The 57,671-nt window shown below is 56.5% G+C and carries 50 protein-coding genes and 3 pseudogenes (1 of these 53 running past the window's edge); 21 read left to right on the forward strand and 32 right to left on the reverse strand.

From position 1 onward, the window contains the following. Nucleotides 1–439 precede the first annotated feature (439 nt). Genes FDP13_RS21675 through FDP13_RS13600 form a run of 4 tightly spaced genes read left to right on the forward strand, consistent with a single transcriptional unit; the run spans nt 440 to nt 4,808 of the window. Nucleotides 440–616, forward strand: coding sequence for a hypothetical protein (locus FDP13_RS21675; protein WP_199886335.1), 177 nt, complete (start codon nt 440–442; stop codon nt 614–616). A gap of 55 nt (nt 617–671) precedes the next feature. Continuing rightward, complete coding sequence (locus FDP13_RS13590; RefSeq protein ID WP_143839647.1) at nt 672–2,195, forward strand: type 2 lanthipeptide synthetase LanM; 1,524 nt, start codon at nt 672–674, stop codon at nt 2,193–2,195. Further along, nucleotides 2,173–3,027 carry a hypothetical protein gene (locus FDP13_RS13595; protein ID WP_143839648.1) on the forward strand — a complete coding sequence of 285 codons (855 nt, stop codon included), beginning with the start codon at nt 2,173–2,175 and terminating at the stop codon, nt 3,025–3,027. Before FDP13_RS13590 ends, FDP13_RS13595 begins: the two co-directional genes overlap by 23 nt. Then, nucleotides 3,027–4,808: an ABC transporter ATP-binding protein gene (locus tag FDP13_RS13600; protein ID WP_143839649.1), complete on the forward strand. Its 1,782-nt coding sequence runs from the start codon at nt 3,027–3,029 to the stop codon at nt 4,806–4,808. The genes FDP13_RS13595 and FDP13_RS13600 overlap by 1 nt, the downstream gene beginning before the upstream one ends. Nucleotides 4,809–4,827: 19 nt before the next feature. Here FDP13_RS13600 and FDP13_RS13605 read toward each other — a convergent pair. Beyond that, nucleotides 4,828–4,947 (reverse strand): annotated as a pseudogene (locus FDP13_RS13605) (amino acid ABC transporter permease); the annotation flags it as partial. Between the two features lies 1 nt (nt 4,948). Between FDP13_RS13605 and FDP13_RS21800 the strand changes: the two are divergent. Then, nucleotides 4,949–5,195, forward strand: a pseudogene (locus FDP13_RS21800) (EamA/RhaT family transporter); the annotation flags it as partial. Nucleotides 5,196–5,251: 56 nt separating this feature from the next. On the opposite strand, the gene FDP13_RS13615 reads toward FDP13_RS21800, so the two are convergent. Both FDP13_RS13615 and FDP13_RS13620 read right to left on the reverse strand, forming a co-directional pair. Continuing rightward, nucleotides 5,252–5,680 (reverse strand): hypothetical protein, encoded by a 429-nt coding sequence (locus tag FDP13_RS13615; protein WP_234424409.1) that lies wholly within the window; start codon nt 5,678–5,680, stop codon nt 5,252–5,254. Nucleotides 5,681–5,767: 87 nt separating this feature from the next. Then, nucleotides 5,768–6,664, reverse strand: a complete 897-nt coding sequence (locus tag FDP13_RS13620) for an AraC family transcriptional regulator (RefSeq protein WP_370512558.1) — start codon at nt 6,662–6,664, stop codon at nt 5,768–5,770. A 361-nt stretch (nt 6,665–7,025) separates the two neighbouring features. Between FDP13_RS13620 and FDP13_RS13625 the strand changes: the two genes are divergently transcribed. The 6 genes from FDP13_RS13625 to FDP13_RS13650 all read left to right on the forward strand — a co-directional run bounded on the left by FDP13_RS13625 (nt 7,026) and on the right by FDP13_RS13650 (nt 13,221). After that, nucleotides 7,026–8,174 carry an iron-containing alcohol dehydrogenase gene (locus tag FDP13_RS13625; RefSeq protein ID WP_143839650.1) on the forward strand — a complete coding sequence of 383 codons (1,149 nt, stop codon included), beginning with the start codon at nt 7,026–7,028 and terminating at the stop codon, nt 8,172–8,174. Between the two features lie 488 nt (nt 8,175–8,662). After that, the gene (locus tag FDP13_RS13630) at nt 8,663–9,580 is read left to right on the forward strand and encodes a metal ABC transporter substrate-binding protein (protein WP_050570389.1); all 918 of its coding nucleotides are present in this window, start codon (nt 8,663–8,665) and stop codon (nt 9,578–9,580) included. After that, a complete protein-coding gene (locus FDP13_RS13635) occupies nt 9,577–10,473 on the forward strand; it encodes a manganese/iron ABC transporter ATP-binding protein (RefSeq protein WP_012770292.1) in 897 nt (298 codons plus the stop codon). Before FDP13_RS13630 ends, FDP13_RS13635 begins: the two co-directional genes overlap by 4 nt. Then, nucleotides 10,466–11,323 (forward strand): metal ABC transporter permease, encoded by an 858-nt coding sequence (locus tag FDP13_RS13640; protein WP_027712442.1) that lies wholly within the window; start codon nt 10,466–10,468, stop codon nt 11,321–11,323. Before FDP13_RS13635 ends, FDP13_RS13640 begins: the two co-directional genes overlap by 8 nt. Before the next feature lies 1 nt (nt 11,324). Next, on the forward strand, nt 11,325–12,152 hold the full coding sequence (locus tag FDP13_RS13645) for a metal ABC transporter permease (RefSeq protein ID WP_143839651.1): 828 nt from the start codon (nt 11,325–11,327) through the stop codon (nt 12,150–12,152). A 136-nt stretch (nt 12,153–12,288) separates the two neighbouring features. Next, nucleotides 12,289–13,221 (forward strand): LysR substrate-binding domain-containing protein, encoded by a 933-nt coding sequence (locus FDP13_RS13650; protein ID WP_012770295.1) that lies wholly within the window; start codon nt 12,289–12,291, stop codon nt 13,219–13,221. Here the strand turns inward: FDP13_RS13650 and mdcH are convergent. The 15 genes from mdcH to FDP13_RS13730 all read right to left on the reverse strand — a co-directional run bounded on the left by mdcH (nt 13,205) and on the right by FDP13_RS13730 (nt 29,917). Beyond that, entirely contained in the window at nt 13,205–14,113 is a 909-nt protein-coding gene (gene mdcH / locus FDP13_RS13655; RefSeq protein ID WP_143839652.1) for a malonate decarboxylase subunit epsilon, read from the reverse strand. The genes FDP13_RS13650 and mdcH overlap by 17 nt on opposite strands. A 4-nt stretch (nt 14,114–14,117) precedes the next feature. Further along, on the reverse strand, nt 14,118–14,735 hold the full coding sequence (locus tag FDP13_RS13660; protein WP_370512559.1) for a malonate decarboxylase holo-ACP synthase: 618 nt from the start codon (nt 14,733–14,735) through the stop codon (nt 14,118–14,120). Nucleotides 14,736–14,753: 18 nt separating this feature from the next. After that, a complete protein-coding gene (locus FDP13_RS13665) occupies nt 14,754–15,713 on the reverse strand; it encodes an AEC family transporter (protein ID WP_012770298.1) in 960 nt (319 codons plus the stop codon). Nucleotides 15,714–15,945: 232 nt separating this feature from the next. Continuing rightward, a complete protein-coding gene (gene mdcE / locus FDP13_RS13670) occupies nt 15,946–16,746 on the reverse strand; it encodes a biotin-independent malonate decarboxylase subunit gamma (protein WP_012770299.1) in 801 nt (266 codons plus the stop codon). After that, nucleotides 16,743–17,576, reverse strand: coding sequence for a biotin-independent malonate decarboxylase subunit beta (locus FDP13_RS13675; RefSeq protein WP_143839654.1), 834 nt, complete (start codon nt 17,574–17,576; stop codon nt 16,743–16,745). Before FDP13_RS13675 ends, mdcE begins: the two co-directional genes overlap by 4 nt. Further along, nucleotides 17,569–17,868 (reverse strand): malonate decarboxylase acyl carrier protein, encoded by a 300-nt coding sequence (gene mdcC, locus FDP13_RS13680; RefSeq protein WP_012770301.1) that lies wholly within the window; start codon nt 17,866–17,868, stop codon nt 17,569–17,571. The genes FDP13_RS13675 and mdcC overlap by 8 nt, the downstream gene beginning before the upstream one ends. Nucleotides 17,869–17,877: 9 nt before the next feature. After that, nucleotides 17,878–18,735, reverse strand: a complete 858-nt coding sequence (locus tag FDP13_RS13685) for a triphosphoribosyl-dephospho-CoA synthase (protein ID WP_143839655.1) — start codon at nt 18,733–18,735, stop codon at nt 17,878–17,880. 10 nt (nt 18,736–18,745) lie between these two features. Next, nucleotides 18,746–20,401 carry a malonate decarboxylase subunit alpha gene (gene mdcA / locus FDP13_RS13690; protein WP_012770303.1) on the reverse strand — a complete coding sequence of 552 codons (1,656 nt, stop codon included), beginning with the start codon at nt 20,399–20,401 and terminating at the stop codon, nt 18,746–18,748. 410 nt (nt 20,402–20,811) lie between these two features. Beyond that, the gene (locus FDP13_RS13700; RefSeq protein ID WP_012770304.1) at nt 20,812–21,789 is read right to left on the reverse strand and encodes a chemotaxis protein; all 978 of its coding nucleotides are present in this window, start codon (nt 21,787–21,789) and stop codon (nt 20,812–20,814) included. A gap of 649 nt (nt 21,790–22,438) precedes the next feature. Further along, a complete protein-coding gene (locus FDP13_RS13705; protein ID WP_143839657.1) occupies nt 22,439–24,226 on the reverse strand; it encodes an ABC transporter ATP-binding protein in 1,788 nt (595 codons plus the stop codon). A 3-nt stretch (nt 24,227–24,229) separates the two neighbouring features. Beyond that, a complete protein-coding gene (locus tag FDP13_RS13710; protein WP_143839658.1) occupies nt 24,230–25,150 on the reverse strand; it encodes an ABC transporter permease in 921 nt (306 codons plus the stop codon). Next, nucleotides 25,147–26,121, reverse strand: coding sequence for an ABC transporter permease (locus tag FDP13_RS13715; protein WP_012770307.1), 975 nt, complete (start codon nt 26,119–26,121; stop codon nt 25,147–25,149). The genes FDP13_RS13710 and FDP13_RS13715 overlap by 4 nt, the downstream gene beginning before the upstream one ends. A 50-nt stretch (nt 26,122–26,171) precedes the next feature. After that, nucleotides 26,172–27,140 (reverse strand): nucleoside hydrolase, encoded by a 969-nt coding sequence (locus tag FDP13_RS13720; RefSeq protein ID WP_143839659.1) that lies wholly within the window; start codon nt 27,138–27,140, stop codon nt 26,172–26,174. Further along, on the reverse strand, nt 27,140–28,090 hold the full coding sequence (locus FDP13_RS13725; protein WP_012770309.1) for a nucleoside hydrolase: 951 nt from the start codon (nt 28,088–28,090) through the stop codon (nt 27,140–27,142). The genes FDP13_RS13720 and FDP13_RS13725 overlap by 1 nt, the downstream gene beginning before the upstream one ends. Nucleotides 28,091–28,378: 288 nt before the next feature. Continuing rightward, the gene (locus FDP13_RS13730) at nt 28,379–29,917 is read right to left on the reverse strand and encodes an ABC transporter substrate-binding protein (RefSeq protein WP_143839660.1); all 1,539 of its coding nucleotides are present in this window, start codon (nt 29,915–29,917) and stop codon (nt 28,379–28,381) included. A gap of 166 nt (nt 29,918–30,083) precedes the next feature. On the opposite strand from FDP13_RS13730, the gene FDP13_RS13735 reads away from it, so the two are divergent. The 4 genes and pseudogenes from FDP13_RS13735 (at nt 30,084) to FDP13_RS13750 (ending at nt 33,521) form a co-directional block, all read left to right on the forward strand. Next, nucleotides 30,084–30,983, forward strand: coding sequence for a LysR substrate-binding domain-containing protein (locus FDP13_RS13735; protein ID WP_033577211.1), 900 nt, complete (start codon nt 30,084–30,086; stop codon nt 30,981–30,983). Between the two features lie 174 nt (nt 30,984–31,157). Continuing rightward, nucleotides 31,158–31,922 (forward strand): CDP-diacylglycerol diphosphatase, encoded by a 765-nt coding sequence (locus tag FDP13_RS13740; RefSeq protein WP_012770312.1) that lies wholly within the window; start codon nt 31,158–31,160, stop codon nt 31,920–31,922. A 56-nt stretch (nt 31,923–31,978) separates the two neighbouring features. Further along, nucleotides 31,979–32,251: pseudogene (locus FDP13_RS13745) on the forward strand (thioredoxin family protein); the annotation flags it as partial. Between the two features lie 214 nt (nt 32,252–32,465). Next, nucleotides 32,466–33,521, forward strand: coding sequence for a hypothetical protein (locus FDP13_RS13750; protein ID WP_143839661.1), 1,056 nt, complete (start codon nt 32,466–32,468; stop codon nt 33,519–33,521). A 544-nt stretch (nt 33,522–34,065) separates the two neighbouring features. On the opposite strand, the gene FDP13_RS13755 is transcribed toward FDP13_RS13750, so the two are convergent. From FDP13_RS13755 to FDP13_RS13775, 5 genes are all read right to left on the reverse strand, one after another. Beyond that, complete coding sequence (locus tag FDP13_RS13755; RefSeq protein ID WP_143839662.1) at nt 34,066–34,485, reverse strand: hypothetical protein; 420 nt, start codon at nt 34,483–34,485, stop codon at nt 34,066–34,068. A gap of 319 nt (nt 34,486–34,804) precedes the next feature. Further along, nucleotides 34,805–35,476 carry a methionine ABC transporter permease gene (locus tag FDP13_RS13760; RefSeq protein WP_033577224.1) on the reverse strand — a complete coding sequence of 224 codons (672 nt, stop codon included), beginning with the start codon at nt 35,474–35,476 and terminating at the stop codon, nt 34,805–34,807. Continuing rightward, nucleotides 35,461–36,252 carry a methionine ABC transporter ATP-binding protein gene (locus FDP13_RS13765; RefSeq protein ID WP_143839663.1) on the reverse strand — a complete coding sequence of 264 codons (792 nt, stop codon included), beginning with the start codon at nt 36,250–36,252 and terminating at the stop codon, nt 35,461–35,463. Before FDP13_RS13765 ends, FDP13_RS13760 begins: the two co-directional genes overlap by 16 nt. 3 nt (nt 36,253–36,255) lie before the next feature. Continuing rightward, nucleotides 36,256–37,062: a MetQ/NlpA family ABC transporter substrate-binding protein gene (locus FDP13_RS13770; RefSeq protein WP_143839664.1), complete on the reverse strand. Its 807-nt coding sequence runs from the start codon at nt 37,060–37,062 to the stop codon at nt 36,256–36,258. Between the two features lie 43 nt (nt 37,063–37,105). Next, nucleotides 37,106–38,140 carry an isopenicillin N synthase family oxygenase gene (locus FDP13_RS13775; RefSeq protein ID WP_143839665.1) on the reverse strand — a complete coding sequence of 345 codons (1,035 nt, stop codon included), beginning with the start codon at nt 38,138–38,140 and terminating at the stop codon, nt 37,106–37,108. Nucleotides 38,141–38,563: 423 nt separating this feature from the next. On the opposite strand from FDP13_RS13775, the gene FDP13_RS13780 reads away from it, so the two are divergent. Next, nucleotides 38,564–39,337 (forward strand): DUF2076 domain-containing protein, encoded by a 774-nt coding sequence (locus tag FDP13_RS13780; RefSeq protein ID WP_012770324.1) that lies wholly within the window; start codon nt 38,564–38,566, stop codon nt 39,335–39,337. Between the two features lie 697 nt (nt 39,338–40,034). Beyond that, nucleotides 40,035–41,447: a GGDEF domain-containing protein gene (locus tag FDP13_RS13785; RefSeq protein ID WP_012770334.1), complete on the forward strand. Its 1,413-nt coding sequence runs from the start codon at nt 40,035–40,037 to the stop codon at nt 41,445–41,447. A gap of 61 nt (nt 41,448–41,508) precedes the next feature. On the opposite strand, the gene FDP13_RS13790 is transcribed toward FDP13_RS13785, so the two are convergent. Then, nucleotides 41,509–42,357: a GNAT family N-acetyltransferase gene (locus tag FDP13_RS13790; RefSeq protein WP_143839666.1), complete on the reverse strand. Its 849-nt coding sequence runs from the start codon at nt 42,355–42,357 to the stop codon at nt 41,509–41,511. Between the two features lie 9 nt (nt 42,358–42,366). Next, entirely contained in the window at nt 42,367–43,698 is a 1,332-nt protein-coding gene (locus tag FDP13_RS13795) for an FAD-binding oxidoreductase (protein WP_143839667.1), read from the reverse strand. Nucleotides 43,699–44,177: 479 nt separating this feature from the next. Here FDP13_RS13795 and FDP13_RS13800 point away from each other — a divergent pair, with 479 nt between their 5' ends. Continuing rightward, a complete protein-coding gene (locus tag FDP13_RS13800; RefSeq protein ID WP_012770337.1) occupies nt 44,178–44,984 on the forward strand; it encodes a C1 family peptidase in 807 nt (268 codons plus the stop codon). A gap of 132 nt (nt 44,985–45,116) precedes the next feature. Here the strand turns inward: FDP13_RS13800 and FDP13_RS13805 are convergent, their stop codons facing one another. The 6 genes from FDP13_RS13805 to fdnG all read right to left on the reverse strand — a co-directional run bounded on the left by FDP13_RS13805 (nt 45,117) and on the right by fdnG (nt 54,503). Then, nucleotides 45,117–46,397, reverse strand: coding sequence for an MFS transporter (locus FDP13_RS13805; protein ID WP_143839668.1), 1,281 nt, complete (start codon nt 46,395–46,397; stop codon nt 45,117–45,119). Nucleotides 46,398–46,450: 53 nt separating this feature from the next. Next, complete coding sequence (locus FDP13_RS13810; RefSeq protein WP_143839669.1) at nt 46,451–48,580, reverse strand: alpha-galactosidase; 2,130 nt, start codon at nt 48,578–48,580, stop codon at nt 46,451–46,453. Between the two features lie 136 nt (nt 48,581–48,716). Continuing rightward, on the reverse strand, nt 48,717–49,739 hold the full coding sequence (locus tag FDP13_RS13815; RefSeq protein WP_027712473.1) for a LacI family DNA-binding transcriptional regulator: 1,023 nt from the start codon (nt 49,737–49,739) through the stop codon (nt 48,717–48,719). A gap of 161 nt (nt 49,740–49,900) precedes the next feature. Then, the gene (fdnI, locus tag FDP13_RS13820) at nt 49,901–50,542 is read right to left on the reverse strand and encodes a formate dehydrogenase-N subunit gamma (protein WP_012770345.1); all 642 of its coding nucleotides are present in this window, start codon (nt 50,540–50,542) and stop codon (nt 49,901–49,903) included. Next, nucleotides 50,535–51,443, reverse strand: a complete 909-nt coding sequence (gene fdxH, locus FDP13_RS13825) for a formate dehydrogenase subunit beta (protein ID WP_027712474.1) — start codon at nt 51,441–51,443, stop codon at nt 50,535–50,537. The genes fdnI and fdxH overlap by 8 nt, the downstream gene beginning before the upstream one ends. Before the next feature lie 12 nt (nt 51,444–51,455). Next, a complete protein-coding gene (gene fdnG, locus FDP13_RS13830) occupies nt 51,456–54,503 on the reverse strand; it encodes a formate dehydrogenase-N subunit alpha (RefSeq protein ID WP_143839670.1) in 3,048 nt (1,015 codons plus the stop codon). A gap of 544 nt (nt 54,504–55,047) precedes the next feature. On the opposite strand from fdnG, the gene FDP13_RS13835 reads away from it, so the two are divergent. The 3 genes from FDP13_RS13835 to FDP13_RS13845 all read left to right on the forward strand — a co-directional run bounded on the left by FDP13_RS13835 (nt 55,048) and on the right by FDP13_RS13845 (nt 57,005). Beyond that, nucleotides 55,048–56,103 (forward strand): MBL fold metallo-hydrolase, encoded by a 1,056-nt coding sequence (locus tag FDP13_RS13835; RefSeq protein WP_033577235.1) that lies wholly within the window; start codon nt 55,048–55,050, stop codon nt 56,101–56,103. A 54-nt stretch (nt 56,104–56,157) separates the two neighbouring features. Beyond that, nucleotides 56,158–56,517, forward strand: coding sequence for a type II toxin-antitoxin system HicB family antitoxin (locus tag FDP13_RS13840; RefSeq protein ID WP_033577236.1), 360 nt, complete (start codon nt 56,158–56,160; stop codon nt 56,515–56,517). Nucleotides 56,518–56,606: 89 nt separating this feature from the next. Next, on the forward strand, nt 56,607–57,005 hold the full coding sequence (locus FDP13_RS13845; RefSeq protein WP_143839671.1) for a type II toxin-antitoxin system HicB family antitoxin: 399 nt from the start codon (nt 56,607–56,609) through the stop codon (nt 57,003–57,005). Between the two features lie 48 nt (nt 57,006–57,053). Here FDP13_RS13845 and FDP13_RS13850 read toward each other — a convergent pair whose 3' ends face one another. After that, nucleotides 57,054–57,671, reverse strand: partial view of an RraA family protein gene (locus FDP13_RS13850; protein ID WP_143839672.1) — the 3' portion only. The gene runs 6 nt beyond the window's last position; 618 of the gene's 624 nt are visible here — the last part of the coding sequence; the start codon falls outside the window, past its right edge — the gene reads right to left on this strand; it ends in the stop codon at nt 57,054–57,056.

The raw sequence follows: 57,671 nt of genomic DNA on the forward strand, positions 1-57,671 counted from the left end.
AATCACTTACCTGAGTAAGCTCATCGGGATTCTCTCTCTTGCCGCCTTCCTGCAACTCGAATTATTTTGGGTATATAAACACATATAAAAAACACCACACCATTACCTTAAAGATTATTCCTATATATTTATATTACAGTTACAACCACAAGCAAAAAAACCATATGAAACATAAAACAATATACATAAAAAACGTGCAATACTTTAACACCCAACAAAAGATATAAAAATCAATAAATAAGATACTCATACACAAAACCACATAAATTAGAACCTCTTGTTAATTAAAAAATCAAATTCAAACATACGCAATGAGATAATTATCACATTTTGGTGTTTTGTTTCCTTTTAGCTTTTAATCGTTCGCACGCAACTGTTGTACCTCTCGTAGGAATCATTTTCCCATTTACGGTTTTATTAACAAAGGCTGAGGTAACAAATGGAACGCATTATAGAAGTAGCACCGAGCAAGATCTCTGATATTCGTGGTTACATGGCTAACAGTGGTGTTGACTGTGCCAGCGGTACTTGTGACTGCGGTGGTGGTTTAGGCATCTCGTCAGAGGATGTCCTCACCCAAGAGCTTCATGAGGTTTCAGAAGACTTCTTTCTTTAACTGATAAAAAGGGGTGGCCGATGGCTGCCCCTTTCTGGATATAAGGATAAGGTATATGCGCTATAAATTCTCAGAACCGTATCGGGCTTATCTTTATTTCCATTATCTCATTGATTTTAATAAAAAAGTAAAGGAAATTATTACTGCTTATGGTATGCCTAATCTGGATTTTACGGATCTAACGCTTTACCTCTCGCACTCTCTTGATCAAATTCATCTTCCTGATTTTGTTGTCAGGTTTGATACATGGCTTAGAAAACAACCATGCTCACATGCTGATAGATATATTTCATATTTTAAAGACAATGAGGACACATGGAGTAAAAACATAAGAAATAACAATAAATTCATTAGTACTTTGGCATTAAATATCTGCAATAGTACGATTAGCAACATTGAAAAATTTTTAAAAAGGTTGCTCTCGGAGCATGATGTACTTATCAGAAATTTTTCTTGCCCACCATTATCAACCATAGGAAAAATAACTATAGCCGCAGGTGATCGTCATAATGATGGACAACAACCCATCATATTAAATCTGGGAGATTTCAAGCTCATTTATAAGCCACGTGATTCTGGCATTGAAGATACCCTTAATACCATATGTGGTATTATTGGCCTTAAAAACATCTGCCCTATAACACTAAGCATGGGAACGCATCTATGGCAAGAGTTCATTGAAAATAGAGAGTTAAACTCCACGACTGATGCAGAAAAGGTTTACCTAAGATATGGTAACATTCTTGCATTGGTTGATCTTCTGAATATTAATGACTGCCATTTTGATAATTTCATTGTCGATTACGATAATGTTTTCCTCATTGATCCTGAAACCAGTTTTCAATACTTCTTTGATGATAGTCAGGAGTTTGAGCGCTCTGTATACCAAACGGGTTTACTCCAGAGTCCGGATGTAGTCAAAAATGGATTAGGGCATACATCTGCACTCACCGCCGTAACCAATATATTTCAGTCTTTTACCTATCCATATGCCATTCATGATGCCACAGAAAATATACAGGTTCGCTATGAGCGCGGTTTTCCCAGAAAAACACAAAATTTCCCACATCATCAAGGAATCCCTGTAATCGCCCAGAACCACATCTCAGATGTTATTAATGGCTATACTGATACTTTTATTAAGCTTAAAAAATATCACTCTAAAATTATTGGATACCTGAAAAATCAGGTTCACATAAAACCTCGTTATTTGATTCGAACCACAGCATATTATCTTCTTGTAATAAATAAAATCATACACCCTGACATCAGTATGAATATTGAAGGAAAATTATCCACATTGATAGATGACTATCTCCGCTATCCGGGAGCCCACCCTAGATTTTCAGAGCTAATTTCATATGAGAAATCATGCCTCATAAAATATGACATTCCTATTTTTCATATTGCCATTAACTCGCGCAGTCTATTTGATGGTAACTTTAATGAGTTCACTGACTTCTTTCCAACTACGCCTCTTGAACAAATTGACAAATACTTTTCTCGTGATGAGCAGTATCTTCAGAGACAACATTACCTTATATCCAGGAGTATGAATGTTGTATACAATCCAGCATAAACAGCATATTTATTTTATCGGCCAAAATAGTCATGGATCAGATGAGTCATGGCTTTTCCGGAATGATTTTATAAATAAGGAGCTGACTAATACTCTTGGACTTATCCTCGTCGAATGCCCAACAATTGACCTAATCGTCTTTGCTTTAAGAAAATTCAGAAAAACAAAGCAAGGAGAAATGTCCTATTTGAAGTCATCCTCTTACTGGTGGATGCGGTCAATGGAATTTGCAACATTCCTTCACACTCTGCCAGAAAAAGCGTGCATTGCCGGGATTGATCTACCTTTATCAACAACACAGCATAAAGATTACATTAGCAGTATTCGCGCCGTCTCTCTGCCTGAAAAAAATTTGCTACTCGAATTACTGAATTTTGATTTTAGAAACATGTTGTGCATGGCAAGTGCAACACCAGAGCAACGCGAAGTGAGTATGGCAGAGAAAATTGAAATTGCTGTAAGACTTGGCTTTGAATCCATCATTATTATCTGCCATAACTTTCATGCAACTCGTACTTCATGGCTCCATTATCCTTCGTTGTGTCAAATTGTTGCACGTAGATTAAGTAAGATCGTCAAGATCACCACGTACGGCTTATTTTCGGTAAAAATGGCCTTTATTGCTACGCCAGATGGGCGCTCATTAACCGTAAACACGGTAAACCACGCGTGCGAGAGATTAGACAACCAGACATATAAAGTAAAGATGATATCCTCTCACTACAAAACAGAAGCGCACGATGCAATGGAGTTAATTCTGCACACTCCTCAACATTTTGATGAATTCGTTATTTTTCCCGAAGGGAAAAGTCTGACCATGGGGCTTTACTGATGCAGAAGATACGACAAAAGCTGGCTCTGGTGACTTATTCACTTTCATTGTTATTCAGGAAATCACCACGGTTATCAGCACTATTCATTATCCTGATTGCTATCCAGGGCTTGCTGCCTACCCTAAGTGTCATGGCAAGTATCAGGCTAGGAAATATTGTCAGTAGTTCAGATCATTCAGAACTATTAACAGTCGCGATATGCTGGGCTTTAACGTTTGTTTTCCCCGGCGTTCTCGCGCCCATAATAAGCACACTACAAAGCATTCTAAATCAGTCTGCTACCTATCTTACGCAGCAGATGGTAATGGAGGCCGCCTGCCGTATTGAAGACCTTAAAATCATTGAGAAACCTGATATCCACGATAATCTGGAAGTCCTTTCCAGAGAAGCTGCACATCGCCCTCTTAATCTTCTTGTTAATCTTGTTGATATATTCCGCGGTTTACTGACACTTTTGTCACTTTCTCTTGTGCTGGCTTCAGTCGTCTGGTGGTTACCATTAGCATTTCTTCTTCCCCTGATTCCCGTCACATTTACCGTAGCCCTTTCGCAAATCGATATTTTTCGCGCCCTGCTTGGAAAAGGAACAGCGGCACGCCTTATAAGATATTATCTTTCTGTTTTACTCGATGTAAAACTTGCCAAAGAAATCCGGATCTTTCGTTCTGCATCATTCTTTTTCACTAAGCATTCTCAGGCTTTTAATGAGCTGGAAAATGAGCTTAATCAGGTTAGACGTAAACAACTGCTAAGACCTCAGCCATGGAATCTTTTATACCTGGTTTGCGCTTTAGGCGTCATGTACTGGTTTGTTGATTATATTCAAGCAGGAAAAATTTCCGTTGGTGGGCTGTTGGGCACAATACAGTCAATTTCCTACTTTGGTCTTTCTTGCCAGTGGATGGTTTATTCGTTTGCCAATGTTGGTGTCTGTTTTAGCTTTTTTTCACGGCTTCGGGATCTTGAGAGTCTGGCGCAAGAGAAACATTACTCGCTCACTAAGATCCCAACGCTTAACGAAATCAGATTCGAAAATGTTTCCTTTTCCTATCAGGATGGACACCCTGTGCTCAGTAACATCAATCTGGTAATCCATGCGGGTGACCATCTTTCTATTGTCGGAGAAAATGGTGCAGGTAAATCGACGCTTGTAAAATTACTATGCCGTCTGTATCAGCCGACATCAGGTCGTATTACCTGGAATGAAATAGATGTTGCCAGTATTGATATCATCACATGGCATCGTCGAATCAGTGCAATTTTCCAGGATTTTGGTCATTACAATATGACAGTTCAGGATAATGTCACATTTAAAACAAATATGAGTGAATTTGAGCAACAGCGCTTTTTACTTGCTTGTCAACAGGCGCAGTTTCCTCTTGAATTCCCTCATGAGGCCGACAATTTCATTGGCAAAGAATATTCAGGAACTGAGCTTTCAGGTGGACAGTGGCAACGCCTTGCTCTGGCACGCGCTTTATTTTCCGATGGTGAATTAATCATTCTTGATGAACCGACAAGTGCGATGGACCCGAGAGTTGAAACTGAACTATTTTCCCGCTTTTCGGAACTGGTTCAGGGGAGAACCTCTGTAATGATTACTCATCGCCTGAGTGCCATCAAAAACTCGACACGCATCGTTGTGCTTAAGCAAGGTGAAATTATTGAAAGCGGCACTTCAGCAGAGCTGGAAGCAAAACGTGGTGAATACTATACCTTGCTAAACTTACAAAGAAGTCAGTATGACTCATATTCCGATGATGATCGCGTCGCCATATAAAGGAACATCATCGGAGAATGTACGTCCAAAACACCACCATCATTAACGGAATACCACGCGTGTAGACCCACGCGGTGGCGGCCCAGCGTAATCCGCGCCACGGCGACAGACGCGCGAGCCCGACCAACACGCCAAGCGGAGACACCACGGCCATCAGTTACGCCGTACCGTTATTTACCGTTCTCATGGCCGCGATATTATTGACGACGCCGCGCTGGGAAGGCTCTTTGCCTTGCTTGCGGCAGTCTGCTCCGCCACATCAAATGTACAAATCCGCTTCCTGAATGGCGTCGAAACGCCGGGGCGAACGTTTTCTATTTTTCGCTGATGACGACGCTGATTGGCCTCTCGACCACATTTTGGGGCTGGGCGCGTCCTGTTGGCGGGTAATGGGCGTTGCTGATTGGCTGCGGATACAGCGCCTCTACCGAGCGAGCCACGCACTATGCCAGCGTTATCTGCCGGATATTAAGATGGTGTGATAGCTCGCGCATGATGACCAGATAGCTGACGAACCCGACGTCATCCGGAAATTCACCGGCGCGTTTGGGGCTGCCGGAAATCACATCCGCAACCCGGTTGAACACCTCCTCGATCTGCTGTTGGGTCAGACGATCGTGGCTGCCCACGATGTGGGCTATCTGGTTAAGATACTGATCGGCGCACGAGGCCTGTTGCGCCACCTGGCGTAGTGCCGGCGTTGCCTGCAACACATCTTCAATGGCGGCAATCGCCCCCTCCACCTCATAAGGCGACGGGATGGCATGGTGAAAAAACCGATGCGCAATAGTGCGGTATCCCAGCGGTAAAACGACATCAGGGGTAGCGAATCGCACATGCTCTTCGCCGATAGTGAACGACTCATTCATCATCGTGATTCCTGAAACAAACATCGAATGCCGGAAACAATAGCGCCGATGCTGCGGAAAAGGAAACGATCCCTCGTTGAACGACCGGGTTCAGTGAGTAGGCATCCCCTCGCCATCAGGGTCCGCTTTGCGCCGCAAGCTTTCGATGTCGCGCTTTGGCGGCGCACCGAAAAAACGGGCGTATTCCCGGCTGAATTGTGATGGGCTCTCATAGCCGACGTCGAAGGCTGCGCTGGCGGCGTCAAAATTCTCATTGAGCATCAGCCGCCGGGCCTCATTCAACCGTAACCACTTCTGATATTGCAAAGGGCTCATGGCCGTCAATTGCCGAAAGTGATGGTGCAGGCTCGACGTGCTCATCTGCGCATGGGCGGCGAGATCATCGATCCGCAATGTGGCGGTGTAATTCATTTTCAACCAGTCAATGGCTCTGGCCACCCGCTGCCCTTGACTGCCCACCGACGCAATTTGCCACAACCGCGCCGCCTGATCGCTCATCAACAACCGATAGTGGATTTCCCGCTCGATAAGCGGCGCAAGCACCGGGATCGAATCCGGTTCATCCAGCAGACTCAGCATCCGCCTGAAGGGTTCGATCAGCAACGGCGTCACCGTGCCGATACCTATCCCCCGGTCATTGACCCGCGTAGCCGGCAAGGGCAATTGGCCTTGGGCGATCAGCTCCGCCATGATGCGAAGGTCAAATTTCATGGTCAGCCCCAGACAGGGTTTTTCCGGGCTGGCGACGTTCACTTGCGAACTCGCCGGTAGATCCAGCGAGGTGACCAGAAAGCGTTGCGGGTTGTAAGAATACGCTTCCCCCCCTACCACCATCTGTTTTTCACCCTGCACCACCAGCACAATACTGGGCTCGATCAGGCAAGTGACCGGCGGCATCGGCGTCTCACGGCGATAGAACGTGAGGTTCGGAATCGGGGTGGCGCAGTCCGATTGTCGAGTGGTCCACCGTGCGATAATCTCGCCCATCGCTTCACACGCCAGGCTGATTGCATCGGCGTGTTGTCGTTTTATCTGTTGTTGCTGATTCGGCATACCACGTCCCTGACCACGTTTTTTCGCAGCATAACCTTGCAATACGACAACGCCAACCGGCAAACCCAACACCTGGAGAATCAGGCAATAAATGCGGAGTATTTGTCTATCGATAACCCGCCGAGATCACCAAAAATGCATTCCGCAAGAACATTAAACGGTCAGCATCGGCGTTATACCGGTCACCCCTCAACCGTATTGCGCGCCGTTCCGCTGTATATTGCGTCAGCCTGCTCACCCCATTGCCTGTGTCCGGCGGTCAAGCGAGCATCCTGACAACGTCAAAGGATGTTATATGGAAAACTTCACTTTCTTTAATCCGACCAAAATCGAATTCGGCGTCGACAAAGAACAGTCGATTGGCCAGCATCTGGCCGATCATGGTATTAAAAACGTGCTGCTCTGTTACGGCAGTGAACGCATCAAACGCGACGGTCTTTTCGATATCGTCAGTCAGCGTCTCAACGAGCAGGGTATCGCGCTGGTCGAATGCGGCGGCATCGTGAGCAACCCACAGCTCTCGAAAGTCCGCGAAGGTATTGAACTGGCGAAAACACATCAGGTCGACGCGATCCTGAGCGTCGGCGGCGGCTCGGTGCTCGACAGCGTGAAGGCGATTGCCGCCGGCGTGTGCTATCCGGGTGATGTCTGGGATCTGTTTACCGGGAAAGCACCGGTCGAGTCTGCATTGCCGGTGTTCTCGATTCTGACGCTGGCGGCAACCGGCAGTGAAATGAACCCGGGCGCCGTGGTGACGAATGACGAGACGCAGGAAAAATTCTTTATTCATTCAGGCGTCTTATTCCCGAAAGTGTCGATCGTCAACCCGCTGCTGATGCAGGGCGTACCTCGGGACTATCTGGTGTATTCCGCGTCGGATGTCATCGCCCACCTGATCGAAGTGTATTTTACCGCCACCGTCCATCCTAACCTGCAATCACGGCTGGTGGAGTCGCTGATCAACACGGTTGTCGAAACCACGGAAGCCCTGCTTGCCGACCCGGCGGACTACAACGCCCGCGCACAATTCGCCTGGGCCGCCACACTGGCGCTGAATGGCCTGACGTTCTCCGGCACCGCAGGATTCAGCTATCCCAACCACGCCATCGAACACTCGCTTTCCGCCCTGTTCAACGTGCCGCATGGCGCCGGGCTGTCGGTGGTGGTGCCGGCCTGGATGAAATGGTATCTCGAGCGCAACCGGGCGCAGTTCGAACGATTTGCCGCCAATATTTTTGGCGTGGATACCGGCGAGCAAGGTATTGCCGCACTGGAAAACTGGTTTAACACCATCGGTACACCGACTCGTCTGCCGCAGTTAAAAATAACCGCAGCCGATCTGCCGGCCATCGTCGACAACGTTCAGGGCAACGTCCGCCTCTTCGGCATTGCCGACACTTATCCCCCGGAAGTTGTGACCGCCATTCTGAAGAATGCGTTGTAGTGCGCGTCCTGTCGCCTGCCCTGATCGGCCCTCAAACCGACCGGTTAGCGGATTGACGACATCCCCTCGCTGAGAAACACCGTGCCGCCGTATGTAACGGCGGCACGGTGTAGTCATGCAGGACGATAGACTCAAAACGTCCTTACCCTCTTCCCGCCGCCTGGCTTTACCCTGCTCGAATTAATAGCCGTCTTTATCGCACACCAGCGTCCATCGAATGGAATGCACATCAACGCACACCGCGGCTAAAGGCTAAGAGAGATCATCAGCGCCCGTCTGAACCGGCTTGGACGTTTATGCCACCGGCATTGGTTATCAGGAAACACATGATGTTAAAACCATTTTCACCTAAAACAATTTACGTCGTGGTGTTATTGAGGTGTTAAATGTAGTCTGTTAACATAGCCCTAGATTCAAATGAAAATGGTTATCATTATCATTGTTGGGAGAGTGTTATGTTTACGGCCTTTCAGGGTTCTTTGAAAACAATGCGCAAAACGCGATTATCCTTCCCTTTGTCTTTTTCAGGCGCTGCGCTGTTCGCCGCCCTGCTGGCGTCACTGTTCGCTTTTTCGCTACCGGCGACGGCAAAACTCAAGGTGGTGACCACCTTTACCATTATTCAGGACATCGCCCAACATGTTGCCGGCGATGCCGCCACCGTGGAATCAATCACCAAGCCGGGTGCGGAAATCCACGATTACCAACCCACGCCACGGGATATCGCCAAAACGCAGTCGGCAAACCTGATTTTGTGGAATGGCCTCAATCTGGAGCGCTGGTTCGGCCGGTTCTTTGAAAACATTCAGGGCGTACCTTCCGTGGTGGTCAGCGAAGGCGTCACACCCATCGCGATCAACGAAGGCCCTTACAACGGCAACCCGAATCCCCACGCCTGGATGTCACCAAACAACGCTTTAATTTATATAGAGAATATCCGGGCGGCGCTGGTGAAATACGACCCGGACAACGCGGAAACCTATAACCGTAACGCCAAAAATTACGCCGCGCAGATTATGGCGCTGGATCAACCGCTGCGCGCACGGCTGAATAATATCCCGGCCGAACACCGCTGGCTGGTCACCAGCGAAGGCGCCTTCAGCTATCTGGCGCGCGACTATGGCCTGAAAGAACTGTACCTGTGGCCGATCAACGCCGACGAGCAAGGCACGCCGCAGCAGGTGCGTCATGTGATTGACGCCGTGCGCCGGCACCAGATTCCGGTCGTGTTCAGCGAAAGTACCGTATCGGATAAACCGGCGCGCCAGATAGGCAAAGAAACCGGCGCGCGCTATGGCGGCGTGCTGTATGTGGATTCGCTGTCAACCAAAGACGGCCCGGTTCCCGACTATATTTCCCTGTTAAACACCACCGTAGACACCATTGCAAAAGGCTTTAACCAATGACCCGGCACGCAGAAGACGCACAACTGACCGTGCAGGACATCACGGTCACCTACAACAACGGCCACACCGCCATCCATAACGCCAGTTTTCATCTCCACGGCGGCACCATCTGTGCGCTGGTCGGGGTAAACGGCAGCGGGAAATCAACGTTGTTTAAAAGCATTATGGGCATCGTGCGCCCCTCTACCGGCAGCGTGTCGCTCAACGGCCTGCCCGTCCGGCAAGCGCTGAAAAGCAATCTTATCGCCTATGTCCCGCAGACCGAGGAAGTCGATTGGAACTTCCCGGTGCTGGTTGAAGATGTGGTGATGATGGGGCGCTACGGCAAGATGTCGATGTTTCGCATTCCGTCGGCGGAAGACAAAAAACAGGTGGCGCTGGCGCTGGAGCGCGTCGGCATGGCGGAACTGCATCAACGCCAGATAGGCGAGCTGTCCGGCGGGCAAAAGAAGCGGGTGTTTCTGGCACGTGCGCTGGCGCAGCAGGCGCAAATCATCCTGCTGGACGAGCCGTTCACCGGGGTCGATGTGCAGACGGAAAACGCGATTATCAAATTGCTGAAAACACTGCGCGAAGAAGGTCACCTGATTCTGGTCTCCACCCATAACCTCGGCAGCGTGCCTGAATTCTGCGATCAGGTGGTGCTGATCAACCGCACCGTGCTGGCGGTCGGCCCGACGGAAAGCACCTTCACCCACCCTAATCTGGAAAAAACCTTCGGCGGCGTACTGCGTTACCTGCGGCTGTCCGGGCAACAACTGCATCAGGATGCCGATGCGCGCGAGCTGACGGTCCTGACGGACGATGAACGCCCGGCGGTCTTTTACGGCAAGGGCAACCTGACGCCGCCCCACCGCGCATCGGCGGGTGATGAGGATACGCGTCATGATTGATGCCCTGCTGGTGCCTTTCCAGTATGAATACATGGTCAAAGCCATCCTGATAAGTAGCCTGGTCGGCGGCACCTGCGCCTTTTTGTCCGCCTATCTGATGCTGAAAGGGTGGTCGCTGATGGGCGACGCGCTGTCGCATTCAGTGGTGCCGGGCGTGGCCGGGGCTTATGCTCTGGGCCTGCCCTACGCCGCCGGCGCGTTTTTCGCCGGTATGCTGGCGGCGCTCGCCATGACCTTCATCCGGCAGGTGACCCGCATCCGCGAAGATGCGGTGATCGGGTTTATTTTCTCTACGTTTTTTGCCGCCGGGTTGTTGATCATTTCGCTGAACCCGACCGCGGTGAACGTACAATCGATCATTTTCGGTAATATTCTCGGCATCGCAGACGAAGACATTGTGCAGGTGGCGCTGATTATCGGCATTTCACTCATCGTACTGTGCGTTATCTGGAAAGACTTGTTCGTCACCTTTTTTGACGAAATCCACGCCAGAACCATCGGCTTGTCGCCGCTGCGGTTAAAAATCATCTTCTTCACCCTGCTGAGCGCCTGCACTGTGGCCGCGCTGCAAACGGTAGGTGCTATTTTGGTGATTGCCATGGTGATTACGCCGGGCGCCACCGCCTGGTTGCTGACCGACCGCTTCCCACGGTTGGTGCTGATTGCCATCGCGCTTGGCGCTATGACCAGCGCGGTGGGCGCGTGGCTGAGTTTCTTCCTCAACGGCGCTACCGGCGGCGTCATCGTTTCACTACAGACGCTGATGTTTCTGCTGGCGTTTGTCTTCGCGCCCCGGCACGGATTACTGGCAGCCCGTCGCCAACGCCGTCTGGTGATGATGAGGAAATAATATGGAATGGTTAACCCTGCTCGTCGAACCGTTTTCCTTTCCGTTCATGGTTAAAGCCATGCTGGCGGCGGGCGTGGTCGGCATGGTGTGTGCGGTGCTCTCTTGTTTTATGGTGCTCAAAGGCTGGTCGCTGATGGGCGACGCCGTTTCTCACGCCGTGCTGCCCGGCGTGGTGCTGGCCTGGCTGGCGGGCATCCCGCTGGCGATCGGCGCGTTCGCCTCCGGTCTGTTTTGCGCGCTGGCGACCGGCTATGTGAAGGAACGCTGCCGCATCAAAGAAGATACGGTGATGGGGATTCTGTTTTCCGGCATGTTCGCCGTCGGCTTGGTGCTGTTCTCGCGCGTCAATACCGAACAGCATCTGAGCCATATCCTGTTCGGCAACGTACTGGGCATCACCCGCTATGAGCTGCAACAAACATTGGTGATCAGCCTGCTGGTGCTGGCCGTGGTTATCATCAAATGGCGCGATCTGGTGTTGTACTGTTTTGATGCCACGCAAGCGCAAATCTGCGGTCTGCCGGTAAAACTGCTGCACTATGGTTTGCTGACCCTACTGTCGCTGACCATCGTCGCCGCGTTGCAGGCGGTCGGCATGATTCTGGTGATCGCCATGTTGATTACCCCCGGCATTACCGGATTTGTGTTGTGCAAACGCTTCGGCTCCATGATGCTGGTGGCGGTAGCCGCTGCGACATTCTCTTCGGTGTTCGGCACCTGGCTCAGCTATTTCCTCGATGGTGCGACCGGGCCGTGCATCGTGATTATCCAGTCGCTGATTTTTCTCATCGCGCAGTGCGTGGCGAAAATACGAAAACCGCAGCGCTGACCGAATGCGGCCCGCGTTTGGCGGGCCGCGCTCACACGACACACCACCTGATTGCCCTTTTGCTGCGCATTACAGGTACAATTCCCCGACGGTTTAGCCATTCACATCCACAGCGCAATCACACAATGAGTCCGACATGCTAACAGACGGCGATATCACCTTTCGCAAGCTTGAGATCTTCAAGACGTTTATGGAAACCGGCACCATCACCCGCACGGCAGAGCTGCTCGGGTTGAGCGGCGTCAGCGTACATCGGGCGCTGCATACGCTGGAGGAAGGTGTGCGCTGCCCGCTATTTATTCACAAGGGGCGCAATCTGGTGGCATTGCCGGCGGCGCATACGCTGCTGGAATACAGCCAGGAAGCGATGCTGTTGATGGAACGGGGGCTGGAAGAGACGCGCAAGACCGCCGGCGTCGGGCAAGGGCGACTGCGCATCGGCACGCTGTATTCGCTGACGCTGGAAACGGTGCCGCGCCTGATTATGGGCGTCAAGCTGCGCCGTCCGGATTTGGAGCTGGATTTAACCATGGGGTCGAATCAGCGCCTGCTCGCCATGCTGGATGACCAACAGTTGGACGCCATCCTTATCTCGCTGTCCGACCACACTATCGACCGTAACCGACTGGAATTCCTGCCGCTGTTTGAAGATGAGATCTGCCTGGCGGCACCGGCGGCGGCGAAGCTGGATACTCGCCAGCCGGCCGACCTGCGCGACTTCCACCACCAGCGTTTCGTGTCGCTGTCTGAAGGGTTCGCCACCTATGCCGGTTTTCAGGAAGCGTTTCATATCGCCGGGTTTGAACCGGAGATCGTCACGCGGGTGGACGACATTTTCTCTATGCTGAGTCTGGTGCAGGCCGGCGTCGGCTTTACCCTGATCCCCGAGCGGATGAAAAAAGTGTACGAGAACGATGTGCAGTTGCTGAAACTGGCGCCGCCTTATCAGATGCGCCAGCTTATCGCCATCGTGTTCGCCCGCAATCGCGAGCATGACCCAAACCTGCTGGCGCTGGTGGCGGAAGGCCGCATGTATGCCCGCAGCCTGAACGTTACCCCTGCGCCTTGAGTTGGGCCGCACGGTGTACCACCACCTCGACGCCGCTACGCGCCAGTGAAAACGCCTCGCTGCGGCTAAACGCCTGTTTCGCCAGGCAGGTCAGCACGCCGCCCGGCGGCATTTCTATCGCCAACCCGACATCGCGCTCTTCCGCCGCCACCATCGCCTCATGCCAGCGTACGGTGCGCGCCATGTTCAGCGCCAGATCGTCTGCGATGCGTTCCGCCTGCCAGATGGCGCGGGCGGAACTGCCGCTCAGGTAGCCGCACTGAGGCGGCGAAAAAGAAACCGACGCCATCGCCGCCGCCAGTTGTCTGGCGGGCGCATCCAGCAACGCACAATGCGACGGCACACTGACCTGCAAACGCTGTGCCCGGCTGGCGCCGCGTTGCAGCGCGCGCTCCGCCACCTGCGCCATGTTTTCATCGCTGCCGGCAATCACTATCTGCCGTTCAGCGTTCAGGTTGGCAATATAGGCGCCGCTACCGACCAACAGCGTTTCTACCTCCGGCTGGCTTAAGCCCATAATCGCGGTCAGTCCATACCCTTGCGGGTAAGCCTGTTCCATCAGATCGCCACGCAACGCCACCAGCCGCAATGCATCGTCAAAGCGCAGTACCCCGGCGACCACCGCCGCCGGAAACGCGCCAATCGACAAGCCGCTGACCATCTCCGGCATCAAGCCACGCGCCATCAGCGCCCGGGCCCAGGCTACCCCCGTTATCAGCAGGCACAGCTGTACCGCACGGGTATGCCGCAACGCCTGCGGGGTATCCAGTTGGTAAACCTCATCCCCCAACACGGCAACCGCCTCATCCAGCACGCTCGTATCGGCCGGCAATTGCTGCAACATGCCGGCCTGCTGCGCGCCCTGTCCGGGGAAGGTAAACAGAATCTTCATTGCTCTACTCCATTGACCACGGATCGCTGACCCGCCGCGGGCCACGGTCGGTTTTTAACAGCACCTGTCCATCCCGTAACCATTCGGCCAGCGCAAAACCGCCGTTGGGGGTTTCAATTTGCGTATCGGCCCGGCACAGCGGCGATGACGACAGCTGTCGTTGCCAGTCCGCCAGCGCGTCGCGGTCCAGCGGCTGCGGCGCGCGAATCAGCAAGTCCAGATCGCTGTCCACATGCAGCACCGGCACCTGGGTCGCCAGCGCATACCCCGTACCGCCGGTGATGCCCCACTGCCACGGCCAGTGCTGTTGCGCCAGTTGAATGGCGACCTGCACCGGCGGTTGTGAAACAAACGGCGAATGCAACAGCGATGACAGCTCACACAGCCTGTCCGGCGTCACCACCCGAACAACGTGTTCTATCGCCACCCACCCGGCGGCGCGCTGGTCGCGGCGCAGGCCGCGCACGCCAACCGGAATACGCCCGGCCGGGTCAACGTCACGCCGCACCACCACCGGCAGCGCCGGTTGCCATTGGCTGTGCACCCAGGGGGCATCCACGCCCTCCAACGCATCGCGGGAGGCCAGCCATAACAGATCGTGCGGACGTGTCGTTACCATGATTCAGACTCCTGATGTCGTTCAAATACCTGACGTTAACGTAATAAACAGCGGCAGCGACAGGATACAGAGTACCGAGCTTAACAGCAGCACCGCTTCCGCATCCGGCGATTGCACGCCGAACCGGTTACCGAACACCACACCGAAAAACCCGGCGGACAGCGCAATCATCAGAATCGCGGTGATCGCCACCGAACCGTGCAACCCCAATACCAACACGACGCCCCACGCCAGTGCCGGCTGAATCAGCAGCTTGGTTAATACCGCGGTGGTGACCATCGGGTTCAGTTTCAACTGGCGTGCCGACAGGATCACCCCGGTCAGGAACAACGCCGTGGCGGTAGCGGATAACCCCAGCGGTTTGATCGCCGCCAGCAATAATTCCGGCATCCGGATACCGATGGCGGACAACACCACGCCCAACAACGGCCCCAACACGATCGGTTTTTTCAGCGAACGCCACATCAATATCGGCAGCATCGACAGCGTAGAGGTCTGATTGCCGCCCGACGCCAGCGCTTTTTCACGTTCCAGAATCAGCAGGCAAAACGGCGTCATCAACACCGAACCACAGGCGATGGACACCGCCACCGACAGCGACGTGGCCGAGCCGTCGCCCAGCACGCTGCCGAGGATCGGCAGGCCGAGCGCCGCGTAGTTGGGCAGCGCGACGGTGAGCGTCAGCACCGCGGCATCCTGCGGCGTTTTATGAAATACCTTAACGGCCAGAAAATAGATGGCGGCATAGGTTATCCACATCGCCAGCGTCAATACCACGATCAGCGGCGACTGCTGAACAATGCCGGACCAGGGCGTTTGTACGGTGGCGCTGAACAACGCCGCCGGCAAGGCAAAATCCATCACGAAAATATTGAGCAGCGCGACGTTCTTGTTATCCACCAATTTGGCTTTGCCGGCCCAGAACCCCAGCAGCATGATGATGAAAATCGGCGCGAGGGCATGAACAATTACATAAGTCATATCGTATTCACCTGTAATAAAAAGAGTATTGGTTCCAGCGCGATGGTTTGGCTTGTGTCCGCATCGTGCGGGCACAGCGTCTTTTTTTCAGACAAAAGAGCTCCACAGGCGCCCAACGGCACCCGGCCCGATTATCTGGCAGGTCTCTTTATTGGCTTACCGATAGGCGGCCGTCGCGGATTAACACGAGGCCACCGGTGTGTGACTTATCGGGCAGCGCGGTTGACCGCGCTTACCATTGCGCCCGCATCCGCTCGCGTACGAGGGAAGAACTGCGCCGGTTGTCCGCACCCAGTCGCGTTTTCAGCGACGGATCGCGCCGGGCATCGGTCACCGCTTGTTGCAGTGCGGCGGTGACCCGCGCCCGATCGTCGGCAGACGGTTCATCCGGGTTGGCGACATCCAGCAGCGTCGATAACACCCCCAGCGTGGCGTAATTGCGAATGTCATACGCCATCGGCGGGATGGTGGCGGCCAGCTTCTCCAGCTCTTCCACGCTTCTGAGCGTGATACGCGCCGCTGAGGCTTTGCCCATCGCGTGAATCTGGACTTCCGGGTCGTTGAAGGCGATCAGCCGGTTCGCCTGATAGCCGTGGGCCAGAAACGCCCCGGACATCGCTTTGCCGACGATCAAACCGATAACCGGATGACCGGCGAGACGCGCCTCGGCGTAAGCCCCTGCGGATGCCGCCAGCGCCTGATGGATGCCGAACGCTTCTTCCCGACGGCCATACGCCTGACTGGGGACATCGATCACCGCGACAATCGGCCGTTTTTTGTCGCTGTGGCGGTCCGCTGCGATGGTCTCATGCACCACTTTCGCCAGCGTCCAGCCTTCCAGCAGCCCTACCTCGCCTTTTACGGCGCGTGGGTAGTGGTTATTCGCGTCGGGAACCACGGCGATAAAGCGCACCGGCTCACCGCCGATGTCGCCGTCTGCCACCTGTACCGACGGGCACAGCCCGGTCAGGCGTGGTTTTCCGGGTGCCAGCGCGTCTAACCATAGCGCGCCGCGATGTGCTACCTGACTCATGGTTTTACCTCCCCGAAAAGCTGTTGGATCTGTTGCGTATCGGCCTGCACCCGGGTATCGGTATCGCTCAGGCGCGCCAGATACCACGCATAGTTATTCGAACGGTGCTGCGCCGGTACGCCAGCGGCGAGCGCGTCGTTCACCGCTTGCTTGACGGCGTTCACACCATCGGCCACCAGGCTGTCGGCCAGGCCGATGTGGTGCCGAATTTCACCGCCGGTCATGCTCCAGATAAACGGACGATCACGCGAGTCGTACTCTGCGACCCCGGCTTCCTGTTCAATCACTTGCGGACCATTCAGCCCCAGACGCGCCTCGCGGGTGACAATCAAGTGGCTGCACAGCGCCGCAGCAATCGACATGCCGCCAAAGCAACCGACGGTCCCGGCGATGATGCCGACAACCGGCGTGTAGCGGCGCAGGTCGACGATAGCCGCGTGGATATCGGCGATCGCCGCCAGCCCCAGATTGGCCTCCTGCAACCGTACCCCGCCGGTTTCCAGACACAGAATCGCCTGCGTCGGGATGCCGTTACGTTGGTCGTCAGCCGCCAGTTCCAGCGCGGCGGCCATCTTGGCCCCGGAGACTTCCCCCATGCTGCCGCCCTGAAACGCCCCTTCAATGGCGATCACCACCGTCGGTTTGCCCTGCAACGTGCCTTTCGCCACCACCATGCCGTCGTCGGACTGCACCACAATCCCCTGCGGCCCCAGCCACGGCGAAACGATGCCGTCAAACGGGCCGAGCAGTTCGCGGTAGCTGCCTTCATCCAGCAGCGCGTGGGCACGTTCCCGCGCTTTCAGTTCGATAAAACTGCGGTCGTCACGCATAGCTCACCCCTTCAAAAACCTGTTCGATACGGATGCGTGCCACACCGGGCGTGGCGCCAAAATCATGAATCGTCATGGTGCCGGCCGTCAGGCTGCCGAGCGTACTTAACCGGGCGAACAGCGCTTGCCAGCGCGCCCGGCTGTTATCTACCGACGTGGTGATGTCGATGGTGAGCGTCTGTCCGGCATCCGCCGTTAACAGCACTTCCATATCACCGGAGCCGACCACGCCCGCCAGCGCGTTGCCGCTGGCCGTGCGGGTAGCCGGAAATGACAATGTAATGTGTTCCATAACACCCTCTTAATCGTATAAAGATGGCTGTGCGATACCATCGAGCAATAGCGTGGCGGCCAGCAAATCGGCGGCACCGCCGGGGGAGGCGTTCAGCGCCAGCATACGTGTATCCAGTTGCGCCAGCGCCTGTCGGCCGGCAGGGCAAGACACGCCGCCCGCCGCCAGTACCGCCCGCGCGCCATGCTGCATGGCTTGCAATCCGTCCAGCCCGGCGCGCGACAGCACGCAGGTATCACTCAGCGACGTCATGACCGCCATCAGCGCATCCAGCCGCGCTTCGGCCTCGCTGGCACCCTGACGCCGGCTGCGTCGCAGTTGCGGCAACGCCAGCCGGGTAATATGCGGAAAGCCTTGTTGCGCCTCTTCCCGCGCGCCCGGCACCTGATAGCGCTGCGTCGCCAGTCGCCCTTTGCTGAATACCGTCGGCGCGCCGTTATCCGGCAGGCGAGCCAGCCGTGCCGCCGCGTCGGTGATAGCCTCAACATCGCCAAGGCCGCCGAGCATCGCCGCCGCGCTCACCAACAGACCCAACGCCCAGATAGCCCCACGGTGGGTATTGATTCCGCCGGTCGCCAGCATCATCTGCCGTTCGCCTTCACGCCCTACCCGGCCGACGATTTGCCGTAACGCGGCATCCGCCGGGCGCTGCCAGCTCTGGAGCGCCAGCGTATGAAACGTGGCGGTCAGGCTGTGAGCGGAGCGTTCCATCAGTGCGAGCGTCAAATCCTGATGCGCGCCGCTGCCGCGGCTATCGACCAGCCCCGGTTTAGGGCTGAGCCGCGCTTCGTCTATCAGGCAATGCGTCGCGGTAGCGGCCAGCCACTGGGCGTAGCCGGGTGCATCGGACTGTCGCTGCGTTTTCATTTACCCGCTCCTACCAGCTACGGAATTTCGCCGGCGGGTTATACAAACCGCCTGACCATTCCACCAGCTCGGCCACACTGCCGGCCGCCAACAGGGAACGGGTCGCTTCGGTACGGCGGATCCCTAAATCTTCCGGGTAGGCCACCTTGCCGCTGCGGCGGAACTCCGCCACGCGCTGCGCGTCTACACCCAACCCGATGTCGGTGATCCCGGCCACCGCCGCCACCATCGCCCGGCGTTCTTCCAGACTGTTGGCGCGGTAGAGGTAGGCAATCCCCTCTTCGGTCAGCACATGGGTAACGTCGTCGCCATAAATCATCACCGGTGCCAGCGGCATACCGGCAGCTTTCGCCACATCCACCGCATCGAGTTTTTCTACAAACGTCGGTTTAACGCCCGCCTGGAAGGTTTCCACCATTTGCACCACCAGCTTGCGCCCGCGCTGCATCGGGTCAGGCTCGTTAATCATCGCCAGCCAGGCCGGTGTAGCGTGACGGCGGCCGTGCGGGTCGTGCCCCATGTTAGGCGCGCCGCCGAACCCGGAAAGACGGCCTTTGGTGACGGTGGACGAGTTGCCCAGCCCGTCCACCTGCAAAGTCGAGCCGATAAACATATCGACGGCATACTGCCCCGCCAGTTGGCAAAACGCGCGGTTGGAACGCATCGAGCCGTCGGCACCGGTGAAGAACACATCCGGCCGGGCGGCGATGTAGGCTTCCATCCCCAGTTCGCCGCCGAAGCAGTGAACGCTGTCGACCCAGCCGCTTTCAATCGCCGGGATCAGAGTAGGATGCGGGTTAAGCGTCCAGTGTTTACAGATTTTGCCTTTCAGCCCCAGCCGTTCGCCGTAAGTCGGCAGCAGCAGTTCGATCGCGGCGGTGTTGAAACCGATGCCGTGGTTGAGCGACTGCACCTGATGCTCGGCATAGATGCCTTTGATGGCCATCATCGCCATTAAAATATGTTCTTGTTTGATCAACCGCGGATCGCGGGTGAACAGCGGTTCGATAAAGAACGGCTTGTCGGCGACCACCACATAGTCAATCCAGGAGCCGGGAATATCGACGCGCGGCAAATCCGTTTCGTCATCCACCAGTTCATTCACCTGCGCGATGACGATGCCGTCATGGAACGCGGCGGCTTCAACCAGCGCCGGGGTGTCTTCGGTGCTCGGGCCGGTGTACAGGTTGCCTTTGCGGTCGGCTTTATACCCTGCAACCAGCGCCACATTCGGGATCAGGTCAACATACAGACGGGAATAGAGTTCGATATAGGTATGAATAGCGCCCACTTCCAGCGCGCCGTCTTCCAGCAGTTGCGAAATGCGCAGACTTTGCGTGCCCGAGAAGGAGAAATCGAGCTTGTGGGCGATACCTTTCTCAAAGATATCCAGATGCTCGCTGCGCCCGACGCTCGGCATGATCATGTGCAGGTCATGCACTACCTGCGGGTTGACCTCTGCCAGCGTGCGGGAAAGAAAATCGGCCTGCTTCTGGTTATTGCCTTCCAGCACCACCTTATCGCCGGGCGCGATCAATTTCTCCAGCATCCCGGCAAGATGTTCCGTAGGAAGCACTTTGCCCGAAACGGGGATCAGTGCTTTACGTCGTTGTTTTTCACTGCGGCGCGTATTCCAGACCCGCGGTGACGTTTGCCCAGACAACATTATTAACCTCCTGATTCAGCTCATCATTTTGATTTGCCTTGGTCTGGGGAAAGTATGTTCTCCGGCGCATTCCGCTTCAATCAAGCCGCTAACGCGATCGTTAGCTTTAGAGTAAAGATAACTGGCATACCGTAGATGATGACCGCGCCAGCGCAGGTGGGCCGCGGTTTTCCACCGCCGTCCGCGGCAGCGCGAATTGTGATCAATCCGGCGCTTTTCACTCGCTGAGACGGCGAGCCGTGAACAACCCGGTCATGGCGACGGCGGCGCAAGCGCAGAAACGTACTGGCAGGATGGGCAGGAAAATGTGGGTAGCGGCTAACGAAGGAATATCGGCAGGAAACACCGCCGGAAAAATAACGGCCCCGTGCCGAATCAACGCGACACGGGGCCGTGCAGACGTACTGATCTTATCTGGCGGATGTCGGTTTCACGCGATCCACCACTTTGTGGATTGCCGCCGCCAGTTCATTGATTTCGAATTTCGCGACATACGAATCCGCGCCGACATTGCGGACGTGGTCTTCGTTGGCCGTGCCGGACAACGAAGAATGGATGATAACGGGAATGTGCTTAAGCGCCTCATCACGTTTGATATTACGCGTCAGTGTAAACCCATCCATTTCCGGCATTTCCAGGTCGGTCAGCACAAAGGCGATTTTGTCTGAAATCGGCCGGCCTTCCGCCTGCGCTTCCTGCGCCATCAACTTGATTCTGTTCCAGGCTTCCAATCCGGTGATATGCATGATGTAGGGAATATTCATCACTTTCAGCCCCGTTTCGAGCATATTACGCGCGACTTTGGAGTCTTCAGCGACAATCGCCACCGCCCCCGGTTTCAGGTGGAAGGTTTTCTCTTCGACGCTCTCAATCTTGATTTCACGTTCGGTAGGGATGATATCGTGCAGGATCTGCTCCACATCCAGCACCAGCGCCAGACGGTTGCTCGACGGGTCGCTGTCCAGACGTGCAATACTGGTGATATAGGTATTGCTGACTCCCGCTTCGGCCGTATTGACCTGACTCCAGTCAAGACGAACAATGTCATCAACGGATTCGACCGCAAAAGCTTGGGTGCTGCGTGCATATTCCGTCACCAGCAGGATATTGCGACCGGTACTCGCCGCACACCCCACCACCGCCGGAAGATCGATAACGGGAATAATTTGCCCGCGAATATTAATCATACCAAGCATCGGTGGAGCCATACCCGCAGCCTTGGTTAAGGTTGGCATCGGAACGATTTCACGAAGCTTGAACACATTGATACCGAACAGCTCGGATGGCCCTTCACCCGTGGCCGATCCCAAACGGAACAATAACAATTCAAACTTGTTGGATGAGGTAAGATTGGTTCTTTCCTCAATCTCTCTTTGAAATTTATCCATTCTGTCCTCAATGCAAATAATTATTAATGTATGGTTATAAGGCAACTTCAGTAATGCAGGTAAATCAGGCCGATAGCCCTTTCTCCACTCTACGCGATCGCCGACGCGCTTCAAATAACTCTTACTTCTTATACACCATCAAAAAGAAAAATATGTGTCTCACGTCATCTGCTGCATCTTCCTGTTTTAAAAAGCATAGACCACCGCTCATTTCTCCACCATTTTCCCGCAATAATTGTTCCGTATCCTGTGATGAATGGCAGATTTGATTATGTGGGTTGTTATTACCTGCCTATATAAAGCCAACGCGCCTGCAACGTGAAGTGTGACGATATAAAGAAGTATGACGGGTATAAAGAAGTATGGCGGGTATAAATAGGGCAGATTTAAAATGACCGGTGCGTGAGGTTTAACAGAAATAGGCAATAAAATAAGGGGAGCACAAGGGCATTCTCTTTCTCTTGATGGACATGACGAACCACTCTCCTGATTAAACGCCTATCAATAGAAGCGCCCTCACCGGCATGTCGTTACCGCCCACAGCCCCCATCGCACCATCCCCATCGGCATCATTATTTTCATGCTGCATTTTCCTTTCCGAGGCGACGCTTCATTGTTCAGGATAATAGTTAATCAGGATAATAGTTGATCAAGATAATAGCACCAGATGACCGTCGCCGACCTGCCGGTAACGGCGTGCCGGTGGCTGATACCCCAGCGGACGCAATGGGCTGAGCAACTCTTCCGCCAGCAGCGATCGACGCACGCGCTTTTCCGGGTCGGGCACCGGCACAGCGGCCAGCAGGCGGCGGGTATACGGGTGCTGCGGGGTGTTGAATACCGCCTGACGCGGGCCTATCTCGACGATTTCGCCCTGATACATCACCGCGACCCGATGGCTGATGCGCTCGACCACCGCCATGTCGTGAGAAATGAACAGATAAGCCAGCCCCAGTTGCTGTTGCAGGTCAAGCAGCAGGTTGACGATTTGCGCCTTGACGGTCATATCCAGCGCGGACACCGCTTCATCGGCGATGATCACCTGCGGATTGAGCGCCAACGCCCGCGCAATACATACACGCTGCCGCTGGCCGCCGGAAAACTGGTGCGGATAGCGCTCGGCCATGTCGGCCTGCAACCCCACTTTTTCCAGCAGTTCCGCCACTTTTTGCGGCGCCTGTCGCGCTGACGCCAGGCCGTGGCTTACCATAGGTTCGGCAATCGCGTTGCCCACCGTCAGCCGTGGGTTGAGGCTGTCGTACGGGTCCTGAAAAATCATCTGAGCCCGCCTGCGCAAACCGGCCAGTGCCGATTTATCGGCGCTCAGCATGTTCTCGCCGCACAGCGATACCGCACCGCCATTCGGCTCCAGCAACCGCAAAATAGCGCGCCCGGTGGTGGACTTGCCACAGCCGGATTCGCCCACCAGAGACAAGGTTTCCCCCGGTTGCAGGCTGAACGACACGTTTTCCACCGCGTGTACCCGGCCGGTCACCCGTCGCAGCCAGCCGCTTTTCACCTCAAACCGCTTGACCAGATTGCTGACCGCCAGCACCGGCTCACCCGGTCTGACCGTGTCTTCCAGCGCGTCGGTTTCCGGCTGCCCACTCAGCGCAAACCGCCGGGGCAGACAGCTATCCGACATGTCGCCCAGCCGCGGCACGGCGGAAAACAGCGTCTTGCTGTACGGATGTTGCGGCGCACGAAACAGCCGGCGGGTGTCCGCCATTTCCACCCCTGCGCCGCGATACATCACCAGGGTGCGGTCGGCCACTTCCGCCACCACCCCCATATCGTGGGTGATAAACAGGATCGACATGTCCTCCTCGTCCTGCAACGTTTTAATCAGCCCCAGAATTTGCGCCTGAATGGTGACATCCAGCGCGGTGGTCGGTTCATCGACAATCAACAGGCGGGGATTGCAGGCCAGCGCGATGGCGATCACCACCCGCTGGCGCATACCGCCGGAAAAGCTGAGCGGATACTCATCCAGCCGGGTGTGGGCGGCGGGAATGCGCACTCTTTCCAGCAGGCGCACCGCCTCCGCCCGCGCGCCGGCGTGGTCCATCCCGCGGTGGCGTTGCAACACTTCGGTAATTTGGGTGCCGATTTTCAATACCGGATTGAGGCTGGTCATCGGCTCCTGAAACACCATGCCGATACGATTACCACGAATGTGCTGCATCTCGCGGGCAGGCAGCGCCAGCAGGTCACGGCCGTCAAACAGCACGCGCCCATAGGTCTGCACCTGCGGCCCGGCCAGCAGGCGCATGATGGACAACGCGGTGACGCTTTTACCGGAACCGGACTCCCCCACCAGCGCCACGGTTTCCCGCCTGCCAATCTCAAACGACAGATCCTGCACCACCTTCAACCACTCACCGTTGACCCGAAACGCGGTGTTCAGTTGTTCAACACGCAGCACCGGTTGATTCACGCCTCACTCCTCCTGTCTGGTATTCAGTGCATCACGCAGGGCATCGCCGATCAGGTTGATCGCCACAATCAGCAACAGCAGCATCACGCCCGGAAACAGGCTGATCCAATAATCGCCGGACAGCAGATAGTCAAAGCCGTTGGCGATCAGCAGCCCCAGCGACGGTTCGGTAACCGGCAGGCCGATGCCGAGAAACGACAGCGTGGCCTCCAGCATGATGGCGTAAGCGATACGCATGGTGGCGACCACAATCAGCGGCGGCAGGCAGTTGGGCAGCATATGGCGAAACAGGATGCGTGGAGCGGAAAACGCCATGCCGCGCGCCGCATCCACATAATTACGGCGGCTTTCCAGCAGCGTGGAAGCGCGCAGCGTACGGGCGTAATACGCCCATTGGGTGATCACCAGCGCCAGAATAATTTTGTCCACCCCTTGCCCCAGCACCGCCAGCAGGATCAGCGCGATAAGTATCGGCGGAAAGCTGAGCTGAATATCGACGATGCGCATCAGCAGCGCATCGGTTTTCCCCCGCAGCCAGGCGCTCAGCATACCGACGGTGATACCCAGCACTAGCGCCGCCAGCGCGCTGCCGACCCCGACCATCAGGCTGGTGCGGGTGCCGTACAGGATGGCGCTCAGCAAGTCGCGGCCCTGATCGTCGCTGCCAAGCCAGTACGTCTGCCCGCTCATACCGGCTGAACCCGGCGGCAGGCGGTTATCCATAATCATCAGTTGGGTCAGGTCATACGGGTTTTGCGGCGCAATCCAGGGTGCCAGTAGCGCCAGCCCGACAATCAGCGTCAGCACCACTATCCCCAGCCGCGCCAGCCGGTCATGCAACAGCACCGACAGCGTACGCGCCCACGCCGAACGCGCCGCCGACGCGGCGGCCGGGGTAGGCACCGAGCGTCCCGACAGGCTCATTGCCCACCGCCTAACCGAATACGTGGGTCCACCACCGCGTACAGCACATCCACCAGCAGATTGATCAGGCTGAACATCACCACCGTCATCATCAAATAAGCCAGAATCACCGGGCGATCCAACACCGCGATGGCATCGATAATCAGTTTGCCCATCCCCGGCCAGGCGTAAATGGTTTCAGTCACCACCGCAAAGGCAATCAACGAACCCAATTCCAGACCAATGACCGTAATCAGCGGGATCAGCGTATTTTTCAGCACATGCACCAACAGAATACGGCGCTCCGACAACCCCTTGGCGCGGGCAAAACGCACGTAATCCTGTTGCAGGCACTCCCGCACGCCGGCACGGGTCAGGCGGATAATCAGCGAAATCTTGAACAGCGCCAGATTGAGCGCCGGCAGCAGCAGGTGCTGCCAGCCATCCGCCGTCAGCAGACTCAGCGGCACCCCGGCCACCGTCACGGTGTCGCCCCGCCCCGACGACGGCAGCCACCCCAGCTTCACGCTGAACAGCATGATCATCATCATGCCGATCCAGAAGGTCGGCAGGCTAAAGCCCAAAATCGATACCGTCATCACCGATTTCGCCGCCAGGCTGTCTGGCCGTAAGCCGGCGAACACCCCCAACGGAATGCCGATCAGCAACGACAGCAGAAACGCCGTCAGCGCCAGTTCCAGCGTGGCGGGCATACGTTGCAAAATCAGGTGTAGCGCCGGTTGATTGAAAATGAAGGAGTTGCCCAAATCGCCCTGCAAGGCGTGGGTCACAAACAGCAGGTATTGTTGCCACAGGGTTTTATCCAGCCCGAACGCGCGAATCACCGCCTCGCGCTCGGCCGGGGTGGCATTACTGCCCAGCAACAAATCCACCGGGTTGCCGACCAGATAAACGCCGGCAAACACCAGTATCGACATGACCGCCAGCGTTACCAGAGTTTGTAGAAAACGACTGAGCAAAAAGCGGGCCATGACCTGTCCTTGTTGATGAGCAAAAGATTAAGAGCCTATCCCGGTAGGCTCTAAGCGTGGCGTTCCGGAACATCCGGCCGACCATAACGACTCAGCCCCCGGACCAGCAGCGACAGAAAACCGGCTTCATCCACCGACTGCATTACCTGCGCATTGGGCGCCAGCGACAGCTTGCCATAAAAATCCGCCCAGGTATGCCCGGCGGTTTCACCGGCGACGGTCACCCCGACCCGCGCGTCCTGTCCGGCAAACAGCGACGGCTGCAGGAGCCAGGCGATGGTGGTGGCATCATGCACCGGGCCGCCTTCACGCCCGAAACGCGCCATGTCGCTGCGGTCAAACGCCGACAGCAGGCGCGCGATGGCTTGACCGGGCCGCCCCGCATCACGCTGCAACACGTCGATTTCCTGTTGGGTGATCAGCGCCTGAAACGTCATGTCCAGCGGCATGACAACCAGCGGGATACCGCTGCCGAATACCCGACCGGCGGCATGTGGATCGGCATACACATTAAATTCCGCCCACGGCGTCCGGTGGCCGAGTGCGGTAAACGCACAGCTCATGGTCACCACCTGACGAATGCCGCGCGCGACATCCGGGTGCTGAATCAACGCCAGCGCCAGATTGGTCATCGGCCCGATGGCGCAAAAGGTAATCGGATTGCACTCTTGCGCTGCCCGCCGCGTGGTGCGAACGATAAAATCCACCGCATGTTCCTGCGCGACCCGGCACTCGCCCGCCGGCACCAGCTCATCGCTGAATGCGCCGATATGGGCGTACTTACCGTAGCGTTGCGGGCCGATCAGCGGCTTTTCCGCCCCAGCGAACACCGGCACGTCATCACGGCCGGACAACGCGACGATCCGCCGGGCGTTCGCCAGCGTATGGGTCAAATCCACATTACCGGCCACCACCGTAATGCCCAACACCTCCAGTTGCGGCGAGGCCAGCGCCAGCCACAGCGCAATGGCATCATCTACGCCGGGGTCGGTATCAATAATGATTCGTTGGCGCATCATCACGTGTTTCCATAAGCGGCAAACAGCCGACAAAATAACTGGAATACCTCATCGACCGCCACACCGGTGACCACGTCGACATTCGCCGACAGGCCGGATTTACCGTAAATATCCATGACGCTCTGCCCCATGCACAATTCGCTCTGATGTTCCACGAATACCCGCGCCCGTTCAGTTTGAAACAAATCGGGACGCAGCACCCAGGCGATCACCAGCGGGTCATGCAGCGGCCCGCCGCGGGAGCCGTAACGTTTAACGTCGTTACGATCCCAGAACGCCATCAGTTGACTCAGCGGGCCGCGTAACCGACCGGCGTTGGCAACCAGTTCGCCGACGCGCTCCGGCGTCAGCATCATCTGGTGGGTGGCGTCCAGCGGCAACAGCGTCATCGGCACATCCTGCGAGAAAACGATATGCGCCGCGTGCGGGTCGGCCAGCAGGTTGAATTCCGACGTCATGGTGCGGTTACCCCGCTCCCGGCAGGCGCCGCCCATCGACACAATCCGCTCAATTCCCCCCACAATATCGGGTGCGATGCAAAACGCGCTGGCCAGATTGGTCAACGGCCCCAGCGAACACAGCGTGATACGCTCGCCGCGGTGCGCCGCCGCCCGGCAACGGGCGATCAGAAAGTTGACCGCGTGCTGTATTTCCGCCGTTTTACGCGGCGTGGGAAAATCGCTGTCGCCCAGCCCATTTTTACCATGAAACTGGCCGTGAATCGGTTCACGCAGCATCGGCTGCCAGCAACCGGCAAACACCGGAATATCGGTACGCTCACCCAGTTCGACAATCTGCAACGCATTACGCAGCGTGTTGGGCAACGGTTGATTGCCGTTGACCACGGTAATCCCCTCAATCACCAGTTGTGGGGCAACAAACGCGCTCAGCAATGCCAGCGCGTCGTCAATGCCGGGATCGCAATCGATAATAATGGGAATAGACCTCACAATGCGCCCACTCCTCGTAATACGCCGGCGACGTCGAAACGCGGTTTTTCAATCAGATAGGGGAATACGCCGAAGAAATCGCTCATAGAGTTGCCCTGATGGTTGCAGGCTGGGTGTCCCGCTGCGGAATGCAACGGGACACGGCCTGATGGGAGAACCCTGGTGTTAACGTAAAAATCGCACTACCCCCGTCATACTTCGAGTTGCCGGCGTGTTGGCGATAAGACTCGAATTACTTGGGGCGTACATTTTTCATTCATCACCAGTAGCGGGTGAAAGGCTCACCGTTTACTGCTTATGAACGAAATAGGGCAATGTGTAGCCGTCTGTGCGGCCTACGTAGCTATAGCCTTTTTTCATTGCCCAGGTATTGGAGAGAAACAGCAACGGGATGACCCCTTGCTCCTTCATCGCCAATTCGGTTGCCTGCTGCAACAGGGCATCGCGTTGCCGTTCATTCAGCGTGGCGCGAGCCTGATTCAGTAGCTTGTCAAATTCGGCATTCGAATACCGTCCCCGGTTTCCCTGACCGGCATTCGGTCCAAAGGTTTCCAGCAACGGCCCCAGCACGCCGGATGCCTCGCCGGTTTCAATCGCCGCGCCGCCCATCACCAGGCTGAATTCACGCTGCGCCGCCTTGGCGAAGTAGACGTTGCCGGGCATGGTGACCACCTCGGTCTTGATGCCCGCCTGGCTGAACATCTGCCCCAGCGCCTGTGCGATTTTGGCGTCGTTGGGGTAGCGATCGTTCGAGGCGTGGAACGTCAGGGTAAACCCATTCGGGTAGCCTGCCGCCGCCAGTTTCTGTTTTGCCTGCGTCAGGTCGTAAACCGGCGACGGTATGTTGGCGGAATACCCCGGATACCCCTGCGGCACCAGTTGCGACGAAGGCAGCCCTTGACCGTCGAGGATACGTTGCACCAGCGCGTCGCGGTTGATTGCCAACGACATCGCCTGACGCACCGCCGCTTTCCTCAGCGGATTTTTACCGTCATCGCCTTTGGCAAACGGCGACGCGTCCCGGTCCTGATCCGGGTGCAGATACAAAATACGGTTACCCGGCACCGATTCGGTCACGAAAGCCTGTTGCCGGGCGATAGTGGCGCGGTCCGCCGTCGGCACGCTTTCGATCATGTCCACATCGCCGGAGAGCAACGCGGCAATGCGGGCGCTACTGTTCTTGATGACGCGCAACGTCACCGTGTCCCACTCGGCCTTGCCGCCCCAGTAATGCTCATTGCGGCTCAACACCACCTTGTCATCCGGGGTATAGGAGACAAATTTGAACGGGCCGGTGCCAATCACGTCTTTGCCGCCGTTCAGCACGTCGCTCGGCTGGTCGGCCAGCCGCGCCGGCAGTATGGCGATGCGACTCAGGTTATTGAGCAGCAGCGCCGCCGGCCCTTTGGTCTTGATTTCCACCGTCAGCGGGTCGATTTCACGAATCTCGCTGATATCCGCTACGTAGGGCGTGTAAGCGCTGGGGCTATTTTTCGCCGCCAACGCGACGCGTTTCACACTGGCCACCACATCCCGGGCGCTAAAATCGGTGCCGTCATGAAACTTGACGTTCGGTCGCAATCTAAACTGCCAGGTCGTGTCGTCAATGGCTTGCCACGACACCGCCAGAGCAGGCGTAACTTGTTGTTTTTCGTTTTGGTTAACCAGCCCGTCAAACAGATTGCGGGCCATGGCGCTGTTAGCGCCGCCGACATAGAACTGCGGGTCCATTGAGGTAGTGGATGACGCCAGTCCAATCGTCAAATCCGCCGCCTGCGCGATGGGCATCAGCGTCATCAAACCGGCAACGAACAACGTTCCTTTCATGGTTACTCCTTTAAATTCAGATCCATCTCGCATTCAGATTCATCACGTTTTGTTCAAACCTATGACAAACTGTAACCTTATTGATGGAGTCTACGTGTTGGCTAGAATAATTAAAAATCGTATTTTGTACCGAATACATAAATAAACATTATGGTTGGTAACATCTATGAGCCGTATCAACTTAAGACAGGTTGAAGCATTCCATAAGGTGATTCTGACCGGCGGCATCACACAAGCCGCCAATATCATGAATATCACCCAACCGGCGGTCAGCCGGCTGATCAAGGATTTCGAGTACGCGGTTAAACTAAAACTGTTTGACAGGGACGGCCGTGGGCTGGAGCCGCGTGAAGAGGCGCTTAAGCTTTTTCGGGAAATCGAACGGTTATATCTGGGGCTCGATCACATTCTGCGGGTAGCGGACGATATTCGTCATGCCAAAGGCAGTGTACTGCGCATCGGCGCGGTGTCCGCGCTCGCCAACCTCTGCACGGAACATATTTTCCCTTCGCTGCTGAAAGAATACCCGGATGTGGCGTTGTCGATGGATGTGGAAAGCACGCCGGCGATCACCGAGATGGTACTCAGCAATCAATACGACATCGGGTTTATCAACAGCACGGCCGCCATTAAAGGATTGCAGGCCGACTTGCTGGGCGTCGCCCAGGCGGTCGCCGTCATCGCGCCGGACCACCCGTTGGCGGAGCGCTCCTGCATCACCCTCAAAGACCTGAACCACCACCGTGCGATTTTGCCTGGGCGCAAAACCGTGTTGCGGGAACAGTTGGCGCAGGCGATTGCCGCGCAGGACGTAGTACTGCAAAGCCCGATTGAAACCTCGCTGCGCCACGGTTGCGTTATGGCGGCCACCGGGCTGGGCGTGGGGATCGTCGATGCCATTACCGCCCGCACCAGCGAAGCCCGGTTGTTGATTAAACCCTTCGAACCGAAGATCGACGTCGCCTATCTGGCGATTTTCCCCCCGCAACATGCGCGCAGCCTGCTGGTGGAAGAGGTCATCCAGGCTATCCGCGCGCTGATCGGCAATGGCGCATCGGCCGGGTAGCTCGTCAGGCGGTGGGTTGTCATCATCGCGCCATCTGCCCGCGGCACGATATGGCCTGTCTGCGCCCGCTTGTCGCGTCTCGTCATACGACGAATCAGCTTGCAACAAATAACCTTGCGACAATCGCCCGGCTATCAATAACCATACGGCAATAATCTTTTACGGAGCCGCGCCATGATCCGCCAAAAATACCTTATCGGTTTGATCGTTACGCTATTGCTGGTCGCTCTGTTGCTCTATTTCTGGCAGCCATTCGACCGTCGCGGCAATGGCAATGCCTTGTGGACGTTCGTCAGCCAACAGTGCGTGCCCAACCAGCAGAAAAATCACTCGCCGGCGCCTTGTCTGGACGTCAACCTGCAAGGTCATTACGCCCTGTTTAAAGATCGCCGCGGCCCGTATCACAATTTGCTGATCCCGACCGACCGCATCAGCGGTATTGAAAGCCCGGTGTTGTTACAGCCGGGAACGCCCGCCTATTTCGCTGCCGCCTGGAGCTACCGCGACCGACTATCGAGCCAAATGGGCAAACCCATCGGCGACGATAAGCTCGGGCTGGCGATCAACTCGCTGTATGGCCGCACGCAGGGTCAGTTGCATATTCATATTTCCTGCCTGAAACCCGAGGTTTACCAAACGCTGCGCGCTCAAAATGCGCACATCGGCTACGACTGGGTATCACTCGGCCAGCCGCTGCTGGGCCACGATTATCTGGCAACCAAGCTGAACGGTAGCGACCTGACGCGTTCCGATCCGTTCAAACTGCTCAATCAGTATGTGCAAACGCGCGGAGGCCAGATGGAAAACTACGGTCTGGCGCTCACCGCCAACGCCCAGGGGGAACTGATCCTGCTGGCGGTAGAGCGTGATTTTATCGGCCTGTTCAACCGCGGCTCGGCGGAGGAAATTCTGGATGTGAACTGCGCGCTGGCGCAGTAATCCCCCGATGGCGGCGCTGACCGGCCATACAAGCGATGCGCTGTGCGTCGCTGCCCGCCGGCAACCAGTTGCTGCTGGTGGGCGCGGAACGCTGCGTGCACTGTAAGAGCCTGTATCGCCAGTTGGAAACGGTCATCGCCGACGCCGCATTCAGCGGGCTGCCCAGCTACTACCTGGACGCCGACCATCACCTGACACACGTCGCACAGCTACAGGTACGCTCGCTGCCCACGTTATTGTGGCTGAAAGACGGTCAGGAGCAGGCTCGGCTTACCGGCGCGCAGAGCACGGACGCGTTGCGCCAGTGGTTACTGGCTGTATTATCGTGATTAATCTTCAAGGCCAGTACATCTGGCCTTTTCTCTCATCACTGCATCGGTTGCCATGCTGAGCAGCGGCCTTTGATAAGCACGTGCTTCTTCGTCATTTATTCTCTGCGTCGTCAGTACATCAGAACACCATAATTTCCCGTGATTACATCCAATTCATATAACGCGGCAATTCTTATAATCGCCATGCACATCATCGTTATCGGAGGTAATTATGGCTTACAAAAAGGCACAATTCATTTCTTATCAGCTAAATACATTCACCGACTATTACAATAGCAGTAAAGATTACGGTTATTTAGGTAATGACAAGAGCGAAACCGATATTAATTATCGCATTAATATCATGAAAGATTGCATTGCCAAATCTCAGGCTTCTCTAACCCTGGACAATACTGATGAAACACTAAAAATATTTATGGCGCCGGAATTCTATTTCCGCGGAAATCAGGGCGCTTACCCGGTAGAAAAAATATCTATCATCATGAGCAAAATGCGGGAGATGACAAAAGACAAAAAATTCAAAGATTGGCTGTTTGTTTTTGGTACAGCGATCGGATATCTCAAGCACGATGATGGTAGTTATGAAATATTCAACGTCGCACTCGTTCAAAAAGGTGGTTATGCCGATGCCACCAAAGATAACAGCGTTATCGTCTATAAAGAATATATCTCACATATTGATTTTTTACGGTTATCAAACGCTCACATCAACTGGAAAAAACCCCTTAATCGCATTGGTGTTGTTGGTGAAAATAATAACACTCAAAAGCTTACGCCGGTCAGCGGCTCAAGAGATGTGAATAGCCAACAGATCAATCCCGTCGGCGCCGGGAAAGAATTATCGAAATCGGGCCTCGGTGGACAGGGAATTTTTACTATTGACAATGTCACCTTTGGGCTGGAAATTTGTCTTGACCACCTTAATGGGCGCTTACATGATTCGCCGCCGGCGGCGGGTCAGTATATTCCCCAGATACACCTTATTACCTCAGCTGGCGCCAGTATTATCGAAGAGAATGTGATTACCACTAAAGGTGGTTTAGTATTCAACGTCGATGGCTATGCTACAACCGATATCAACAGAAATATAGGTGACTATAAAAAACCATCACTTCAGCATGACTGTAGCCCTAAACCCTATCGCATCCTGGATGCTATAAATATCGACCTCACAACCATCGCAAAATCCTGGAAGGATTATTTCACCGAACAAGGGAATATTCTTATTTTTGAACCATTAGTGATCCCCCCGAGTGAAAAAGCCTGATAGCCGCCATAGCCCATTTATACCCAAAATAATTCGAGTTGCAGGACAAAACGCGCTGCGTTTTGAACAACGCAACGCGTTGGCCCGTCAGGGCAAGGCTCATTAGAGCTTTGTAACGCGGCAAGAGAGAGACAAATTCGTCGGGAACGAATTTGACCAGCCAAAGGCTGGCCTCTGGTGAGAGACAGGATGTCTCTCATTTCATCCCGATGAGCTTACTCAGGTAAGTGATTCGGGTGAACGACAAATCTGCCGGGAGCAGATTTGAACGCAGCTGGCTGCGGCCCTGAAAGGGCGAGGCCCAAGGAGGGGCCGAGTCACGCAGCCAACACACCTGCAACTTGAAATATGACGGGTATATACCCATCAGGCGACACAGAACGCCAAATAAATTCCGGCTGGGCATCCTGTCTATTCTCTGCATCAGGCAAAAAACAGACGATGACCAGCCGGGAAATAAGGGGTGCCAACCCGATGATGCCTGTTCGGTTATTACTGAATCCCTTCAGTGGTTGGCGTAATTATTGTTTGAATTAATAACCAACTATTCTGTTTTAGTCGCCGTTGCCGGCGCTGTTGTTTTTTGTTCTTCTTGCTTATCTACGGTATTTTTCTTTTTCTCTGTGGTTTTTTTATGTTCTGCTGTTTTCTCTTTTCCTATTTTTTCCGTCACTGCGTGTTCTTTTCCTTCAGCAACGGCTTTTTTATGCACGACTTTTTTCTCGCTATGCGCTTTCACCACTGACTGCTCATGCGTTTTTACCGGTGTGTCGGTCGCCGTTTGCTGCGCCGTTAGCGTCTTGTTGCTCGCCTCCTGACTCGCTGTAGCGTCTGCGACGGGCGTGGCTTTCACTTCCGCGCTGGTGGCCGTTCCGGTTACCGGTTTGGCGCTCACTTCAGTGGATGCCGCGTGAGCGTAAGAAGCAGCCAGGATAACGCCTAAAAACAGAGGTTTCATATTCATTATGAATGTCCTTTAACAAGTCATTTGCGATTAACCGGAAATAACGTTTTATATTCTGGTTAATAACTGAAGCGTTCGGGTAACCGCCTCGGGAGTGATTAAAGCAAAGCTGGAAATAAAAAGAATATGGAATACTCCTAGAAATTACCCGACTCATCCGACCTGATTATTTTATATTCGCCTCCTGTCAGGATAAATACCATACGCGTTGTTGGTTTTATTCAATGCCTTTCCCCACCGCAGTGGATAAACCAGGTGCTATGCCTAAGGTTATGCATAGCCAATCGATTGAACGCCAGCGATAGGGTGGATAAAAAGATTACCGTCGGTAGGCCAGCCGACGCACCAGCCGGTCACCCAGCGATTGCACCAGTTGCACCAACAGCACCAGTACGATCACCGTGCCCGCCATCACCTGCTGGTTGAAACGTTGATAACCGTAGCGGATCGCCAGGTCTCCCAGCCCGCCGCCGCCAATCACCCCCGCCATTGACGAAAAACCGATCAACATGACTACCGTCAGGGTGATGCCCGCCAGAATCGACGGCAGCGCTTCCGGCAGCAACGCCTTGGTGATCACATGCCAGACGGTGCCCCCCATCGACACAATCGCCTCTACCCGGCCGCTGTCCACCTCGGCCAGCGCGTTCTCCACAATGCGGGCGAAAAACGGAAACGCGCCGACGGCAATCGGTACTACCGCGGCGGTGCTGCCCAGCGTGGTGCCGACCACCCAACGGGTAAACGGGATCAGGGCAATCAGCAGCACCACGAACGGTAGCGAACGCCCGACGTTGATCACCCCGCCCAACACCGCGTTCAACCGCGGCAACGGCAGGACACCGGACTGCCGACTGATAAACAGCAGGACACCGGTCGGTAACCCCACCAGCACGGTAAACAACGCCGCCAGCCCCACCATGTACAGCGTTTCCAGCGTCGCGTTCAGCATCATCGGGAAAAATTCTTCCCAGCTCAGGCGACTTTGCATAATTCTTCCTCCCCGATGCCGTGCCGCCGCAAAAACGCGCGCTCGGCGTCCAGATCCGGCAACAACGCCTGTCGCAGGCGGGAAACCGGGTCCGCCAGCAATGTTCGCAGCGCGCCGCTTTCCACCACCCGCCCCTGTTCCAGCAACGCAGCGTGATCACAAATGGCTTTGACCACCTCCAGCTCATGGGTGATCAACACAATGGTCAACCCCAGTTGCCGGTTGATGTCGGCCAGCAACGCCAGGATCGACGCGGTGGTTTCCGGGTCGAGCGCGCTGGTAGCCTCGTCGCACAGCAGATAACGCGGCTGGGCCGCCAGTGCGCGGGCGATGCCGACCCGCTGTTTCTGCCCGCCGGACAGTTGCGACGGGTAAGCCAGCGCTTTGTCGCTCAAATCGACTAACGCCAGCAATTCCGTTACGCGCGCTTCCCGTTCACGCCTGCCGACCCCGGCGATTTCCAGCGGCACCGCCACGTTATCCCGCACCGTGCGGGCGTGCAGCAGATTGAAATGCTGGAAAATCATGCCGGTTCGCTGCCGCTGCTGGCGCAACGCCTGCGGCGACAGGCCGGCGATGTCGCAGTCGTCCATCAGAATACGGCCCGCGGTGGGCCGCTCCAGCAGATTGAGACAACGGATCAGCGTGCTCTTGCCGGCGCCGCTACGGCCGAGAATACCGTACACCGCCCCTGACGGGATGGTCAGCGACACGTTCTCCAGCGCAGGCTGCGCGCAGCCCGGATAGCGTTTCCCCAGCCGTTCGATGCGAATCATGCGTTATTGCCCCGCCACCGCAATCACCGACCCTTGATAACGCTGGCCAATGAAGTCCGCGGTGGCTTTGGATTCCAGATCCTTCGCCAGTTGTTTAATACGCGGATCGTTTTGTAGCGCCGGCGTGGTCACCAGAATATTGGCGTATGGGTTGTGGCTGGCGCTTTCCAGCCCCAGCGCATCGCGCGACGGCACCAGCCCGGCCTCCAGCGCGTAGTTGCCGTTGATTACCGCCAGATCGACGTCATCCAACGAGCGGGGGATCTGCGCCGCCTCAATCTCTTTGATCTTCAGTTTCTTCGGGTTGTCGGCGATGTCTTTCGGCGTCGCCTGATCTTTCGCCGGGTCGTTATAGCCCGCTTTCAGTTTGATCAAGCCCTGCCCTTGCAACAGGTACAGCGCACGACTGAGGTTGGTGACGTTGTTCGGCACCGCCACGGTGGCGTTCTCCTTCAGCTCGTGGAGCGATTTGTATTTGCGGGAATAAATCCCCAGCGGCTCGATATGCACCGTGGCCGCCACCACGAATTGTTTGCCCAACGCTTTTTCCTGATCGCGCAGATAAGGCACGTGCTGGAAGTAGTTGGCGTCCACATCGCCGCTGGCCAGCAGTTCGTTGGCATTCACGTTACCGCTCAGTTCCACCACCTTCAGCGTCAGCGACGGGTCGGTCTTTTGAATCTGCGCCAGAATTTCCGCATGTGGCACCGGGTCCGCCGCCACCCGCAAAGCATCGGCCGCCTGCGCCGAGACCGACAGCCCCATGACCAACGCGATTGCCGTCAGAGTAAAAAAATTATTATTTTTCATTTTGTTATCCCTTGATGATGTTCATTTTGATCGCTAATCGAATTCAGGCGGTGACCGCCTGCTGCTGCGCTTGCAATACATCGCCGTAATAGCGCTTCGCCACGTCCGGATGGGAACGCAAACGCCCTTTCAGGTAGTTCCAGCCCACTTCACGCAGCAGTGGATTGTTCGGGTCGCTGGCCGGCCCGTGCGCCAGCTCTGCCAACGCCGGCGACAGCGGAAACACCGGCACCACCGCATCCAGTTGCGCGCCGAGAAAGAACGCGATGGATAAGCGATCCTGACCAACCGGCGGCGACGCCACCCGGTGCACGGTGGCGCGCAGATAACCGTTTGTCGCCAGCTCCAGCAGTTCGCCGATATTGACCACAAACGACCCCGGCAGCGGGTGCGCGTCCACCCAGTGTTCCGGTTCGACTTCCACCTGCAAACCAGACTGCTTATCCTGCAACAACAGCGTCAGGAAACCGGAATCCTTATGCGCGCCGACGCCCTGCCGGCCGTCTGCCGCCGAGCGACCGGGATAGCGAATCAGCTTGATATGCTCGTTGGGTTTACTGCCGTACAGTGCGTCAAACGCGGTTACCGGCAGCCCCAGCACTTCAGCGAAAGCACGCAACAGACGCAGCGAAATGCGGGTCAGGGTTTGCTGCCACTCCAGCAACGCGATTTTCAGTTGCGGCAGCGACGCCGGCCACTGGTTCGGCCCCTGTAGTCGCCGCCAGGCCGGATCGCCCGACAACAGGCGCAGCGGCGGGCGTTCGGCCCCAATATCGAACTGTTCACGCCAGTCCGGCTCGCTGCGAGTACGCTCCGCGCCGGCAAGGGTGTAGCCACGAAAATGGGGAGAGTGAATCATCGCCACGCGTTGTTTTTCCGCGTCCGACAGGGAGAAAAAAGCACGCGACAGCCATTGAACGCGTTGTTGCAGTTTCGAGTCGACGCCGTGGTGAGTCAGATAGAAGAAGCCGGTTTCACGCGCAGCGTGATTCAGTTGGTGCAGGAAATCGGCGCGTTGCCGCGAATTTCCGTCAAGCAGAGAAAAATTGAGTACGGGTAAGTTTGCGGTATGGCTCATGGCGGACTCCGGTAATGAAATATATCAAGGTCATGACATTCAGCATGGAGTAACCGCAACAGGACAGATGGGACATGGTGATTCCTCGCGTCGATCATTCAGGAAACCGGCTCGTAAAACGAACCCAAAAGATGGCGTCATCAAGCCATAACGGCGAAGACGTCTGAGGGGTATTAATCACCCATTTCCGCTGCAGGTAAAATATCAATAGCGGCAAAGGTAAGACGGAAATTTGCAGAGCAACCGACGCGAATTTGCTGTAATTGGTAACAAATTTGTAAGCAGCTTTACCCGACAATCGTGTATTAGCCTGTCGGAACGCAGTAGGATGGCGGCGAAGGGTGAGACAAAACAGCCACAGTGCCTGACTGAACAGGCCCGCAATCCAATATTTCTTAATCTAATATCTCTTGAGGTAATCCTATGCAATCTGAAGAACAACGCCTTATTGATGGTCTGTTTAGCCGACTGAAAACAGCCGAGACCAACACAGGCCCTCGGGATCTCAAGGCAGAACAGCAAATCAACGAATACATCCGCCAGCAACCCGCCGCGCCTTACTACATGGCGCAGGCGATGATCATTCAGGAAGCGGCGCTGAAACAGCTGGACCAACGGGTAAAAGAGCTGGAAGCGGAGATTAACCGGCTGAAGCAAGACGCCGCCGCCCGCCCGCAACAAAGCAGCGGCGGTTTTCTGGCCGGCCTGTTCGGCGGCGGCAGTCGCAGCAGCGCGCCGCAACCGGTACAACCGTCGCAACCGGCCGGTTATGGTCAATCCTCCGGCTATAATAGCCAACCGATGGGGTATACGCCGCCGGCCGCCGGTTATGGCCAGCCTGCGCCGGGCTACGCCCAACCAGCACCATCCCGTGCGGGCGGTTTTCTGAGCGGCGCATTGCAGACCGCCGCCGGCGTGGCGGGCGGTGTGGTGCTGGCGGACATGCTGACCGGCATGTTCCACCGCTCGCAGCCGGAAGAGATCGTCAACATCATCAATGAAACACCGATGCTTAACGAGAATCCGCTGGATAACGTCAACGATAGCTTCCGTGATTTCAGCGCAGATAATCTGGACACCTTCAACGGTACGGCCAACAACACTCTCTGGAACAACGCCGGCAACGAACCACAGAGTAACGACTACGACGATTTCGCAGCCGATGACTCTTACGACGACGACGATTCTTACGTCTGATCCCCACCAGCCCCGACGGCAGGCTGTCTCTTGTAATCCGTTGATCATGGAGACAGCCGATACAACCAGATAGGGATTATCCTGCCATCAGTTTCAAGGAATTATCTTCAGCCCGACACCGCCCCCGACGGGTCACCTCGCCAACACCGCCATCAATAAAAGCAGGCATAACCTGGCCTGAGACCTCTTGCCCGTAACGAATTGACAGAAATAGAATAAAAGAGAAACAGTGCTAAACAGACTTTTTTAATATCATTTATATCTATACCCAAAATAATTCGAGTTGCAGGACAACACGCTTGCGTGTTGAACAACGCCACGCGTTGGCTCGTTAGAGCCTTGTAACACGGCAACTGAGTGAGTCCCCAGGAGCTTGACTGGGGTGAGCGACAACTCTGCCGGGAGCAGATTTGAACGCAGCTCGCTGCGGTCCTGAAAGGGCGAGGCAACCGGCGAATCGGGTCAATACCCCCACGTGTCGGCGCACGTGTTGAATCGTGTTACTGTCGGCAGCCGTTGGAACACGGGTTCACATCGGCGACCCGTCGGCAAGACGCGGGATCGATAACTTGAAGTATGATGGGTATAACACGGTATTATACCGGCTCTGCGCGTAATCTGTGGCCGCCAGGCAGCCACAAAACCTACAACGACTAACGCCAGGGGAAGGCTCTAAACCTGAAAGTGGATTGATGGTATGCATTTGAACTTGGCGTTATTTAAAAATGGCAACACCGGGCTGAACAGTGTGAATGTCTTCATGGTGACGCTGGTAGGGTGCAATATTGGCGCACATGCTCGCCTGTCCGAACTGGATCTGTCGGTATTCTGGCCGGTGAACATTATCGTCGCCGCCCTGTTTTACCGCTGCAGATACCTGAATACCCCCTGGTATTACCTTGTCGCCTACGCGGCCATGATCTTGCAGGACACGCTGTTCTACGGCTGGGGCACCAGCGCGCTGACCATCAATTCCGCCAACATCGCGTTTATCGTCGTCCTTACCCAGTTACTCAACTGGCCGGGTTTTCTGGCTCGCCGGGAAACGGATATGGTCAGTTCGTTGTATGTCTTCGCCGCCTGTATGATAGCGGCGCTGGCGTGCGGTTTCGTGGGGGCGCTGGCACAACAACCCTGGCCGGCATTCCCCGCCGCGGTATTTCGCAGCCACTTCCTCAACTGGTTCAGCGATCAATTCTACACCGCCGTCTTGTTCCTGCCGTTACTGCTCACCTTGCGCAGCCAGATACCGTTGCAACTGCCGATGCTGCGGCTGTCGGATGCTCTGCCATTATTATTGCTGCTGGTCTCTATCGTGGTGGCGCCGTTGCTCGGCCCGGTCGCCATTCTGGCGTTTCCGTTGCCCGCACTGACCTGGTGCGCGATTGTCTATCCGTTATGGCTGATTAGGCTGATTACCTTGTGCGTCGGCGCCACGGAGCTTATTCTCACCGCCGAACACGTTTACGCGTTCTATAGCCCGCAAGACCCGTACTTCATGCACCAAATCATCATCGCTCGCATCGGTATCGCCGCGACGATCTTCAGCCCGTTGATGATGGCGACCAACGCCCGCACCATTCGCCAGTTGAATGCACGTTTGTTGCAACAAGCCAGCCATGACTTTCTGACCAATACTTTATCGCGCTACGGGTTTACCGAAGCGCTGACCACGCACGGTCAAAGCGTTAAATCCCAGCACGATGCCGTCAATATCATGCTGATCGACATTGATCACTTCAAAAACATCAATGATAGCTTCGGGCATGACTGCGGCGATGAAATTCTGCGTCAGGTCGCCAAGGTGATACAGCAGGCGGTTTCTGCGCAGGGATTGGTCAGCCGTATCGGCGGAGAAGAGTTCGCCGTGGTGTGTTTTAACTACAATCCGTCGGCGTTTTACCGGCTGGCCGATAGCCTGCGTCAGACCATCCAGCAAACGGTGTTTTTATTCAACCAACAGCCTGTCCCGGTGACGGTCAGCATCGGTATCGCTCATGCGCCCACATCGGGAAAATATCTGGTGGATACGGTGCATGAGCTATTTCCTCTCGCGGACAAAAACCTCTATACCGCCAAACGCGAAGGGCGTAACCGGACGATTCAGTAATCCGGTCAGTAAACCCGCGATATTCTTATCCCCCGTTGCAACGGGGGCTTCACCAACCTCATTAGGCCATCGCTTGCGTCATTAACGCCCAGGCACTCATGCCGCCCGTTTCAGGCCGCCACGGCGCACCGCGGATCATGGTCACCGGCGCATCCACCTGTTGCAGCCCGCAATCCGCCAGCCAAGCGCCCAATCCAAGCGCAGCGTCGCTGTCGATGCGGACGAATTCGCCGCTGACCTCAGCCATCAAGGTCGCTATCAACAAACGGGCATTCTCCGCACTGTCGGCAATCACCGGGCCGATGGTATAGCCGCGGCCAAAACGGCGCAGCGCGGCAAACCCGGCGGTACGGCCATGCTGTTCCAGCACCCGCACCGGCATCGACTGACGCAACAGCCAGGCAATCAGCGCCGGGCGCGCCAACCCATGCGCCTGTTGATCCAACGCCGTAAGAGAGGGCGCATCCGCCGGAATGGCGGCTCGCCACCGCCGCCCATCAGACAAGGCAGGCACGGCGATCGTCGGCAACCGCGGGCATTGGTATTGATGCGTTTCGCCCACCGGCGCAAATCCCAGCCGGGAATATAGCCCCTGCCCGGCCGCCGTGGCGTGCAGCCGCACCTGATAACCGTCAAGACCGGCCAACAGCCCGTCCATCAATCGTCGGCCGATGCCGCGCCCTTGTTGTTGCGCGTCCACCACCACCAGGCCGATGGTGGCCCAGCGCTCCCCCCACCGCCAGCACAGCGCGGTTCCCAGCGGTTGCCCCTGCTCTTCCGCCACCAGCCCTTCCCCCAGCAGCAAGGCGTCCTGCCAGTCTTCCAACCGGTGCGGCCAGTGCATCTGCTGCGTCAGCGACCAGCCGAAATCAGCATCCGCCGCCGTCATGGCGCGTAACGTTATCGTCATGTTCTGTCCTCACATCATGCCCGGCGCTTTCAGCCCGGAGCCGTCCACCAGGCGGGCATAGCGAAACGGCGTCGGGTCCACCACCGGGGTATCGCCGGTTACCAGATCCGCCGCCAACCGGCCGGCGCCCGGTCCGATGCCGAAACCGTGCGCACTGTACCCGGCAGACACTATCAGCCCCGGCAGGCTTGCTACCGGCGAAATCACCGGAATGGCGTCCGGCGTGCTATCGATCATACCGCCCCACGCCTGCACCACGCGCAGAGCGGCCAAGGCCGGGTATTCACGCCGCATCGCCGCCAGCCCGTCGTTCACCATCGCCATGTCCGGCGCCGGATCGAGAATACGGGTTTTCTCAAATGGCGACAGACCGTCAAACGACCAGCTCGCCCACGTTTCCGGTCCAGACAGGAACGGCATGATGCCGGGATGGAACGACAGATTTTTGCGCCGTGCGCGAAAAGTGGGGTAAAACTGACGGGCATAGCGCAAGCTCTGGAATCCCGGTTCCAACCGGCCGCGCCCGGACACCGACACCGTATAGCTGCCGTCCAGTTGCGGGCGGCAAGCAAACGCCGCGGTGTAAAACGGCAGGCTGATCGCCTGTTCGATCGGCGCGGTACGAAACGCGGTGCCGATGACATTGCCCAGCGGCAGTTCGATGCCGTGGCGGCGGCAGAACAGCGAGCTCCAGACGCCGCCGGCGCAAATCACCGTTGAGGTTTTCACCCGCCCGCGCTCGGTCCACACCCCGCTGACCCGACCGCCGCTGATATCCAGCCCGCGCACCGCGCACTGTTGGATCACGCTGGCGCCAAGGCGTTGCGCGGCAATAGCCAGCCCGGCACAGGCCAGCGCCGGTTCGGCATGGCCGTCGGTCGGCGACGATACCCCGCCCAGCCACGCGGTGGTGCTGCCCGGCGTCATCGCTTTGGCCTGTTCGGCATTGAGGATGTCGCTGCGCACACCGTAGCCTTTCGCCATCTTGCCCCACTTGTCCCAGGCATCGATTTCCGCCTGATCCAGGGTGGTGTACAGCAAGCCGCTGCGGCGAAACCCTAGTTCTTCACCGGTTTCCAGTTGCAGTTCCTCCCAGCGACGCAGCGCGTAGATAATCAGCGGCAACTCGCGCTCATCGCGGTTTTGCTGTCGGCACCAACCCCAGTTGCGGCTGGATTGCTCGCCGCCGACCAGCCCCTTTTCCAACAGCAACACGCTGACGCCTTTTTTCGCCAGCTCATAGGCTGCCGCCACACCGGCAATCCCGGCGCCAATCACCACCACGTCCGCCTGATCCGGCAACGGGCTGCTATCCTGAACATATCTGATGGGTGCAGGCATGTCGTTCCTCTGTACTCCCTTCAATAATAAAAAAGACGTCTCCGACGCCAGACTGTTCGCAAACAGCCGGGGTTGTTTGCGGCATTATCGCACGTCTGACAATGGTTTATCGTAATTGGCGCGGGCCATCTGCGTCACCGCCCGCTCGCCGTTCATCGCCACCGTGTCATCCCGACAATCTCATCATACCGGGCTTCCCGCCTCCAGTGCCGGGTCGGCGGTAGCGCAAAGGGTCAATCAGGTCTACCGGCACGCTCGGTGCCTGTTCAACAAGATGTAACGAATCAAACCACGGTGTTACCGGTGTAAACCGCATTGGATGTCGGCGGCGGCAGGCCGGCGGACTGTCGGAGTTTCCCGCTTCACATCCTGCAACAGACGATCATCGGCCGTTCATCATCTCTCAACCCATTCCGATGGCTGAATAACCCACATCGCCAACAATAGGCGGGAACCCTACCATCATGAGGTTAATCGTTATGCTGACGAAAAGACGTAAATCGCGCCTGGGCTATCTTCCTGATACCCCGGATATCCGTGATCATCACTACACGCCAGACCCAAGCGTACTGAAAGTGTTGCCGGCCAAAGTCGACCTGACTCCGACCTTTGAAGTCTACGATCAGGGTCCTATCGGTTCCTGTACCGCTAACGCGCTGGCGGGCGCCGTACAGTTTGATCGCCTTAAAGCCGGCGAGCGACCGAATTTCATCCCGTCGAGGCTATTTATCTACTACAACGAACGCACCATTGAAGGCGACGTCAACTACGACGCCGGCGCCATGCTGCGCGACGGCATCAAAGCGTTGCACAAACTCGGCGTCTGCCCGGAAGATGAATGGCCCTACGTCGCGACGCCGGCTCAGGAAGAAGGCGGAGAATTTCCCCCCGGCGCGCCGGCGGCCACCAAACCACCGGAACGGTGCTATCAGGATGCACTGAAATACACCATCACCAACTACCAGCGGTTACATCAGGACCTGGCGCATCTGCAAGGCTGCCTGGCCTGCGGTTTTCCGTTTGTGTTCGGTTTTACGGTCTATTCCAGTTGGATTGACCTGCAAAACCTGCCGGTGGTGGTGCCGTTGCCCAGCGGCAAAGATAAGCCGGAAGGCGGCCATGCGGTGCTGTGCGTGGGGTATGACAACGCCACTCAGTTGTTTAAATTCCGCAACTCATGGGGGAAAGCGGTGGGTGAAAACGGCTATTTCTATATGCCGTACGCCTATCTGCTCGATCGCCGGCTGGCGCAAGATATCTGGGCTATTAATACCGTTAAAAACTAGTCGTTCTGCTGGTGGCATCGCCACATGCGGTTATGCCGGTGCGTGCAAGGTCGGCCGACGTGAAACGCGGCCGACCCGCTCGCTTGCCAGAACAACCGCTCTTCAGAAGAATCGACGTCAGGATAACCGTCGTCAGGATAACGTAGTACGATACGCCGGTTGCGTGGTCGTGCGCGAACCAGACAAGGTAAACGCCGAGATAATCGTCACCGTCAGGGCAATAGCGCCGAGGATCAGATAAGTGTGCTGGAAACCGATGCGGTCATACAGATTGCCCGCCATCGCCGACAGAAAGATCGCCGCCAGCTGTTTGGCAAACTGAAAACCAATCAGATAAATGGTGGCGGATAGCCGAGTGTCGAAGGTGGTGGTGATGTACTTGAACGCGCCGACCAGCAGGAACGGCACTTCCAGCGCGTGCAGCATTTTCAGCGCCACCACTTCCACTGCCGTGGTGGCGAACGCCGACCCGACAATCCGCACCGTCATGATGGTCCCCGCCACCAGCAGCGTGTTTTTGGCGCCGATACGATTGATGATCCACGGCGAGCAGAACATGATGACGGCATTCGCCAGTTCACCCAGCGTGGTGGCAAACCCAAACACCTGGTTACCCTGTTGCGGCGTGGCGAAAAACGATTTGAAGAAGTTGGCGAACTGCTGGTCGAACACGTCGTACACGCAGGCCACGCCGACCACGTACAACACAAACATCCACAGTTTGCGATCGCCAAATACGCCGGTCGCCATTTTCAGCGTTACCTGCGGCTGATTGGCACCCAGCGCGTCCATCACCTGCGCCGTCGGGTGCGATTCCGGGCGGGCTATCAGCAGCAGCGCCAACAGCATCACCGCCGCGCCGGACCCCATCCAGAACACCAGCGCCGGGTTAACGTTAAACAGAATACCGGCGGTGGATGCGCACAACCCCCAGCCCAGGCAACCGAACATCCGCGCCTTACCATACTCAAAACCACTTTGGCGGCTGACGCGCTCGATGTAAGCTTCCACCGCGCCGGAACCGGCGGAAAACACCAGCCCGATGTAAACGCCGCCCACCACCGCCCCCAGTAAACTATTCACCTTAAGCAGCGGCGCAAACACATACAGAAAGAACGGCGCGAACAAAAACAGCAGAATGGCAATCACCCACAGCAGGTGTTTTTTCAACCCCAGCCGGTCCGACAATACGCCCATCAACGGCTGAAACAGAATGGCGAACAGCGAAATGGCGGAAAACACTACCCCGGTCTGGGTTTTATTCAGGCCAATCACCTCCGCCAGCCACACCGGCAGAAACGGAAAGCAGGTCGCCATGATGAAGAAATACAAAAAAAAGAACAGGCCGAAAATCCAGAAATTACGGTTATGTTTATGTGTCGTCGCGTGTAGGGTCGGTTGGCTGATGTCCATAGCAGTATCCTTAAAAGGGCCGGTCGGGGGAGAGGTTGCCCTCTCCCGCTGAATTACAGACGTTCCAGTTCCAGCAACAGCGCCGTTTCCGGGTTGAGAATAGGCAGACGCAGCCCGGCTTTCATCAACCATTCGCCGCTATATTCAGCCGGTGCCGCCATCCATGTCGGCAACTGCCGCATGGTGCTGCCGCCCTCGATGACCGGTTTCAGGTCAGGGTGGTCCACCACGGTCAGTCGGTAACGGGCTTGCGCGTCCAGACCGGGGACACGCAGCACCCCGGCCAGCGCGTAATCCGGCATCGCCAGTTGCGTTATCAGAAACAGCGCCTGACGCCTATCCTCGCTGACCACCCCCTGCACCTGCGTAGCGGCATCGGCCATGTCAACGCGCCACAGGCAGCCGGTGTGCAACAGCGTGCGATACTGGCGGTGCAGCGCCACGTAATGGCGAAAACCGGCCTGTTCCTGCGCATCGGCACGTACCGGGTCCAGTTCGATCCCCATATGGCCGAACAGCGCCGTCAGGCCGCGAAAAGCAATGCCGTGCTGACGTCCGGTAGCGTGACAGCGGTGGTGACCGATGTGCGCGCCCATCACTTCAGGTGGGAAGAAGTAACTCATACCGCGCTGAATCGTCTGCCGTTCCAGCGCATCGTTGTTGTCGGATGCCCAGAAACGGTGGCAACGCCGCAACACTTCATAATCGATGCGCCCACCGCCCGACGCGCAAGACTCAAACTCCACCTGCGGGAAGCGCTCGCCCAGCACATCGAGCAGACGATAAAACGCCTTGGTCTGGCGGTCGGCCGCCGCCCGCCCCTGATGAGCCGGTTGCACCAACTCGCGGTTCATATCCCATTTCACGTAGTCGATCGGGTGTTCGCCCAGCAGCCAGCTCAGGCGCGCCAGCAGGTAATCGAACGCCTCGGGGTTAGACAAGTCGAGCACATACTGATAGCGGCCGGTCGGCTGATCGTAGCCGGGCAGCGCCAACAGCCAATCCGGGTGTGCACGATAGAGATCGGAATCCGGGTTGATCATTTCCGGTTCGACCCAAATACCGAACTCCATGTCCAGCTCCCGCACATGGTTTATCACCGGCATCAGCCCTTGCGGGTATTTATCCGAGTCCACGTACCAGTCGCCGAGCGCGGCACGGTCATGGTCGCGCCCGCGAAACCAGCCATCGTCGATGATAAAGCGCTCGACGCCCAGCGCCGCGGCCTGCGTCGCCATCTGCATGATGTAGGCCGGGTCATGCTTAAAGTAGATGCCTTCCCAGGTGTTAAGGTGGACCGGGCGCGCTTTGGCGTGCGGAAACCGAATAATCTCCTGACGCAAAAAGCGGTGAAACTGCTGGCTCATGCCGTTGAGCCCCTGCTCAGAACAGGCGGCGTACAGCCACGGTGTAGTCAGCGACTCCCCCTGCGCCAGCGTGATTTCACCGGGCAGGTAGAGTGCCTCCGCCTGCACCAGCCGCCGGCCATCGGTTTTCACTTCCGTACGCAACCGATGGTTGCCGCTCCAGCCGAGGTGCGCCCCCCATACCCGGCCCTGCTGCTCGGCGAATCCCGGCTCGCCGCTCACCATCGCCGGAAAATATTCATGCGAAGTGCGTCCGCGACGGTTTTCCTGCACCAGACTGCCGTGCGCTAACAGCGTACGGTGCGGCTGAAATTCCCGCACCCAGCGGCCGTGAAACGCCATCACCTCCGCCGCCGACTCCGGTAACGGTAACGTGACCGCCAGCCGCTGTACCTGCCAGTCGCCCGGATGCAGGTTAGTCAGGCAGTGGCGCAGTTGCAGTACCCCGCTGTCGGCGTGCAGCCGCAATTCGCTGGTCAGGCGCAGGCCGGCCTGACGGTCTTCCGCTTCAATGACCAGTTGCTGCGGGTCCGGCTGACGCACCGCGACGGTGGTTAGCACCGCAAAGGCATCGAGACCGTTGCGATGCCCTTCAATGCCCGGCGAACCGAACAGCCCCCGTCCGGTTTCCGCCGCCAGCGTTACCGGCACATCCACATCCAACCGGCCGTTCGCCACCGGCCGCGACAGACTTTCCGCATCCTGCGGTGAAAACGCCGCCAGATGCGGGCCCCAGTACAGTATTTCCGCCGCCGGCCGGCAGCGCACAATCACGTCGGTCACCGGGCTGGTGAGACGAATCAACGTTGTTTCCATCCTCATCCTCCTGAATGGTTGATGAGGTTAGTTGTATTCCGAAACGTTTCGGATAAAAACCGAAACGTTTCGGTTTTGTGATCGGGTTAAAAAACGAACGTGGAAAACGCTGACATGAGCATACTGGCGAAGACGGTTATTCTGCTTGCGGCGGCGGGTTATCCGTCTGTCCGGCCCGCAGTTGCGGTTGCCACAGCACCTGCAACGACGACGGCGCATCGCCTGCCAGCAAACGGAACACCATATGGGCGATCTGCTGCCCCACTTCTAAGCGTGTAGCCTGTGTAATGGCGGTGACCGGTATCTCTAGTAGCGAGTCGGCAGGCAGGCCGTCATAGACGATCAGCGATACCGCCTGCTTGCCGTGCAGGCGACCGCTGTCGCGTAATGCCAGCGCCGCCCCTTCTCCCTGCGTGCTGCCGTCGATGACGATGGCGGTAGGCGGCTGCGGCAAAGCCAGCCATTGCCGGGTCGCCAGATACCCCTCCCGGCGTGATGGCGCCACCTGACGCAACAGCTCGTCGCGCCGGGCAATGCCGCCGGCCGCCAACGCCGCCAGATAACCGGCACGGCGCTGGGCGATAAACGATTGCGGATGATGCTCGCCAAGAAAAGCGATATGGCGGTGCCCGAGGGCGATCAAATGGCGGGTGGCGAGCGCCGCGCCGGCCTGATTGTCGAAATCGAACCAGGCATAAGGCATCGGCAAATCGCTGCGCCCAAGCGCCAGAAACGGAAAGCCGATCGATTGCAGGTATTGCAGGCGAGGGTCCTGTTGCAGGGTATGCGCGACGATTAACGCATCCACCCGGCGGCTTTCAATCATGCGCAAAAACGCGTGGTGATCGGCCTGCCCTTCGTCGGCGATCAACAGCAGGTCGATCTCCTGCTTCGCCAGCTCATGACTGATTTCCGCCACCATTTCCATAAAGGTGGTATTGCTGAGCGGTGCGGGTTGCAACGGGAACACCAAGCCAACCGCATCAATGCGCCCCATTTTCAGACGACGAGCAAAGGTATTGGGGCGATAGCCGAGGCGTCGCGCCTCGTCTTCTACCCGCTGGCGCGTCTCGGCGGCTACGTCATCGTAGCCGTTCAGCGCCCGGCTGACGGTCGTGACCGACAACCCCAGCGTTTTTGCAATCTGTTTCAGTGACATGGCGCATCACTCACCCTAAATTCTGTTACGCGCCAGACTATCACAAATCGCGGCAAGGGGGGGATGACGGCGGGAATCGAGAGGCTGTTGATAAATAGCTGGATGTTTTGCGAACAGCCTGGCGGTTCCCGCACCGAACGGGAACCGCCAGCAGGGAAAGGTTATTTCTTGTCTTTATTGGCTTTGCCGATCACATCGCGCGCCCAGCGCGGGTGGTGTTTCAGCGCCCATTTTTCAGACACCTTGCCTTCGATCATGCCTTTGATGGAACCGCGGACCCAGAACGCCATGTACATATGGATCAGAATCGCGTGGATCAGCACGATGGCCGCCGTGGCGTGCAACAGAATGGCGTAACGCACCACATCGATCGGGAACAGGTGCGCGAAGTACGGCCGCCACATGATGACGCCGGTAATCAGCAACACCAGCGTTAATCCCATGATGCTCCAGAACATCATTTTCTGACCGGGGTTGTATTTACCCACATCGGCGACTTCGTGCTCGTTGCCCTTCAGTACCTCGATGATATTGAGGAACCACGGCAGATCGCGGCGTTTGGGGATGTTATGACCGACAAAGCGGATAAACATCGGCACCAGACACACCACAATCAAAATACCGAAGAACGGGTGCATGATGCGCCCCATCTGCGGCGTACCGAAGGTTTGCGTCAACCATTGCAGCGTCGGGAAAAACAGCGCGATGCCCGACAGCGCCACCAGAAAGAAGCTTATCACCACAATCCAGTGGCAAACACGGTCGGCGAATTTGGTGCGCACAATCATTTTTGGGTTACTCATGCTTATCGTCTCCTTCGTGCGGCTGCCCTTCGTGCGGATGCGCAGTCTCTTCGGTGTTCGGCCCAATGCCGATATAGTGGAACATCAGCCCGGCGAAGGTCGCGACGAAGCCCAATGTCGAAAGCGGCTTAAGAATACCTTTCCACAGGTTAACCGGCGTCGAGATTTTCGGGTTATCCGGCAGGTTGTGATACAGCGATGGTTTATCCGCATGATGCAACACATACATGACGTGGGTGCCGCCGACGCCCTCAGGGTCATACAGACCGGCGTTGGCGTAGCCGCGTTTTTGCAGATGGGCGATACGTTCGGCCGCCACGTTCTTCATTTCTTCCTTGGTGCCGAAATGAATGGCGCCGGTCGGGCAAGTCTTCACGCAGGCCGGCTCCTGACCGGTGCTGACGCGATCCACGCACAGCGTACATTTGTAGACGCGGTTATCCTGCTTGTTTAAGCGCGGAATGTTGAACGGGCACCCGGCGATGCAGTAACCACAGCCGATGCAGTGTTCAGACTGAAAATCGACGATACCGTTGGCGTACTGAATAATCGCCCCGGCCGACGGGCAGGCTTTCAGGCAGCCCGGCTCGGCGCAGTGCATACAGCCGTCCTTACGAATCAACCACTCCAGACGATCTGCGCTCTCCACCTCGGAGAAACGCATCACCGTCCAGGATTTCGCGCTCAAATCGGTGGGGTTGTCGTACACCCCCACGTTGTGGCCGACTTCATCACGGATGTCGTTCCACTCGGAACACGCCGCCTGACAGGCTTTACAGCCGATACAGGTGGTGACGTCGATAAGCTTGGCGACTTCGCTTTTATCATCCCGAACCTGTGGCGGCGGCGTCAGGCTACTGGTGGCCGAACGCTGGATAATATCCTGAGATTGCATTGACATAACGTTTACCCTTTACACCTTTTCCACATTGACCAGGAACGCCTTGTATTCCGGCGTTTGCGAGTTGGCATCGCCGACGCTGGGCGTCAGGGTATTCGCCAGGAATCCCTTGCGCGTCGTGCCCTCAAATCCCCAGTGACAGGGAATACCGACGGTCTCAATCGCTTTTCCGGCCACGGTCAGCGTTTTGATGCGCTTGGTCACCACCGCTTTCGCTTTGATGTAACCGCGCTGACAGGACACTTTCACCATATCGCCGGCTTTAATGCCTTTGCTCTTCGCCAGGTTTTCGCCGATTTCGACAAACTGCTCCGGCTGAACAATCGCGTTCATGCGCGCATGTTTGGTCCAGTGGCGGAACAGCTCGGTAATGGAATAGGTGGTGGCGACGTACGGGAAATCGCTCGCCTTGCCCATGGTTTTTGCATCACGCGCAAACAGACGCGCCGCCGGGTTAGACACCACCGCCGGGTGCAGCGGGTTGGTGCCGATTGGGCTTTCTATCGGCTCGTAGTGTTCCGGGAACGGGCCATCCGCCAGTTTGTCCAGCGAGAACAGGCGCGCCACCCCTTCCGGCAGCATGATGAACGGCATGGTGTCTTTGCCCGGCGGCACCGTGGCGGCGAAATCCGGCACGTCGATGCCCTTCCATTTCTGGCCGGTCCATTCCAGCAGTTTACGTTTGCTGTCCCAGGGTTTGCCTTGCAGGTCCGCCGAGGCGCGGTTGTACAGAATGCGGCGGTTCTGCGGCCAGCACCAGGCCCAACCCGGCGTGGCGCCAAGGCCGACGTCGGTGTTGTCGCGATTCGCCATCTGGTTGCCGGCTTCGGTCCAGCTCCCGGCGTAAATCCAGCAGAAGCTGGCGGTAGTGCCGTCGTCGCGCAGTTGCGAGAAGTCCGCCAGTTGCTGGCCTTTTTTCAGCACCAGATTGCCTTTGTCGTCGAATACGTCCGCCAGCGCCATACCGTTGGATTCACGGGCGATCTCCTCCGGCGTCGGGTCTTCCGGGTCCTGATAGTTCCAGTTGATGTTCATCACCGGTTCCGGGCAGACGCCGCCCTCTTCGCGGTACAGTTCACGCAGGCGCATCATCAGGCGGCCGAGGATCTTACCGTCGTGCAGCGCTTCAGCCGGTGGCTCGGCCGCGGCCCAGTGCCATTGCAACCAGCGGCCGGAGTTGGCGATAGAACCGTTTTCTTCGGCAAAACAGCTCGACGGCAGGCGGAACACCTCGGTCTGAATCTCGGCCGGGTTCACGTCATTAAATTCGCCGTGGTTCTGCCAGAACGTAGACGTTTCGGTCGCCAGCGGGTCGATCACCACCATGTATTTCAGTTTCGACAGGGCGGCAGTAGCCTTGTTCTTGTTGGAGAACGCCGCCAGCGGGTTGAAGCCCTGCACGATGTAACCGTTCATTTTGCCGTCCAGCATCAGCTCGGTCTGGGCCATCACGTCATAGCTGCGATCCCACTTCGGCAGCCAGTCATAGCCCCAGTTGTTGGACGCCTGCGCGTTATCGCCCCAGAAGCTTTTCATCATGCTGATAAAAAATTTCGGCGTGTTCTTCCAGTAGTTGACCTGATCCGCCAGCAGCGCATCCGGTGTTATCTGGCTAAGGTAGGTTTTCAGGTCGCCCTGTTTTTCGGACGGCAACGGCATATAGCCCGGCAGGTTGAGGCTCAGCAGCCCCAGGTCGGTATAACCCTGAATGTTGGAGTGGCCGCGCAGCGCATTGATACCGCCGCCCGCCATGCCGATGTTGCCCAGTAACAACTGGATCATCGCCGCCGCGCGGATAATCTGCGCGCCGTTGGTGTGGTGCGTCCAACCCAGTGCGTACATGAAGGTGGCGGTTCTGTTGGGCACGCAGGTGCTGGCCAGCGACTGGCAAATCTCTTCATAGTCTTTCGCCGGCGTGCCGCACAGCGAGGTCACCATTTCCGGCGTATAGCGGGAAACGTGTTTTTTCAGCAGGTTCCATACGCAGCGCGGATGGGTCAGCGTCATGTCCCGTTTGGCGAAGCCGTCTGCGCCCAGCTCATACTGCCAGCTGCTCTTGTCATACTGATGAGTCTGGTTGTTATAACCGCTGAACAACCCCTCGTCGAAGCTGAAATCCTCACGCACGATCAGGCTGGCGCTGGTGTAGGACTTCACATACTCGTGGTGAATCTTATCGTGGGTAATCAAATAGTTGACGATACCGAGCAGGAACGCGGCGTCAGAGCCGGCGCGGATCGGCGCGTACAAATCGGCGACGGCGGCGGAACGGTTAAAACGTGGATCGACCACAATCAGTTTGGCGTCGTTGTGGGTTTTGGCTTCCACCGCCCATTTGAAACCGACCGGATGCGCTTCCGCCGCGTTACCGCCCATCACGATAATCACGTTGGCGTTTTTGATGTCCACCCAGTTATTGGTCATCGCACCGCGGCCGAAGGTCGGCGCCAGCGCAGCCACCGTCGGGCCGTGACACAAACGCGCCTGACAATCGATGGCGACCATGCCTAACGAACGGGCGAATTTCTGGTCGAGAATGCCGGTTTCATTACTGGCGGCGGAAGAACACAGCATCCCGGTAGTCAGCCAGCGGTTGACCAGCGAGCCTTTGGCGTTGACGCGCTCGAAATTGGCGTCACGGTCTTTTTTCATCAGCCGGGCGATGCGCTCAATGGCGTCTTCCCAACTGATGCGCTGCCATTTGTCCGAGCCCGGCGCACGGTATTCCGGGTATTTCAGGCGGCCTTCGCTGTGGATGTAATCCACCAGACCGGCGCCCTTCGGGCACAACGAGCCGCGGCTGACCGGATGATCCGGGTCCCCTTCAATATGAAAAATGGCGGGTTTGGCGTTTTTTGCGCCGTCGCCCAGGCTGTACATCAGCAGCCCGCAACCGACTGAGCAGTAAGTGCAGTTATTACGCGTTTCTTTCGCCCGCAGCAGCTTGTACTGGCGGACCGAGGCCATCGCCTCTGTGGGTGTAAATCCTAAAACAGCGAGTGTGGTCCCTGCCATTCCCCCGGCGCAGACTTTAAAAAAGCCCCTTCGATTAACTTGCATGTTTTTCCCTATAAATTTTATGTGTCTTTTTTGTTGCGGGAAATCTAACAACACGCCGCGAGGAGATTTTGAGCAAAATCAAAAATTACGGTTTTAATAGTACATTCACCCTCTTTATGGGTATTGGCAGATGGATTTTTCGTTATGTAATTAATTACACAACGAAAAATGTGGTTATTTAGTCGACATTATGGCGTTGCGCCCCCTGCTTGCTTCGGCAATCAATTCCTCTTCACCCCCCAACGTCTCATCGGCATTTAGCCATATCGGCAACCTATCGCCACAAATGCGTAACAATTCGCCTGTTCGGAAAGAAAGTACTGACGTGGCGACATACCGCCAACACGGCCGCGTCACAGATAACCCACGGATCTCTCGGGTAGCGGGCGGGTCAAACACCGCTCACGGCAGGTAAATGATCTTTCATGGCGAACAAGGTGAAAATAGCGCCGGCCTTGAATCCTGCCGTTTTTGGCACCACATCAATACCCATACGCTGATATAACCGGTAGTCACCATTCTGTGACACCGATCCGGAGACCCTATGGCAGACCCGCACGCGAAACATTACTCCCCCGAAACCGGGCGCTTTTTCAACCTGCGTCCGTCGACAGCGCCGCGGATGAGCCTGTGGCAAAGCCTGTCGTTGATCTGGCGGCTCGGTTTTCAACGCAAAGGGCGCGTACCGGAGCAACGGCTACCGACGCAATCCCCTGACCTTCAGGCGTTCCTCGCGGCCGACGAACACCTCAAATTTATCTGGTTCGGACACTCGACCCTGCTGCTCAATCTGGATGACACCCGCATCCTGATAGACCCGGTGTTTTCCGCCAGCGTGTCGCCATTCAGCTTTATGTTTCGCCGTTTTCAGCCGCCGGTACTGGCGCGCGAAGCGCTGCCGGACATCGACATCATTCTGTTGTCGCACGACCATTACGACCATCTCGACGAGCAGACCATTCGCGCCTTTCGCAACAGCGCGACCCGTTTTATCGCCCCGCTGAAAGTGGGCGAACACCTGAAAAAGTGGGGGATTGAAGCGGAACGGATTCAGGAGCTGGACTGGTATCAATCTCATACGTTTAACGGCATCACGTTCACCGCCACACCGTCGCACCACTTTTCCGGGCGCAGCCTGTCCGGCCGCAACACCACGCTGTGGGCGTCCTGGGTGATTCAGGGGCAACGGGAGCGACTTTTTTTCAGCGGCGATTCCGGCTATGGCGAGCACTTCCGCGATATCGGCGAACGCTTTGGCCCGTTTGATTTGGCGTTTATGGAAAACGGCCAGTACAACCAACGCTGGCCGGACTCGCACATGCACCCGGAACAGACCGTGCAGGCGGTGCAGGACGTGCGCGCCAGCCTGTTTATGCCGATCCACTGGGGGATGTTCGCGCTGGCGTTTCACGACTGGGCCGACCCGGTACGCCACAGCAGTCGGTTGGCGCGGGAACGACAACTCCCGATGATCATGCCGATGCTGGGGGAAATCGTCACGCTGGGAGCGCCGACGGCGACGCCGGCATGGTGGGAACAACAGGTTGATTGTCAACCCGCACCGGGAATAACCGATACCGTCGTGCCGGACTCAGAATAATTTGAGTGACAAAACCAACCTGCGCGACTGGCTTGAAAGCATAGGAGTGAAGCCATGAGCAAATCATCTGCACCAAACACCATTGAAATAGCCGGACAACCGGCTGTTATCAGCTATGTGCCGGAACTTGGCGCGTTTCGTGGCAAGTTTTTGGGTCTGACCGGCTATTGTGATTTTGTGTCGGACAGCATTCAGGGGCTAAAAAAAGAAGGTGAGATTTCACTGCGTGAATATCTGGATGATTGCAATGCATCAGGTATTGAGCCTTACGCACGGCAAGAAAGAATCAAGACGTTCACACTGCGTTATCCTGAATCATTTGGCGAACGCTTAAATCAGGCCGCCGCTGAGCATGAAATTTCTGTGAACTCATTCATTATTGAGGCACTTAACGAGAGAATGAAACACGTGTGATGGCAGTTTCAACTGCTGATGCTCAGGCCCGCTAATTCTGGCGGACTTTCTCTTGTGTCATCAAATGCAGTGAGTGAAGAGGCTGAATTATGTTTTATCCCATTTCAATTGAAGCTGGCGACGATACTCATGCCTACGGCGTGACAGTGCCGGATCTGCCGGGCTGTTTCTCCGCAGGTGATACGCTTGATGAGGCCATCGCCAATGCCAAAGACGCGATCACCGGCCATATCGAGATGGGTCAGGATATTCCTGCTGTGTCATCAGTCGGAACGCTGGCGAAAGCACCGGAGTACACCGGTTACACCTGGGCTGTTGTTGATATCGATGTCACCCGGCTGATGGGTGGGGCAGAGAAAATTAATGTCACGTTGCCGAAATCGCTGATTGACCGTATTGACCGTTGCGTAGCGAGTAACCCGGAATTTAAGAGCCGCTCAGGGTTCCTTGCCCAGGCCGCATTAGAGCGGATTTCATCAATTCGCTAACCTTTATTCTGAAACCTGCTTCGGCAGGTTTTTTTGTTTGCACCGATATCAGAAAGCCCCCGGCAACCTCCGCCGTAGCGCGTCCCGCCGCTCAGCGTCGGCGTGCTCTTTGTCTAACGCCTTCGCCAGCCAGTCGCGGGCGGCTGAAGGACTCAAGATAAACACCCCGTCGTCATCACCCATCGCCACATCGCCGGGGTGCACCGCCACGCCGGCAACCGTCACCGGCACGTTGACCGCGCCCGCCGTTCCCAATGTACGGGTGGTAATGGCGCTGATGCCTTTGCAGAACACCGGCAACTCCAGTTGGCGCAGCGCACGTGAATCCGTTACCGCTCCTGCTATCACCACCCCCGCCAGCCCTTTCACACAGGCCGCCAGCGCACGCAGCTCGCCCCAGCAGGCGCGATCTTCCTCCTCCGACGCATCGACCACCAACACATCGCCCGGTTGACTCAGCAGCAGCGCCTCGCGCAGTACACCGCCGTCCGGCGGGCACAGCTTAACCGTCACGACGTTGCCGACCATCTGCACATCCGGCAACAGCGGCCGGATGCCGTGCAAATAGCCGCTTTCCGTCAAATGTCCCAACGTGGAGGTACTGATTTGACGATAGGCCGTCAGTAGTTCATCACTGATCGGCGGTACGCGGGGATTCATGTGATA

The sequence above is a fragment of the Dickeya sp. ws52 genome, assembly GCF_007210685.1.
GTDB classification, from domain to species: domain Bacteria; phylum Pseudomonadota; class Gammaproteobacteria; order Enterobacterales; family Enterobacteriaceae; genus Dickeya; species Dickeya chrysanthemi.

Excerpts from the sequence above, each read along its gene's own strand:
- FDP13_RS21675 (WP_199886335.1), top strand. The coding sequence starts at position 440 with ATGGAACGCATTATAGAAGTAGCACCGAGCAAGATCTCTGATATTCGT.
- FDP13_RS13590 (WP_143839647.1), top strand. The coding sequence starts at position 672 with ATGCGCTATAAATTCTCAGAACCGTATCGGGCTTATCTTTATTTCCAT.
- FDP13_RS13595 (WP_143839648.1), top strand. The coding sequence starts at position 2,173 with ATGTTGTATACAATCCAGCATAAACAGCATATTTATTTTATCGGCCAA.
- FDP13_RS13600 (WP_143839649.1), top strand. The coding sequence starts at position 3,027 with ATGCAGAAGATACGACAAAAGCTGGCTCTGGTGACTTATTCACTTTCA.
- FDP13_RS13615 (WP_234424409.1), bottom strand. The coding sequence starts at position 5,680 with ATGATGAATGAGTCGTTCACTATCGGCGAAGAGCATGTGCGATTCGCT.
- FDP13_RS13620 (WP_370512558.1), bottom strand. The coding sequence starts at position 6,664 with ATGGGCGAGATTATCGCACGGTGGACCACTCGACAATCGGACTGCGCC.
- FDP13_RS13625 (WP_143839650.1), top strand. The coding sequence starts at position 7,026 with ATGGAAAACTTCACTTTCTTTAATCCGACCAAAATCGAATTCGGCGTC.
- FDP13_RS13630 (WP_050570389.1), top strand. The coding sequence starts at position 8,663 with ATGCGCAAAACGCGATTATCCTTCCCTTTGTCTTTTTCAGGCGCTGCG.
- FDP13_RS13635 (WP_012770292.1), top strand. The coding sequence starts at position 9,577 with ATGACCCGGCACGCAGAAGACGCACAACTGACCGTGCAGGACATCACG.
- FDP13_RS13640 (WP_027712442.1), top strand. The coding sequence starts at position 10,466 with ATGATTGATGCCCTGCTGGTGCCTTTCCAGTATGAATACATGGTCAAA.
- FDP13_RS13645 (WP_143839651.1), top strand. The coding sequence starts at position 11,325 with ATGGAATGGTTAACCCTGCTCGTCGAACCGTTTTCCTTTCCGTTCATG.
- FDP13_RS13650 (WP_012770295.1), top strand. The coding sequence starts at position 12,289 with ATGCTAACAGACGGCGATATCACCTTTCGCAAGCTTGAGATCTTCAAG.
- mdcH (WP_143839652.1), bottom strand. The coding sequence starts at position 14,113 with ATGAAGATTCTGTTTACCTTCCCCGGACAGGGCGCGCAGCAGGCCGGC.
- FDP13_RS13665 (WP_012770298.1), bottom strand. The coding sequence starts at position 15,713 with ATGACTTATGTAATTGTTCATGCCCTCGCGCCGATTTTCATCATCATG.
- mdcE (WP_012770299.1), bottom strand. The coding sequence starts at position 16,746 with ATGAGTCAGGTAGCACATCGCGGCGCGCTATGGTTAGACGCGCTGGCA.
- FDP13_RS13675 (WP_143839654.1), bottom strand. The coding sequence starts at position 17,576 with ATGCGTGACGACCGCAGTTTTATCGAACTGAAAGCGCGGGAACGTGCC.
- mdcC (WP_012770301.1), bottom strand. The coding sequence starts at position 17,868 with ATGGAACACATTACATTGTCATTTCCGGCTACCCGCACGGCCAGCGGC.
- FDP13_RS13685 (WP_143839655.1), bottom strand. The coding sequence starts at position 18,735 with ATGAAAACGCAGCGACAGTCCGATGCACCCGGCTACGCCCAGTGGCTG.
- mdcA (WP_012770303.1), bottom strand. The coding sequence starts at position 20,401 with ATGTTGTCTGGGCAAACGTCACCGCGGGTCTGGAATACGCGCCGCAGT.
- FDP13_RS13700 (WP_012770304.1), bottom strand. The coding sequence starts at position 21,789 with ATGGATAAATTTCAAAGAGAGATTGAGGAAAGAACCAATCTTACCTCA.
- FDP13_RS13710 (WP_143839658.1), bottom strand. The coding sequence starts at position 25,150 with ATGAGCCTGTCGGGACGCTCGGTGCCTACCCCGGCCGCCGCGTCGGCG.
- FDP13_RS13715 (WP_012770307.1), bottom strand. The coding sequence starts at position 26,121 with ATGGCCCGCTTTTTGCTCAGTCGTTTTCTACAAACTCTGGTAACGCTG.
- FDP13_RS13720 (WP_143839659.1), bottom strand. The coding sequence starts at position 27,140 with ATGATGCGCCAACGAATCATTATTGATACCGACCCCGGCGTAGATGAT.
- FDP13_RS13730 (WP_143839660.1), bottom strand. The coding sequence starts at position 29,917 with ATGAAAGGAACGTTGTTCGTTGCCGGTTTGATGACGCTGATGCCCATC.
- FDP13_RS13735 (WP_033577211.1), top strand. The coding sequence starts at position 30,084 with ATGAGCCGTATCAACTTAAGACAGGTTGAAGCATTCCATAAGGTGATT.
- FDP13_RS13740 (WP_012770312.1), top strand. The coding sequence starts at position 31,158 with ATGATCCGCCAAAAATACCTTATCGGTTTGATCGTTACGCTATTGCTG.
- FDP13_RS13750 (WP_143839661.1), top strand. The coding sequence starts at position 32,466 with ATGGCTTACAAAAAGGCACAATTCATTTCTTATCAGCTAAATACATTC.
- FDP13_RS13755 (WP_143839662.1), bottom strand. The coding sequence starts at position 34,485 with ATGAATATGAAACCTCTGTTTTTAGGCGTTATCCTGGCTGCTTCTTAC.
- FDP13_RS13760 (WP_033577224.1), bottom strand. The coding sequence starts at position 35,476 with ATGCAAAGTCGCCTGAGCTGGGAAGAATTTTTCCCGATGATGCTGAAC.
- FDP13_RS13765 (WP_143839663.1), bottom strand. The coding sequence starts at position 36,252 with ATGATTCGCATCGAACGGCTGGGGAAACGCTATCCGGGCTGCGCGCAG.
- FDP13_RS13770 (WP_143839664.1), bottom strand. The coding sequence starts at position 37,062 with ATGAAAAATAATAATTTTTTTACTCTGACGGCAATCGCGTTGGTCATG.
- FDP13_RS13775 (WP_143839665.1), bottom strand. The coding sequence starts at position 38,140 with ATGAGCCATACCGCAAACTTACCCGTACTCAATTTTTCTCTGCTTGAC.
- FDP13_RS13780 (WP_012770324.1), top strand. The coding sequence starts at position 38,564 with ATGCAATCTGAAGAACAACGCCTTATTGATGGTCTGTTTAGCCGACTG.
- FDP13_RS13785 (WP_012770334.1), top strand. The coding sequence starts at position 40,035 with ATGCATTTGAACTTGGCGTTATTTAAAAATGGCAACACCGGGCTGAAC.
- FDP13_RS13790 (WP_143839666.1), bottom strand. The coding sequence starts at position 42,357 with ATGACGATAACGTTACGCGCCATGACGGCGGCGGATGCTGATTTCGGC.
- FDP13_RS13795 (WP_143839667.1), bottom strand. The coding sequence starts at position 43,698 with ATGCCTGCACCCATCAGATATGTTCAGGATAGCAGCCCGTTGCCGGAT.
- FDP13_RS13800 (WP_012770337.1), top strand. The coding sequence starts at position 44,178 with ATGCTGACGAAAAGACGTAAATCGCGCCTGGGCTATCTTCCTGATACC.
- FDP13_RS13805 (WP_143839668.1), bottom strand. The coding sequence starts at position 46,397 with ATGGACATCAGCCAACCGACCCTACACGCGACGACACATAAACATAAC.
- FDP13_RS13810 (WP_143839669.1), bottom strand. The coding sequence starts at position 48,580 with ATGGAAACAACGTTGATTCGTCTCACCAGCCCGGTGACCGACGTGATT.
- FDP13_RS13815 (WP_027712473.1), bottom strand. The coding sequence starts at position 49,739 with ATGTCACTGAAACAGATTGCAAAAACGCTGGGGTTGTCGGTCACGACC.
- fdnI (WP_012770345.1), bottom strand. The coding sequence starts at position 50,542 with ATGAGTAACCCAAAAATGATTGTGCGCACCAAATTCGCCGACCGTGTT.
- fdxH (WP_027712474.1), bottom strand. The coding sequence starts at position 51,443 with ATGTCAATGCAATCTCAGGATATTATCCAGCGTTCGGCCACCAGTAGC.
- fdnG (WP_143839670.1), bottom strand. The coding sequence starts at position 54,503 with ATGCAAGTTAATCGAAGGGGCTTTTTTAAAGTCTGCGCCGGGGGAATG.
- FDP13_RS13835 (WP_033577235.1), top strand. The coding sequence starts at position 55,048 with ATGGCAGACCCGCACGCGAAACATTACTCCCCCGAAACCGGGCGCTTT.
- FDP13_RS13840 (WP_033577236.1), top strand. The coding sequence starts at position 56,158 with ATGAGCAAATCATCTGCACCAAACACCATTGAAATAGCCGGACAACCG.
- FDP13_RS13845 (WP_143839671.1), top strand. The coding sequence starts at position 56,607 with ATGTTTTATCCCATTTCAATTGAAGCTGGCGACGATACTCATGCCTAC.